The sequence below is a fragment of the Jiella sonneratiae genome, from assembly GCF_017353515.1.
Taxonomy (GTDB): domain Bacteria; phylum Pseudomonadota; class Alphaproteobacteria; order Rhizobiales; family Rhizobiaceae; genus Jiella; species Jiella sonneratiae.
This window is the reverse complement of record NZ_JAFMPY010000034.1, coordinates 1-41,998: the sequence shown is the minus strand read 5'-3', so window position 1 is coordinate 41,998 and position 41,998 is coordinate 1. Positions and strand designations below refer to the sequence as shown.

Sequence of the window (41,998 nt, the reverse complement as noted above, 5' to 3'; positions counted from 1 at the left end):
GGCCCATGAAGGCCCTGAGGTCTTCCGCCTTGGCATGTTCGAGATCGGCCTGGCGCTGCTTGGCGTCGGCCTCGGAAACCCGGGCCGCCGCGGCCGCCTTCTCCAGCGCGTCGCGCTCGATCGCCTGGTCCTTGAACACCTGCACGGCGGTGGCCATCTCGCCGAGCTCGTCGCGCCGGCCGATCGCCGGAACCGCGATGTCCTTTTCGCCCGCCGCCAGCCGGCGCATCGCGGCCGTCATCGCATGGATCGGGCGCGAGATGGACCGGGCGAGCGGTACGGCGCAGGCGATCAGCACGACGAGCAACAGGCCGCTCCAGGCCAGCGTCTTGTAGACCTCGCCCATGAACTGGGCTTCGAGATCGTCGACATAAAGGCCTGCCGCGACGGTCCAGTCCCACGGTGCGAAGAGCTGGGCGTAGGAAAGCTTCTGCGACAGCGCGTCGGAGCCCTTCAGCCGGGCACGGTAATAGGGCGTGAAGCCGCCGCCCTTGTGGGCATTCTCGACCATTTCCCGGTTGTAGTAGCGGCCCGTCGGATCCTTCGAGGTGAAGGCGTCCGTTCCCATCAGCTTCGGGTCGGGATGCATGACCCGGAGCCCCTTGCCGTCCATCATGAACAGATAGTCGTTCTCGCCGAAGCGGATCGGCAGGGCCGCTTCGCGGGCCCGGTCCTGGGCTTGCTGAAGGGTCATCTCGCCCTTTTCCACCCGCGCCTGGAAGCCCGCCAGCATGCTGATGGCGCTGTCGACCTGCGAGACGATCAGGGCCCGCCGGTCCTTCCATATCGTCTCGTGCAGCGAATAGAGCTGCAGCGACATGGCGACGAGGCTGACTAGCGCCGCGACGGCGATCAGGGCGGAAAGCTTGCGGGTGATCGAGAAATTCATCGGAGGTTCGCCTATCGACGCGTTTCAGCTCTTTTCGGAGCGGCCTGACGCAACGCGCGTCTTCCCAGGGGTATCGGGGAAGTCGTTAAGATTGGCTGAAAAGAAGAAAGGCGTTGCTTATGATGACCGGCGGAAATCGCCCCGCCGTTGCAGTCGGGACCCGCTCTTCCTGCAGTAACGCCCGGTCATCGCCGGCGACTGCCGCAGGGACGGTGGCAAAAGCAACCCGAGCGTACGGTCGAGGCGGGCGGCGCCGCCCGCCCGGGCACGGCGAGGGACGGCACGGCGCTGAGCGAGGCGTCTGCGTCCGGCGGATGGTCGCTCAGGCCCGCAAGCCTTGAGGAGGCGGTAATCCCAAGCGCCATCCTCTCATACGGTTTCCGCCAGATCACTTCGTGACGCCGGAAACAAAGACGCTCATTCGCCGCGCGGGCTTGATACGAACCCCGCTCTGATCGAACGGATCTCGTATCAAAGGATCATGGTTTCCGGCGGCTCGCGACCCGCGCGACCGCCGGCATCAAATCGTTGTTGTCCTCGATCCGAAGCATGCGGATGTCGCGCACCGAGGGCGCGAACCAGTCGAATTCGGCCGTCATGTCCTGGATCGTCAGAACGCAGGACACGGCGTCGACCGTGTCGTCGCCGAAATAGGTGCTGCCCTGTTGCCAGTCGAATCCGCGTTTCTTGAGGAAATTGCGGACATCCGTATAGGCGTTGTTCCACGAGGGCCCGCCATATACGTCCTTCAGGCTGTTGGTATCGAGATCGAACACGATGGCAAACATGGAACCCGACCGTCGGCTGTTGTGTCCAATTGAAGGCATCGAGCACCTCCTTCACTTCTGACTGACATCAACCGTCGGTCGCGACGTGTCAATATACGCGCTTCTTCGGCTCGATGTAGTCGATCTGGTTCGACAGCGTGTAGGTGTGGACCGGCCGATCCTCCAGGGTCACGGTCTTTCCGGCCGTGTCACAGAAGGCGAGCGTGTGCTTCATCCAGTTCTGGTCGTCGCGGTCGGGGAAATCCTCGCGGGCGTGGGCGCCGCGCGATTCCGTCCGGTTGCGGGCCGAATCCATCGTCACCACCGCCTGGGCGATGAGATTGTCGTATTCGAGCGACTCGACGAGGTCGGTGTTCCAGATCAGCGAGCGGTCCGAGACGCGGATGTCGTCGGAGGCCTGCCAGACCTCGTGGATCTTGCCATGGCCCTCTTCGAGGACCTCGCCGGTGCGGAAGACGGCGCAGTTCGACTGCATCGTCCGCTGCATCCGGTCGCGCAGCTCCGCCGTCGGCGTCGCGCCGGAGGCGTTGCGGAAGCGGTCGAGCCGGGCGAGCGCGGCGTCGCCGGCGCCCGCCGGCAGGTCCGGCTGGCTCTCGCCGGCCGCCACCGTCTCGGCGCATCTAAGCGCCGCGGCCCGGCCGAAGACCACGAGATCGATCAGCGAGTTGGAACCGAGCCGGTTGGCCCCGTGCACCGAGACGCAGCCCGCCTCACCGACCGCCATCAGCCCGGGCACCACGGCGTCCGGGTCGCCGTCCTTCTTGGTCAGCACTTCGCCGTGGAAATTCGTCGGGATGCCGCCCATGTTGTAGTGGACCGTCGGCAGCACCGGGATCGGCTCGCGGGTGACGTCGACGCCGGCGAAGATCCGGGCCGATTCCGAAATGCCGGGCAGGCGCTCGTGCAACACCGCCGGGTCGAGGTGGTCGAGATGCAGGAAGATGTGGTCCTGGTTCTTGCCGACACCGCGGCCCTCGCGGATCTCCATGGTCATCGAGCGTGACACCACGTCGCGCGAGGCGAGATCCTTGGCCGAGGGGGCGTAGCGCTCCATGAAGCGCTCGCCTTCGGAATTCGTCAGATAGCCGCCCTCGCCCCGCGCCCCTTCGGTGATCAGGCAGCCGGCGCCGTAGATGCCGGTCGGGTGGAACTGCACGAATTCCATGTCCTGCAGCGGCAGGCCGGCCCTCAGAACCATGCCGCCGCCGTCGCCGGTGCAGGTATGGGCGGAGGTGGCGGAGAAATAGGCGCGGCCGTAGCCGCCGGTGGCGAGGATCGTCTTCTTGGCGCGGAAGCGGTGGATCGTGCCGTCGTCGAGGCAGAGCGCCACGACGCCGCGGCAGGCGCCCTCCTCGTCCATGATCAGGTCGATGGCGAAATATTCGATGTAGAACTCGGTCGCGTGGCGCAGCGACTGGCCGTAGAGGGTGTGCAGGATGGCGTGGCCGGTGCGGTCGGCGGCGGCGCAGGTGCGCTGGGCGGCGGGACCCTGGCCGAATTCGGTGGTCATGCCGCCAAACGGCCGCTGGTAGATCCTGCCGTCTTCCGTACGGGAGAACGGCACGCCGAAATGTTCGAGCTCGTAGACCGCCTGCGGGGCGTTCCTGACGAGATATTCGATGGCGTCCTGGTCGCCCAGCCAGTCCGACCCCTTGACGGTGTCGTACATGTGCCAGCGCCAGTCGTCCTTGCCCATGTTGCCGAGCGAGGCGGCGACGCCGCCTTGCGCCGCGACAGTGTGCGAGCGGGTCGGGAAGACCTTGGTGACGCAGGCGGTCTTCAGCCCCGCCTGGGCGCAGCCGAGGGTGGCGCGCAGCCCGGCGCCGCCGGCGCCGACCACCACCACGTCGAAGGTGTGGTCGACGACCGGATAGGCCTTGCCGTTCGTCGCGGGGGCGCTGCGATGCGGCTGGCCGCCCGCGCCGTTGTTGCCGGCACCGTTCATGGTGGTGTTGTCAGCCATGGCTCAGGCTCCGAAGCTCATCTTGACGATCGCGAAAAGGCACGCCGCGGCGACGGCGATCGCAAAGAAGGTATTGAGGATGAGGAGCGGCAGCTTGGCGCCCCCGTGGACGTAGTCCTCGATGATCACCTGCATGCCGAGCTTCATGTGGATCGTCGCCGAGACGACCACCAGCGCCATGACGATGCCGACGAAGGGGTTGGCGAAGGCCGCCCGCACGCCCTCGTAGCTCTCGTTCATCAGGGTCAGGAGGAGGATCACGAAGAAGGTGATCAGGAAGACGTTGGCGACTGCCGTCAGGCGCTGCTGCCAGAAATGCTCGGTGCCGCCGGCAGCGCCGAGACCGCGCACGCGGCGAAGCGGGGTTCTGAAATCGCTCATCTTGCTTGGTCCTTTCAGCCGAAGATCAGGATGCCGAGCCAGAGCAGGACGGTCAGGGCGACCGAACCGATCAGCGTCGCGACGGCGAGCTTTGTCGAGGTCTCCCGCGAGTCGGCGTGCCCCATGTCCCAGACGAAGTGCCGGATGCCGCCGAGCATGTGGTGGATCAGCGCCCAGCTGTAGCCGAAGAGGATCAGTTTCCCGAGGAAGGAGCCGAAGAAGCCGGAGGCCGCGGCGAAGGAGTCCGGTCCGCCGGCGGCAGCCACCAGCCACCAGACCAGAAACAGCGTTCCGACATAGAGCGCACCGCCGGTGATGCGATGGACGATCGACATCGCCATGGTGGGGCGGAAGCGGTAGATGCTGATATGCGGCGAGAGCGGCCGCGCGGATTTGACGTCGGACATCGGTGCCTTCCAGTCCATGCTTTCGGCCGGCAGCACCGGCACGCCCAAGGGTAGCGCGGTGCGGCGAACGGCCAATGGAAGCCTTCTAAAAGGCCAATTCGCCGGTCGAAAGCAAGCCTTTCGCCGCAGTTGCGAAATGACCCGCCCGGCTTAATCGATTAGGGCGCCCCGGGCGATCCCCGCAGCCGGCGGCGAGCCGACGCCGGGCGCCGGCCGCGCGGCACGGCGCGGGCCCGCGACGGGAAACGCGCGCGAATCACCTGACGTTCGGCTCGCGGTCGATGAAGCGGATGACGTAGCTCGCCCAGTCCGCCGGCTCGGCCACCTTCTCGTAGAGGCGACGGCCGGTGCCGGGATTGCGCGGCGCGTGCAGGACGAGCTTCGACCAGCCGCGGCCGTCGGCCTCCTCGGCGAGAACGTCGACCATCGCCTTGGCGATGCCCTTCCGGCGGTGGCGGTGATCGACGAAGATGTGGTCGGCGAGGCCCGAGCGCATGCCGGTCCACACGTCCGGGATGTCGTAGAAGATGACGAAGCCGACGAGGTCGCCGTCGAGCCGCGCCCCGAGCACCTCGGCGGTGCGGTCCTGCAGGAGCTGCTCGGCATAGAAGGCGTCGGGCGCCCCCGGGGGGCCGCGGAACAGCGACTGGTTGTAGGCGGCGATCAGCGGCGCGAGGTCGCGGGCATCGGCGAGCTTCAGCCGGCCGATTTCGATGTCTGGTTGCGGTGCGCCTGCGCCGAGCGGTTCCATGGCCAACGCTTGTTCACGCGAACGCGGCGCCGGTCAAGGGGCCGTCGCTGCGTCCGATCGCCCCCGTTCCGGCGCCCGCCGCCCTCGTCATTCGGCGGCGTGCGGATAGCGCGCCGGACCGCCCTCTTCGTCGTCCCGCGGCTTGCCGGCGGCGATCTGGTAGATCGCCGGAGGCCCGTAGACGAAGGCGGATCCCGGCCCAGCGACAGGCACCGGACCGGCCGGATGCGGCCAGGGCGCGATGCCCGCGCCACCATGGCCCGGCACCAGCGCGGTGCCGGTCTCCTCCTGCGGCGGGTTCGGCGAGAGCAGCCAGCCGAAGAAGCGGCCGGTGACGTGGCTGAGATCGTCCATCAGCGTGTAGATCGACGGGATCAGCACCAGCGACAGCACGGTGGAGACCAGGAGGCCGCCGATCACCGCGATCGCCATCGGGGCGCGGAACTCGCCGCCCTCGCCCGTCGCCATCGCCGCCGGCATCATGCCCGCCGCCATGGCGAGCGTCGTCATGATGATCGGCCGCGCCCGCTTCGAGCCGGCGTCGATGATCGCCTCGGTCTGGCTCATGCCGTGCTTTTCCCGCTCGACCGCGAAGTCGACCAGCATGATGGTGTTCTTGGTCACGATGCCCATCAGCATCAGGATGCCGATGACCACCGGCATCGACACCGCCGTATGGGTGGCGAGCAGCGCCCCGATGACGCCGGCAACCGACAGCGGCAGCGCCGCGAGGATGGTGATCGGCACGAAGAACGAGCCGAAGAGCAGGATCAGCACGACGAGCACCATCATGATGCCGGAGGCCATGGCCGAGGCGAAGCCGGCGAACACCTCGCCCTGGATCTCGGCGTCGCCGACCTCCTGCAGCCGGACGCCCGGCGGCATCTCCTTCACCGCCGGCAGTTCGGCGATGCGGGCGGAGCCCTGGCCGATCTCGTAGCCCGGCGCCATCGAGGTGCCGACCTTGACCAGCCGCTCGCGGTCGTAGCGGTCGATGGTCGAGGGGCCGCGGCCGAAGCCGATGTCGGCGACGGTCTCGAGCGGCACCGCCGCGCCGGAGCCGGTGTTGACCTTCAGGTTGCGGATCGTCTGGAGGTCGGAGCGCGCCGACTTCTCGAGCTCCACCCGGATCGGGATCTGCCGCGTGCCGAGATTGAACTTGGCGAGATTGGCGCCGACGTCGCCGATCGTCGCGACCCGCACGGTCTGGGAGATCTGGTCGGCGGTGACGCCGAGATCGGCCGCGACGTCGAAGCGCGGCGTGATGCGGATCTCCGGCCGCGCGAAGGAGGCCATCGCCGAGGGGCTGGCGAACATCGGGTCCTTGCGCATCTCGGATTCGAGCTTGGCCGCGACCTCCGAGACCTTGTCGCCGTCGTCGCCGAGGATGCCGACGGAGAGTTCGCGCTCGCCGCGGTCGTTGACGTAGAAGGCCCGCAGGTCCGGAATCTCGGCGAGCTTCTGCGCGATGATCGGCTCGAGCACGGCCTGGCTGCGCGTGCGCTCGTGCTTGCGCGTCAGATTGACCGTCAGCGCGGCGCGCCGCACCTCCAGCGTTCCCGTCGGGCTGGAGCCGCCGATGACGAGGACGCTCCTCACCTCCGGCAGGTCGCGGATCGAGGTGACCGCCTCGTCGGTGACCTTGCGCGTCGTGTCGAGGGTGGAGCCGGGGGGAAGTTCGAGCGAGACGACGATGCGCGAGGCATCCTCCTTCGGGATGAAGCCCGTCGGCAGGAAGCGGATCGAGTAGATCGAGCCGGCGAAGACCGCGATGCCGACGGCGAGCGTCACCCAGCGCATGCCGAAGGGAAAGCGCAGGAAGCGGCGCCGTCCGTCGGCGCCCTTCCAGAAGACGGGCGTCGGGATCCAGAAGACGTGGAGCGTGGCGCGCAGGAAGCGGGTATAGGCGCGGTTCACCAGGCCGACCTTGCCTTCCGGCGCGTGCGGCATGCCGAGATAGGCAAGGACGACGGCGAGGGCGAAGAGGCCGGCGGCGAGCATCGCCGCATCCTGGCGCGCCGTCGCGAAGTCGATCGGCGGCAGGTCGGCGACGAGCGGCTGGAGGAAGCCCTTCACGGCCGAGCCGGCGCCGAGCTCGGGCAGCACGGCCAGCGTGTAGAGCGCGGCGGCGCAAAGGGCCCAGAGCGGGATGAACCACAGGAGCCGGCGCAACAGCAGCCGGAAGAAGCCCGGCCCGTCGTGGCGGTGCGGCCGGAAGAAATAGGCCGCCAGCATCGGCGTGATCAGCCGCGCGACGAGCAGCGAGAAGAACACCGCCATCGCCACCGTCAGGCCGAACTGCTTGAAATACTGCCCGGCGATGCCGCCCATGAAGGAGACCGGCGCGAACACCGCCATGATCGTCGCGGTGATGGCGATGACCGCGAGGCCGATCTCGTCGGCCGCCTCCATCGACGCGCGATAGGGCGGCTTGCCCATCGACATGTGGCGCTCGATGTTCTCGATCTCGACGATCGCGTCGTCGACCAGGATGCCGGTCACCAGCGTGATGGCGAGCAGGCTGACGAGGTTCAGCGAGAAGCCCATCAGGTCCATCAGCCCGAAGGTCGGGATGGCGGCGAGCGGCAGGGTGATCGCCGCGACGACGGTCGCCCGCCAGTCGCGCAGGAAGAACAGGACGACGATGACCGCCAGGAAGGCGCCTTCAGCCAGCGTCTCCATCGCCGATTCGTAGTTGCCGTAGGTGTAGGTGACGCTGTCGTCGATCTTGGCGAAGGAGACGTTCGGATATTGCGCGCCGAGCTCCTGGATGCGCCCCGAGACGGCGTCGGCGACGGTGGTGTCGCTGGCGCCCTTCGCCCGGAACACCGAGAAGGCGACGACCGGCTCGCGGTCGAGCCGCGCGAAGGAGCGCGGCTCCTCCCACGAATCGACGACTTCGCCGAGATCGGCAAGCTTCGCCTCGTTGCCGCCCGGCAGCGCGATCCGCGTCGAGGCAAGGCCCGACACGGTGTCGGCAGAGGCGAGCGTGCGGATCGCCTGTTCCTGGCCGCCGAAGTCGCCGCGGCCGCCGGAGAGATCGACATTGGTCGCGCGGAGCTGGGCGTTGATCGTCGCCGCGGTGACGCCGAGCGCGGCGAGCCGGTCCGGATCGAGCCGCACCTGGATCTCGCGTTCGACGCCGCCCATCCGGTCGACCTTGCCGACGCCCTTCAGCCCCTGCAGTTCGCGGATCACCGTGTCGTCGACGAACCAGGAGAGCTGCTCGGGCGTCATGCCCGGCGAGGAGGCGGCATAGGTGACGATCGACTGGTTCTCGACCTCGATGCGCTGGATGATCGGCTCGTCGACCGAACGCGGCAGGTCTGACCTGATCTTGGCGATGGCGTCCTTGACGTCGTTGAGCGCCCGGTCGGTGTCGACCTCCAGCCGGAACTCGGCGGCGCTCAGCGACTGGCCGTCGGTGATCGTCGAGGTGATGTGCTTGACGCCGGAGACGCCGGCGATCGCATCCTCGACGCGCTTGGTCACCTGGCTCTCGAGTTCCGAGGGGGCGGCGCCCGACTGGGTGACGGTGACGGCGATCACCGGCACGTCGATGTTGGGAAAGCGGGTGATCGGCAGGGCGAAGAAGCTGTAGAGCCCGAGCGCCATCAACACGACGAAGAGCAGGATCGGCGGAACCGGGTGCCGGATCGCCCAGCCTGAGATGTTCCAGTTCATTTCTCGCCCCCGCTCTCCGCGAGCTTCACCGGCGTGACGGTGTCGCCGTCGCGCACGAAGGCGCCGGCCGTGGCCACCACCTGTTCGCCGGCGGCAACGCCCTTGCGGATCTCGACCGTGTCGGCCGTCGTCAGGCCGAGCGTCACGTCGCGCCCCTCGACCACGCCAGCGGCGTCGACGACCTGGACGACCGCGTCGTCGCCCTCGAAGACCACCGCCGTGCGCGGCACCAGCACGCCCTGATGCCGGGCCACCTCGACGACGCCGCGGGCGAAGGCGCCGGCATGCAGGCCCTCGGCGTCCTTCGGCAGGGCGATGTCGACGGTGCCGAGCCGCGTCGCCTGGTCGACGCGCGGCGCGATCAGCCGCACCTCGCCCGTCACCGGCTGCCTGCGGCCGGCGACGAAGACGTCGACCGGCTGGCCCTTGGCAAGCCGGGCGAGAACCGTCTCGGACACCTGGGCCTCGAGCTCGATCAGCCCGTCGCGGGCGATCTCGAACAGGCTGCCGGAGCCGGCCGAGACGATGGCGCCGACCTTGGCGCTGCGCGACAGGACCAGCCCCGCCGTCGGGGCCTTGATCTCGGCCTTCGACTTGCGCAGCATCCACTGGTCGCGCTGGGCGATCTGCGCGGCCTTGTCGGCCTCGGCCACGGCGATGCCCTGCTGCGCCGCGCTGACCCGCGCGCGGGCGCTGGCGGCGGCGGCGATCCGCTGGTCGAGCACGTCCTGGCCGATGATGCCCTTTTTGGCGAGGGGGCGCGAGCGTTCGAGCGCCGCGTCCGCCTCCTTGGCGGCGGCCTGGGCGTCGGCGATCTGCGCCTTGGCCTGGGCGATGGCGGCGTCGGCCCGCTGGATCTGCGCGGCGTTGAGGTCGATGTTCGATTCGATCATGTCGGTCTCGAGCCGGGCGATGATCTCGCCCTTCTCCACCGTGTCCCCCTCGTCGGCGGAAAGCCCGATGATCCTCAGGCCGTCGACGTCGGCGCCGACCGACACCGTCTCGCGCGGCATCAACGTTCCCGTCACGTCGACCCGCTCGACGATCTCGCCCTTCCGGGCGGCGATCACCGAGATGCTCGGCGGCTTGGGCTCGCTGCCCGTGGCAGCGGCTTCCTCGGCGAAGGCGGCGGCAGACGAGACGACGAGCAGCACAGTCGCCGCCACCGCTGCCAGGGCGGCGGAGGCGCGACGGGTTCTCGTCTTGCTGCGGAAGGGGCTCGTCATCGTCTCAGTCGTCTCGCTTGCTTGTCGAAGGAACCGGTCCTACCCGGCCCGGCCGCCTGCGGCCGTGACCGCGGCCGCCGGCTGGCGCGGCGCCAGAAGTCCGTGAACGAATTTGCGCAGTTCCGGCTCGATCGTCTCCACCGCGATTTCCGGCCGCAGCTGCAGGTGCAGGACGAGGCCGTCCGCCAGGGCGAAGATCAGCATCAGCGCCGCGTCGAGGTCGGTGTCGGGGTTGATCTCGCCGCGGTCGCGGGCATCGACGAGCAGCCGGCGGAAGCCCGCCCGCACCGTCTCCTCGATTTCGCAGAAGCGCTGGCCGACCGCCGTGTTGCGGACGCTCTCCGACCAGATCTCCAGCGTCAGCCCGCCGGTCGCGCGGTCGCGCGTATGCCGCAGATATTCGAGCCCCACCTGGACGATCCGCTCGACGAGGCAGCCCGGCTCGAGAAGCTGCTGGGTGCAGGCGGTGGCGAGCACCCGCTCCTCCTCTGCGATCGCCTCGATGATCGAGTCCTTCGAGGGAAAATAGCGATAGAGCGCGCCCGGGCTCATCTGCGCCTCGGCACAGATCTGATGCATCGAGGTCGAGTGGAAGCCGGAGCGCGAGAAACACAGCCGCGCCGCCTCGAGAACCTGCTGGCGCCGCTGCTCGTGCGCCGTCGCCGGAGCCGGCAGGCTGGGAAACTCCATCTTCAGTCTCGGGCTTTCCGACATTGCGCTTCCGACGTCCGTCCGGGGTTCGGGCAACGTGCGCTCCCGGCCCGGAGGCGGATGAGAGCGAACGATCGTTCGCACATCTAATCAGCTTCGGAGACGAAATCGAGAGGCTCGCCGCACCGCAGCAAAAACAATTTCGCGATGTCGTAAAAACATCGTGGATGCCGGCCGGCGAGCCTCTCGATTTCGGCCGCCGTCGCGGGTCCCGGCTTTGCCCGAACAGGCGAGACCGGCGTCCCTTGTCTTGCCCGGCGCATCGTCCCACGCCCGGCCCGGCCCGGCGCAGCGTCACGCCGCCCGGCAGGTGCCGGCGGAACCACGGCTTGCGGAAGCGGCTTCGGTCAGAGCTCGGGCAGCGTCGCCTCGATGCGCTGGCGCAGGCTCTCGTAGCGATCCGGCAGCATCAGGCCGGAGCCGAGCGCCTCGGGAGCCTCGTCCACCGCAAAACCCGGCGCGTCGGTGGCGATCTCGAAGAGCACGTGGCCGGGTTCGCGGAAATAGACCGAGCGGAAGTATTTGCGGTCCTTCTGCTCGGTGACGTCGCTTCCGTGCGCGGAGGCGAGACGTTCGACCATCGCCGCCTGCGCGGCGTCGTCCTCGGCACGGAAGGCGAGATGATGGACGCTGCCGCGGCCGGGCCGCGGCTTCAGGAAGCCTCCGACGGCGTGGACGTCGACGATGCCGCCGATCGCGGCACCGGAGGAAAAGCGGCGGCGCGAGCCCTCCTCGGTTCCTCTCTCGAAGCCGAAGACGTCGGCGAGGATCGCCTCCGTCGGCCCCGCCTCCTCGACCAGCAGGCTGACGCCGTGGATGCCGCGGATCGCGTGCTCCGCCGGCACCGTGCCGACGACCGAGGGTTCGTTCGCGACCGGTGCCGGATCGGCGACGCCGACGAAGGACAGCCGCAGGCCGTCGGGATCCTTGAACGGCAGCACGCTTTCGCCGAACCGCTTCTCGATGCCGGAATGCTCGACGCCCTTCTCGATCAGCCGGTGCGACCAGAAGCCGAGGGATCCGGCCGGCACTTCGAGCATGATCTCCTCGACCTCGCCGACGCCGACCCGGCCCCGGGCGGCATGTTCCAGCGGGAAGAAGGTGACGATCGTCCCGGGCCGGCCGGCATCGTCGCCGAAATAGAGGTGATAGGCGGTCGGATCGTCGAAATTGACGGTCTTCTTGACCAGCCTCAGCCCGAGCACCCGGACGTAGAAGTCGAGACAGCGCGCCGCGGGGCCGGCGATCGCCGTCACGTGATGGATGCCAGCGCTCTTCATGTCTGAACCTCCCTCGCCCGTCTCCGGCCCAGTCCGGCCCGACCATCGCGCCGGTCTTCGCCCGCCTAAGCATAAGGTCGCCGGCCGCTCCCTCGCAATCGGCAAGGAGAGCCGCATCTTTGACCGCGGGAGCTGTGAACCGCGGCCGCGCCGGCCTCTTCCGCCGAGGGTGCCTTGCCGCAACGACCGGCCATCGGGGAGAGACGATGCTCGAATGGATCTCCGACAATTCGGCGCTGATCAACGTCGTCGCAAATCTCGGAATGCTGGCGATCTGGGCCTTCTACCTGCAGATGCTGTGGTCGGGCTTCCAGCGCGAGCGCCGGCCCCGCCTCCTCATCACCCGCGGCCTGCGCGGCAGCCTCGACGCCCGCTGCCTCGTCACCAACATGAGCCGGGACACGGTGTTCATCCGCAGCATCATCGTCTCGCTCGAAACGAGGGCCGGCAGGCTGCGCTATCCGGTGACCGACATCGAGGAGATCGACAACAGCGGCAGCGGCGCGGGGGTGCGCCAGCAGACCCGGCAGGGGCCGATCGCCTCCGGCGAGATGCGCGACCTCGGCAGCTTTTCGGCGATCGTCACCCATGTCCTCGACTATGAGGGCCCCGACGATCCGCCCGGGCCGCACAACCATTGGGATGGGCTCGAAGGCTTCACCGTGCACGTCATCGGCGTCTACGGCCCCGACGACGTCAGCATCGGTGCCAGGCGGTCCTACGACGTCGTGCGCAGGAACGGCGAGGCGTGCCTGCGGCCGCGCACGGTGGATGCCATCCAGATCCGCTCGTCGAAGGAACGACGGGAGATCGACGAGATGCTCCGCGAGGACCTCTGATATGATACGGTTTCCGGCGGATCACTTCCTGATGCCGGAAACAAAGACGCTCATTCGCCGCGCGGGCTCGATACGAGCCCCGCTGTGATCGAGCGGATCTTACGGCCCGGCAGCGCCGGTTCAGGCCGCCGCCGGCCGCCGGCGCAGGCCCCGCACAGCTTGGCCGGCCTCGCGGCCCGAAGCGTCGGCAGGACCGGCGAAGCGCAGCCGCAGGGCATTCGACAGGACGAAGACGCTCGACAGCGCCATCGCGCCGGCGGCGAGCATCGGCGACAGCATCACCCCGTAGAGCGGATAGAGCGCGCCGGCCGCCACCGGAATGAGCGCGACGTTGTAGCCGAAGGCCCAGAACAGGTTCTGGCGGATGTTCGCCAGCACCATGCGGCTGATGAAGAAGGCGTTGACGACGCCGGAAAGGTCGCCGGACATCAGCACCACGTCGGCGCTCTCGATGGCGACGTCGGTGCCGCTGCCGACGGCGATGCCGACGTCGGCGGCCGCCAGCGCCGGGGCGTCGTTGATGCCGTCGCCGACGAAGGCGACCCGGCGGCCGCCCGCCTTCAGGGACTCGATGGCCGCGACCTTGCCGCCGGGCAGGACGCCGGCGATGACGTGGTCGATGCCGAGCCCGGCGGCGACCGCTTCGGCGCTCGACCTGACGTCGCCGGAGATCATCGCGACTCCCCGCCCCTCGGCATGCAGCGCGTCGATCACCCGCCGCGTCTCCTCGCGCACCGGGTCGGAGACCGCCATCACCGCCGCCGCGACGCCGTCGATCGCCACGAAGACCGGCGAGCGGGCGTTGCGCGCGAGGCTCTCGCCGGCCTGGGCGAGGGTTCCGAGCTCCACCCGCCGCTCGTCGAAGAGCCGCGCCGAGCCGACGAGCACCGACCGGCCCTCGACCGTCGCGGCGACGCCGCGGCCGGTCAACGCCTCGAACGCCCCGACCTTCGGAAAGGCGACGCCGCGTTCCGCCGCGCCCGCGACGATCGCCCGCGCCACCGGGTGTTCCGAGGCGGATTCGACGGCGCCGACGAGCCGCATGACCTCGCTGCGGCGAAAGCCGGCGGCCAGCGTGAAGTCGGTGAGGCGGGGCCGCCCCTCGGTCAGCGTGCCGGTCTTGTCGAAGGCGACGACGTCGGCCTCGCTCAGCGCCTCGAGCGCGTCGCCCTTGCGGAACAGGACGCCGAGTTCGGCGGCGCGCCCGGTGCCGACCATGATCGAGGTCGGCGTCGCAAGGCCCATGGCGCAGGGACAGGCGATGATGAGGACGGCGACGGCGGCGACCAGCGCGTGGGAGAGGGTCGGTTCCGGCCCGAACGCCATCCAGACAAAAAAGGTCAAAGCGGCGGCCAGCATCACCGCCGGCACGAAGACCATCGTCACCCGGTCGACCAGCGCCTGGATCGGCAGCTTGGCGCCCTGCGCGTCCTCGACCATGCGGATGATCTGCGCGAGCACCGTCTCGCCGCCGACCTTCTCCGCCGTGAAGGTGAAGCCGCCGGTGCCGTTGACCGTCCCGCCGACCACCCTGTCGCCGCTGCGCTTTTCCACCGGCAGCGGCTCGCCCGTCAGCATCGATTCGTCGACGTAGCTCGTGCCTTCGGCGACGACGCCGTCGGTCGCGATGCGCTCGCCGGGGCGGACCTGGACGAGGTCGCCGACGGCAAGCTCGGCGATGGCGACATCGACCGCCGCGCCGTCCCTGACGACGCGGGCGGTCTTCGCCTTCAGCCCCGCCAGCTTGCGGATCGCCGCGCCGGTCCGACCCTTCGCCCGCGCCTCCATCAGGCGGCCGGCGAGCACCAGGACGACGATCACCGCCGCCGCCTCGAAATAGACGTGGCGCGCCGTTTCGGGCAGCAGAGAGGGGAAGAAGGTGACGACGGCGGAATAGAGGAACGCCGCCGCCGTGCCGAGGGCGACGAGGGAGTTCATGTCGGGGGCGGCACGGGCCAGCGCCGGCACGCCCTTGGCATAGAACCGCCGGCCCGGCCAGGCGAGCACCAGGGCAGTCAGCACGAACTCGGCCACTTGCACCGCCTCCGTGCCCGCCGAGGCCGCCAGCCAGCGGCCGAAGGCCGGCCACAGATCGCCGCCCATCGAGGCCGCGACGACCGGCGCCGCGAGAAGCGCGGCGACGGCGACCTCGCGCCGCAGCACCGCCCGCTCGGCGGCGAGGCGCTCGTCGTGGCCGGCGGCGCCCGTGCCGCCTTCGCCCGCGCGCGGCTCTGCCGGATAGCCGGCCTTCGTTGCCGCGGCGGCGATCGCCGCCGTGTCGGTGGCGCCTTCGAGATAGCGGACGAAGGCCGTGCCCGCAGCGAGGTTGACTGCGGCCTCGGTCACCCCGGGCACGGCCTCGATCGCCTTTTCCACGCGCCTGACGCAGGAGGCGCAGCTCATCCCCTCGACGTCGAGCGTCACCTCGGCCTGCCGTGCCTCGTAGCCCGCGGCAGCGAGCGCCGCGGCAAGCGCCGTGGCGGACGCTGCGGGAAGCGCCGGGTCGCGGAGATCGACCGTCGCGGTGCCGCGCGCGAGATTGACGCTGGCATTCGCCACCCCGTCGACATCCGCGAGCGCCTTTTCGACGTGCCGCACGCAGGACGCGCAGGACATGCCGTCGACGGAAATCGTCAGAGCCTTCGTCATCGCCTCGCCTCCTTCAGTGTCGCACGGCCCGGCACGGCCGCGGCGAACCTGCGCCACAATCCCGTTTGCCGGCTCCATGACACCCCGGATATCGGACTTCCAGTAACAGGAAGGTCAAGCGGCCCATGCGGAAAATGCCAGATGTTTGCAGGTCGCAGCGCCGGATGCGACGCCCGATCCAATCCCTGAAACCGTCGCATCCTTGACCTTCCTGCCACTGGAATGCCCATCTCCGCCTCCGACCGGCAGCTGCCGCGGATCGACACGCATGCGCGCGGGCCGGAAGAAACGCCACGACGAGACCGGAGGCAGACCAATGTCGCTCTTCAATTCCTTCCGATCAAAGCCCGAACCCGACGCCGCCCCGGTCGGCGACGCCGGATCCGTCCAGTTCACCGTCCCCGACATGTCCTGCGGCCATTGCGAGGCGGCGATCCGGGGCGCCCTCGGCGACGCGCTGCCCGGCCGCGCCGTCACCGTCGACCTTGCGGCAAAGCGCGTCGCTGTCGCCGCGGCCGCAGCGGAGACGGAAACCGCCGCCGATGCGATCCGCTCGGCCGGCTACGAGCCGCAGCCGGCCGGCGCCTGAGCGACCCGCCGGTTCGGGCAGGCAGGGCCGGCGCCCGGTCGGGTCATCACCTCAGGCGAACGCGGCCGGCGCGGCTCCGGTCCCGGTTGCTGTTCCGGTCCCTGTTCCGGCGGCGGCCGGCTCGCCGGACGCGGCGTCGTCCGGCCGGGTTCTGCCGGCTGCCTTGCCGCCGAGGGGGCAGTGCTCGGCCGAGCCGCCGAAATCGATCTCGATCGTCGAGTGGCCGATCCCGAAATCGGCGAGGAGCACCTCCTTCACCCGCCCGACGACGGCGCGCGGATCGGCGTCTTCTTCGAGCCTCACATTCATCGTCGCCAGCGGCTGGCCCGAGGTGATCGACCAGACGTGGACGTGCTCGACGCCGCACAGCCCCGCGACCTCGGCGAGCAGCTTTTCCGCGAGTTCGTCGGGCGAAATGTCTCCCGGAACGCCTTCCATCAGGATGTTGAGGGTGTTCTTCAGGAGCACCCAGGCGCTTCTCAGGATGATCGCCGACAGGAGCACCGAAAGGATCGGATCGATCGGCGTCCAGCCGGTCAGCCAGATGGCGATCGCGGCGACGATGGCGGCGACCGAGCCGAGCAGGTCGCCGATGACGTGGAGCAGCGCGCCACGGATGTTCACGTGTTCCTGGTCGCCCTTCCGCAGCATGAAGAAGACGCCGACATTGACGAGCAGCCCGAGCACCGCGATGCCGAGCATCGGGCCGGCCAGCACCGTCTGCGGCGTGATCAGCCGCATCACCGCCTCGTAGGCGATCCAGACGATGAGCAGGATCAGCGCGACGGCGTTGACGAAGCCGGCGAGGATCTCGAAGCGCATGTAGCCGAAGGTCCGCCGCTCGTCGGAGCTGCGCTTGCCGAAATGAAACCCGGCCCAGGCGAGCGCGAGGGCGGCGGAATCGGTCAGCATGTGGCCGGCATCGGCGACGAGGGCCAGGGATCCCGACAGGAGCCCGCCGACGCCTTCGGCGATCATGAAGCCGAAGGTCAGAAGGAAGCCGAGGAGCACTGCGCGCTCGTTGCCGCTCGAGACCGTCGGGGCGTGATGGTGATGGCCATGATCGTGGCCGTGCTCGTGGCCATGCTCATGCTCGTGGCCGGCGCCATGTCCGTGCCCGTGATCTTGATCGTGCCCGTGATCGTGCCCGTGGCCATGCTGGTTCGCTCCGCCGCGACCCGCCTCGCCGCCGCCGGGCGTCTGCGCCTGATTGTCCGCTGCCATGAGGCCTGCTCCTTTCGTTGCCGAACATAGGTCCGCGGCGTTCCGCGGGCACCCGTCCGGCCGGCACTTCGGGCGCTTCGCCGCAATTTTCGGGTCGATTGCCCCGGTCACAGGAAAGCGTTGGCGCCGGCCGGCCGAAGCGGGCTAAGCCGGGTCCGGAGCGAATGCAGCCTGTGGAGCGCGCGATGCGAACCCTTCCGATCTACCAGGTCGACGCCTTCACCGACCGGCTTTTCGCCGGCAATCCCGCCGCCGTCGTGCCGCTCGACGAATGGCTGCCCGACGCCGTCCTCGCGAAGATCGCCGCGGAGAACAACCTGTCGGAGACGGCCTTTCTCGTCCCGGCGGGGAGCGCCAGATGGGAGCTTCGCTGGTTCACCCCGAAGATCGAGGTGCCGCTCTGCGGCCATGCGACGCTCGCCACCGCCTTCGTGCTGTCCGATGTCCTCGGCGAGACGGCCGAGACGCTGACCTTTTCGACCCGGATGGTCGGCGAGCTCGCGGTCAGCCGGAAGGACGACGGCTGGTTCGTGATGCACTTTCCACGCCGGGTGCGGAACGGGGCGGTCGCGCCCGACGCGCTGGCGGCGGCCCTCGGCAGAAGGCCGGAGGAGGTGGTGGAATTCGCCACCCCCGGCGACACGTCCTGGCTCGCGGTCTTTCCCGACGAGGCGTCGGTGGTCGGCCTCGATCCAGATTTCAGGGCGCTCGCGGCGCTCGACCCGCTCAACGTCGTCGCCACCGCGCCGGGAAACAGCGTCGACTTCGTCTCGCGCATGTTCGCCCCCAAGGCCGGGCTCGACGAGGATCCGGTGACGGGGTCGGCACATTGCTCGCTGGTGCCTTACTGGGCCGAGCGGCTCGGCAAGACCGATTTCGTCGCCAGACAGGTTTCGGCGAGAGGCGGCGACCTCAGATGCAGCCTCGACGGCGAAACGGTCGTCGTCTCCGGCCAGGCGGTGCTCTACATGCGCGGCGAAATCATGCTGCCGGCCTGAGCGACGGCGGACGCGCGCCGCTCCACAGGCCCGACCAGCCGGATCGGGCTTCTTGGCGCGCCCTCACGCCTTCTTGACCCAGCGGCCTTCGTCGGTCTGCTGCCAGTAGGTCACGGCATGGCCGGCGGCCTTCTCGACCTTCCAGCGCGCCCGGGCGGTGTCGAGCTGCTCCATGTCGTGGCCGTCGAAGAGATAGACCGCCCGCACATAGCCTTCGAGCGTCCGGGGCACGGCGCCGTCGACGAGGAAGCGGACATGCGGATCGTTCGCCCGGCTCGCCGGATCGACGGTGAGGAGCACCGGCTGCAGGGCGCCGGAACCCTCGGCGTCGCTGCCATGCGGCAGGAAGCTGTCCTCGCGATAGGTCCATAAGTGGTTGTCGAGAGCGTCGCGCCGCTCCTCGCTCGAACACTGCACCACCACCCGCCAGCCGCGGGCGAGCGAGCGTTCGAGAAGCTCCGGCAGCGCCTGCTCCAGCCGGCTCTCGGTCAGATGGTAGAACAGGACTTCCGTCATCGGCAGCCGTTGGGCGAGGTTGTGGCGCGCTGGAGGCGCCGGGAAGCGTCGCGCCGCAGCAACGGGGCGCGCCGCGGATCGGCGCGCCCTTCATATCACGTTCGCGTGCGGCCGTCCGCATCGGCGCCGCCGGATCGGGCGATCCGACCCTCTAGACCCGTCGCGTCGGCCGGCAGCCCCTCAGCCCCTCAGCCCCTCAAGAGGCCTGGTAATGATCGGCGACCAGCCGGTCGAGCAGCCGCACCCCGAATCCCGACGCCCAGGACTGGTTGTACTCGTTGGCGGGGGAGCCCATCGCCGTGCCGGCGATGTCGAGATGCGCCCAGGGCACGTCGTTGACGAAGCGCTGCAGGAACTGCGCGGCGGTGATCGAGCCGGCGGCGCGGCCGCCGCCGATGTTCTTGATGTCGGCGAACTTGCCTTCGATCATCTTGTCGTAGTCGCGCGACAGCGGCATCCGCCAGACCTTCTCGCCGCTCGCCTTGCCGGCGGCCGAGAGCCGCTCGGCGAGTTCGTCGTCGTTCGAGAACAGGCCGGCATGATGATTGCCGAGGGCGACGATGATCGCCCCGGTCAGCGTCGCCAGATTGACCATGAACTTCGGCTTGAACCGGTCCTGGCAGTACCAGAGCGCGTCGGCGAGGACGAGGCGGCCCTCGGCGTCGGTGTTCAGCACCTCGATCGTCGTGCCGGACATCGCCGTGACGATGTCGCCCGGACGCTGGGCATTGCCGTCGACGGCGTTCTCGACGAGGCCGACGATGCCGACGGCGTTGACTTTGGCCTTGCGGCCGGCGAGCGCCCGCATCAGCCCGACGACGGCGGCCGAGCCGCCCATGTCGCCCTTCATCTCGTCCATCGAGCCGGCGGGCTTGATCGAGATGCCGCCGGTGTCGAAGACGACGCCCTTGCCGACGAAGGCGACCGGCGCCTCGTCGTCGGGGCCGCCGTTCCAGCGCATGACGACGAGCCGCGGCGGCCGCGGCGAGCCCTGGGCGACGCCCAGCAGCGCGTTCATCTTCAGCGCCTTGAGTTCGCTCTCGCCGAGCACCTCGACGTCGATCCCCTCCTTCGCCAGCGCTTCGATGCGCTCGGCATATTCCACCGGGCCGAGGATGTTGGCCGGTTCGTTCACGAGGTCGCGCGCCAGCATCGTGCCGGCGGCGACCGCTTCCTCGACGGCGAAGGCGGCGCGCGCCGCGTCGGGATCTTCAACCGCGAAGGTCAGGGCGGCCGGCGCCCGGCTCGCCTTCTCCTCCGCCTCGTCCTCGCCGGCCTTCGGCTTCTTCGACTTGTAGAGGTCGAAGTCGTAGGACCGCAGCAGCGCACCGCCGGCGATCCGCGCGACGTCGGCGGCAGAAAGCGCGGCGCCGCCCGGCATCTCGCAGCGGATGGTCACGGCCGCGGCCCCCTTCGTCTTCGAGGCGATGGTGCCGCCGAGCTTCAGGAAGTCCTCTTCCGTGAAGGCATCCTTGCCGTGGACGCCGACGACGAGCAGCCGCTCGGCATCGCTCCCGGCCGGGGCGATCAGGTCGAGCGCCGCCAGCCGCTTGCCCTTGAACTCGGCGATCCGCGCCGCCTTGCCGACGGTCTCGCGGAGGGCTTCCGGCAGCCCCTCCGGGACCGATCCGCCCTCGCCCGCAAAGGCGACGAGAACGCCGGCCGGCGCTGCGCCCAGCGGGGCGAAGTCGATTTTTGGAAGCGTTGCCATGATGTCTCCTGCTGTCGGTCGATCGGACCTGCGGTCGAAAGGCGCCGCCCGGCACGCCGCTTCGCCTTCGATGCGGGCGGGCGGTGCCGGGAGAGCCGGGAGGGCCGGCGGCGCCCGCGGCCGCGGCGTCGCCGCTCCCCGGCCGTCTGCCGGACCCGCGCAGATTTGAGCGCCCGGCGGCGTTTTGCAAGGGCATGCGGCCGGTCGGTCCCGTTAACCAAGGGCCTTGAAGCTTTCTTAGCCAAGCTGCGAGATCGTCGTTTGGACCTTTGCCGACCCCGAACCGAGGCCGACATCTTGCCCCCGAGACAGGCGCCATCGACGACCCGCGGCCGGCGCGGCTTTCCGGCACGCCGCCCGGCCGCCGCGCTCCCGGCTGCGCGCCGCGGCTTCTCGACAAGCCGGGACGGCCGGTCTATTGCGGCTGCGAAACTGGATCGGGCAGACGCCCGCGGGATGGGCGCGCGGCAGGCTGCGCCGCTTTTCCGCGATGGCAGATCCCCGAGGAGCCTCTACTTGATCGCTTGGCGCCTGGCCTCATGACGATTCTCGAACGCTACGTCTTCCGGCGGGCGCTCGGCAACGCGCTCGGCGCCCTCGCGGCGCTGGTGATGATCGTCTGGATCGTCCAGGCGTTGTCGCGGGTCGACATCGTCAAGTCGACGGCCTCGGCGGCCAGCAACGTCTTCTGGATCGCGCTGATGCTGTTGCCGGACCTTGCCGCCGGCATCGTGCCCTTCGCCGTGCTGATCGGAGCGATCCAGACCCTCAACGGCCTCAACGCCGATTCCGAGCGCGCCGTGATGGCCGCCTCCGGCGCCTCGCCGCGGGTCGTCGCCAAGCCGATCATCGCCCTCGGCCTCGTCGGGGGGCTCGCCATCCTCCTCGTCTCGCACGTCGTCGGGCCGATGTCGTCGCAGGCCTTTCGCGACGGTATCCGGGCAGTCAATGCCGACACGATCACGCTGTTCCTGCAGCCCGGCCGCTTCGAGAAGGTCCAGGACGGCCTCGAACTCTCGATCGGCTCGGCGCGCGGCTCGAACATCCGCAGCCTGTTCATCGCCGACACCCGCGACCCGAAGGTCGAACTCATCTATTTCGCGCGCGAGGCCCGGATCGCCCAGGAGGACGGCCGCTCGCTGCTGCTCCTCAGCGACGGCCAGCTGCACCGGCGTGACGCCAAGGACGGCTCGGTTGCGGTGGTGCAGTTCCAGTCCTACGCCTTCGACCTCGCCGATCTGAAGCCGGCCAGCCAGAGCGACTGGATCCGCCCCTCCGAGCGTTCCACCGAGGATCTCATCTCGCCCAATCCCGCCGACAAGCTCTATCGCGAGAACCCCGGCTCGCTCACCTCCGAGCTGACCGACCGCATGACCGAATGGCTCTACGCGATCGCCTTCGCGCTCTGGGCGGTGGTCGTCGCCGCGCAGCCGCGCACCAACCGCCAGTCGAGTTCGGCGGCGATGACCCTCGGCATGATCGGCGGTCTCGGGCTGAAGGCGCTCGGCTTTCTCGTCCTCGCCCAGGTCGAGACCGACGCCGGCTGGGTGATCGCCGCCTATCTCCTGCCGCTCGCCGCAATTCTCCTCGACGCTTGGCTGATCTTCGCCGACGTCGACGTCACGGAATGGACGGTCTACCGCCGCAGCGTCGAGGCGATGCAGGCCGTCGGAAGCGCCGTCGCCCGGCGTTTCGACAGCAGCGGCGGCACCGCGGAGGCCGGCCGATGAGAAGCCTGACGCTGAACCGCTATTTCCTGCGGCTCTACCTCACCTCGTTCTTCTCGACGCTGATCGCGGTCTTCGCGCTGGTCTATCTCGTCGACATGATCGAGCTGTCGCGGCGCGGCCGCGCCGACGTCCTCGGCTTCTTCGGCGCCGCCAGCTTCTCGGCGCTGCGCGTGCCGGGCTTCATGGAACAGGCGTTTCCGTTCATCGTCCTCTTCGCCTCGATCTTCACCCTGCTCAATCTCAACCGCCGGCTCGAGCTCGTCGTCGCCCGCAGCGCCGGCGTCTCGATCTGGCAGATGCTGCTGCCCTTCGCGGTCGGCTCGCTCCTCCTCGGCCTCGTCGCGACCTTCGCCTACAACCCGTTCGCCGCCTGGACGAAAGGCAAGGCCCAGTCGATCGAGACGACGATGTTCGGCGGCTCCTCCGACGACAGCGGCGACGAGGTGTGGCTGCGACAAAACGCCGACGGCGTGCGCTCGATCATCGGCGGGGCGGCGACGGGAGCGGGCGGCGTGCAGCTGAGAAACGTCAGCGCCTTCCTGTTCGGAGCCGACGGGTCGATCAGCCAGCGCATCGACGCCGACCGCGCCACCCTGCGCGACGGCCAATGGGTGCTGGTCAAGCCGCGGGTCACGCGAATCGGCTATCCGCCCTCCTATCCCCAGCAGTTCCTGCTGCCGACGACCCTCGCGCCGGAATACATCCGCCAGCGCGTCGCCGATCCGGAGGCGACGTCGGTCTTCGCGCTGCCCGGCAAGATCGACGTCGCGGCGAGCCTCGGCCTCAATCCGATGGCCTTCGACATGCAGTATCAGATGCTTTTGGCGCAGCCGGCGCTGTTCCTCGCCATGACCCTCGTCGCTGCGACAGTTGGGACACGGTTCTCGAGAACTCAGCAGGCGGGACGCGCGATTGCCGCCGGGGTGCTGGCAGGCTTCACTCTCTACGTGGTAACGTTCCTCGCTAAGGCGCTGGGGAGCAACGACATCGTTCCGCCGGTCGTGGCGGCGTGGTTTCCGGTGTTGGCGGCGGGATCGTTGGGGGTAACGATCCTGCTCCATCAGGAGGATGGGTGAGCCGATGGATCTGAGGGGGACGTTCACTGCCGCACCGGGCGGTGCCTGGTACCGGCCGTGGGCCATTCTTCTTGCCGTTGCGACGCTTGCAGCGTTCGGCGACGCGTCTTCCGTCGTGGCCCAGCCGGCGTTCCCGACGGTCGCCGCCGCGCAGCCGAAGGACGCCAAGCTGTTCCTCGCCGCCGACACGGTGACCTACGACACCCGCGGCGACGTTGTCACGGCGACCGGTGGCGTACAGATCGACTACGGCAAGTACAAGCTCGTGGCGCGCCGGCTTATCTACAACCAGAAGACCCGCCGTCTCGTCGCCGTCGGCGACGTCGAGCTGAAGCAGCCGGACGGCAATCTCATCTATGCCGACCAGATCGACGTCACGGACGACTTCCGCGACGGTTTCGTCGAGGCCCTGCGCCTCGAAACCCCGGAGAACACCCGCTTCGCCGCGGCGCAGGCGGTGCGCGAGAACGGCGACACCACGACTTTCGAGCGCGGCGTCTACACCGCCTGCGAGCCCTGCCGCGAGCATCCCGAACGCCCGCCGCTCTGGCAGATCAAGGCGCGCCGGATCATCTGGGACGAGAAGGAGAAGGTGATCCGCTACTACGGCGCCCGCTTCGAGCTGTTCGGCGCGCCGATCGCCTATCTGCCCTATTTCCAGTCCGCCGATCCGACGGTGAAGCGCCAGTCCGGCTTCCTCGCGCCGGAATTCAAGAACTCCGACGATCTCGGCTACGGCCTGCGCGTGCCGTATTTCATGGTGCTGAACGACAGCGCCGACGTCACGGTGGCCGGCACCTACTATACCAAGCAGGGCTTCCTCGGCGAGGCGGAGTACCGCCAGGCCTTCGACAACGGCATGTTCACCCTGAAGACCGCCGGCATCATCCAGCAGGATCAGGACGAGTTTTCCGGCGACAACATCTACGAGAACGGCATCCTCGCGCGCGAATCCCCCGACTATGCCAACAAGGCGCGCGGCATGATCGGCACGACCGGCAAGTTCGCCCTGTCCGACCGCTGGACCTTCGGCTGGGACGTGCTCTGGCAGAGCGACGAGGACTTCTCCAACACCTACGGCATCGCCGGATACGGCGACAGCAAGCGCGTCTCGGAGGTCTATCTCACCGGCCTCGGCGACCAGAGCTATTTCGACCTGCGGGCGCAGAAGTTCCAGTACCAGTCGACCGACACCGATCTCGACGACCAGCAGCCCTACGTCCTGCCTTCGCTCGACTACGAGCGGATCGAGCAGACGCCGGACGTCGGCGGCGAGGTGAAGCTGACCGCCAACCTCGCCTCGATCTACCGCAGCAAGGACGCGGTCACGCGGCTCTGCAACACCTATCTGACCGGCGGCAACGACCCCGAGGACGACTGTGCGAGCCCGTTCAACGGCTATCAGTTCAACCCGGACTATCTGCGCTACAACGGCCTCGACGGCAGCTACACCCGCGCGTCGACCGAACTCGAATGGCGCAACAGCTACATCCTGCCGTCCGGGCTGGTGCTGACGCCGATCGCCTCGGTGCGCGGCGACCTCTACACCGCCGACATGGCGAGCGACGGCTCGACGCTGCCGTTCTACACCGCCGGCGTTTTGACCAGCAACGCGGCCTTCGGAGCGGTCGACATCGACGACAGCGGCGCGCGCGGCATGGCGACGGCCGCCCTCGAGGCGCGCTATCCCTATCTCATCGAGACGGCCTACAGCAGCCACGTGATCGAGCCGATCGCCCAGATCGTCGTCAGGCCCAACGAGACCCTGATCGGCCAGCTGCCCAACGAGGACGCCCAGACCCTCGTCTTCAACACCGCCAATCTCTTCTCGCTCGACAAGTTTTCCGGCTACGACCGGATCGAGGGCGGCACGCGGGCGAATGTCGGGCTGAAATATTCCGGCAGCTTCGTCGGCGGCTACTCGATCGACGCGGTGGTCGGCCAGTCCTACCATCTCGCCGGCATCAATTCCTACGCCCAGCGCGATCTCAGCCTGGTCGGCTACGATTCCGGCCTCGAGACCGATCGGTCGGACTATGTCGGCTCGCTCTCCTTGGGCATGCCCGAGGGCATCAGCCTCGGCACCCAGGGGCGCTTCGACGAGGCGGATTTCGCGCTGAAGCGGGCCGACTTCTACGGCTCCTACCAGGGCACGCGGGCGTCGGGCTACCTCGCCTATTCCTTCATCGCGGCCCAGCCGATCTACGGCTCGGTGCAGGACCAGAACCAGATCAATGCCGGCGCGTCGCTGAAATTCGACGACAACTGGACCGCCTACGGGCTGATCGGCTACGACATCGAGAACAAGTCGGTGATCCGCCAGGGCGTCGCGGTCGGCTGGGCAAACGACTGCTACTCGATGCTGCTTTCCTACGAGGACGAGAATTCCAGCTATTCCTCTGACTCGGGCTCGCAGACGGTGATGTTCAAGGTCGGCCTGCGGACGCTGACGAGCTTCAACGAGCCCTACGACATCGGCCTCTGACGGGGGCCTGCCGGGGAAGCGGGCGAACCGCCGCGGGCGGCCGCTTGCGTCGAATTAACTTCTCATCCCGGCCCAAGTCGCATAACAGGGTGCGGCGGCCGCACGGTTGCGCCGGAGGCCGATCCGCCGCATCCTGACGCTTGCCGACGAAGGGGCGGAGAGGCACGGCCCCATGAGGACAGGAACCGGGGAGTCGAAGCTTTCATGACGTTCGTGAGATTGCTGGCAGGCCTTGCCGCGGCAGGCGCCATCCTGATCATCGCCCCGGCCGACGTCTCGCTCGCCCCCCGCCCGGCGATGGCCGCCACCGAAGTCGCCGTCGTGGTCAACGGCCAGCCGATCACCACCTACCAGATCCGCCAGCGCGCGGCCTTCCTGAAGCTGCGGCGCGAAGGCGGCAACCTCACCCAGAAGGCCACCGACGAGCTGATCGACGAGGCGCTGAAGCAGCAGGAGACCCGGCGCCGCGGCATCAAGATCCCGGATCAGGCGGTCGACCAGGCCTTCGGCAACTTCGCCTCCCAGAACAAGCTGACCACGGCGCAGCTCACCGAGGTGCTGTCGCGCGCCGGCTTCTCGGCCAGCGGCTTCAAGGACTACATCCGCACCCAGATGGGCTGGGGCCAGGCGGTGCAGGCGAGCGTGCGCAAGAACGACCGGGTCAGCGAGCAGGAAGCCGTCCAGCGGATGCTCGCCCAGGGCGGCAAGAAGCCGAAGACCACCGAATACACCCTGCAGCAGGTGATCTTCGTCATCCCCGAGGCCGAGCGCAAGGCGAAGATGTCGCTGCGCAAGCGCGAGGCCGAGGGCATGCGCTCGCGCATGCGCGGCTGCGCCGGGACCTACGACATCGCCAAGAACCTCGTCGACGTGACGGTGCGCGATCTCGGCCGGGTGGCGACGCCGGAGCTGCCGCCGCGCTGGAAGGATTCCGTCGAGGCGACGTCGCCCGGCAAGACGACGCCGGTCCAGGAGACCGAGCGGGGCGCCGAGTTCATCGCGGTTTGCAACACCCGCGAGGTCTCCGACGACGCGACCGCGGCGATGGTCTTCCAGTCGAAGGACCTCGAAAAGCTCGGCAAGGGCGAATCCGGGCCGGACAAGGAACTGCTCGACAAGCTGAAGAAGAACGCCCAGATCGTCCGGAAATGACCGACCCCCTGCCCGGCAATGCGCCGGCGCCGCTGGCGGTGACGCTCGGCGAGCCCTCGGGCGTCGGGCCGGACATCGTGCTGATGCTCAAGGCGGCGGAGACCGCAAGAGGCGCCGCGGCCGGCACCGATGTGGGCGCCGCCCCGCTGCCGCCGCTCTTCGTCCTCGCCGATCCGGCGATGCTCTTCGCCCGGGCCGAGCGGCTCGGCCTTCTCGACCGGCTTTCCTTCACGACGATCGCCGCACCCGAGGATGCGGCAGCCGTGCCGTCAAACGCCCTCGCCGTCCTGCCGCTGGCACATCGCCAGAGCGAAGCGCCCGGGACGCCGCAGGCGGAGAACGGCGCCGGCACGATCGAGGCGATCGACCGGGCGACGGCCTTCGCGCTTTCCAAGCGCGCCGGCGCGATCGTCACCGGGCCGATCGACAAGAAGGCGCTCTACGACGTCGGCTTTCGCCATCCAGGCCATACCGAATATCTCGCCGAACTCTGCGCAGAGGCCGCAGCAACGCCGCTCATGCCGGTGATGCTGCTCACCGGGCCGGAGCTTTCCTGCGTGCCGGTGACGATCCACGTTCCGATTTCCGCGGTGCCGCAAATGCTTTCCACCGCGCTGATCGTTGCGACCTGCCGGATCGTCGCCGCCGACTATCGCCGCCGGCTCAAGGTGGCGCGGCCGCGCCTTGCCGTCGCCGGGCTCAATCCGCATGCCGGCGAGAAGGGCGCGATCGGCCGCGAGGACGAGACGGTGGTGAGGCCGGCGGTGGAGGCGCTGCGTGCCGAGGGGATCGACGTCGTCGGCCCGCTTCCGGCCGACACCATGTTCCACCCCCCGGCGCGGGCGCGCTACGACGTCGCCGTCTGCATGTATCACGACCAGGCGCTGATCCCGGCAAAGACGCTGGCCTTCGACGCGACGGTCAACGTGACGCTCGGCCTGCCGATCATCCGCACCTCGCCCGACCACGGCACGGCCGCCGACATCGCCGGCTCCGGCAAGGCGCGGCCCGACAGCTTTCGCGCCGCGATCCTGCTGGCGGCCCGCATGGCGAGGGCCGAGGCGGCGGCCGCGAGCGCCTGATGGCTTCGCCCGACGGATTGCCGCCGCTGCGCGCGGTGATCGCCGCTCACGGCCTCGAGCCGAAAAAGAGCCTCGGCCAGAACTTCCTCCTCGACCTCAACCTCACCGGCAGGATCGCCCGCCAGGCGCTGCCGCTCGACCGGGCGACGGTGATCGAGGTCGGCCCGGGTCCGGGCGGCCTCACCCGGGCGCTGCTGGCGGAAGGCGCCGAGCGGGTCGTTGCGATCGAGAAGGATCCGCGCTGCATCGCCGCGCTGGAGGAGATTGCGGGACACTATCCCGGCCGGCTGGAGATCGTCGCCGCCGATGCGCTGACCGTCGACCTCGCGGCGCTGGCGGGCGGCGGGCCCGTCAAGATCGTCGCCAATCTTCCCTACAATGTCGGAACGCAGCTGCTTCTGTCGTGGCTGGCGCCGCCCGTCTGGCCGCCGGCCTGGGAAAGCCTCACCCTGATGTTCCAGAAGGAGGTGGCCGAGCGGATCGTCGCCGCCCCTGGCTCCGGCCATTACGGCCGGCTCGGCGTTCTGGCCGGCTGGCGGACGCGGGCGCGGATCCTGTTCGAGGTCTCGCCGGCGGCCTTCACCCCGCCGCCCAAGGTGACCTCGGCGATCGTCCAGCTCTTTCCGAACCCTGCGCCGCAGCCGGCGCCGCTTGCCGCCCTCGAACGCGTCACCGCAGCGGCCTTCGGCCAGCGCCGCAAGATGCTGCGCCAGAGCCTGAAGAGCCTCGGCGGCGAACAACTGCTCACCCGCGTCGGCATCGCCCCGCAGCGGCGGGCGGAGACGCTGAGCATCGAGGAGTTCGTGCGGCTGGCGAATGCGGTGTGAGGACCCCCCTCTGGGTTGCCACCCATCTCCCCCACAAGGGGGGAGATCGAAGCGTCGCCGACGGCCCTCGCTTCCCGGCGATCGACGCGGCCGACCCCTCGGTCAGTCGCATGGCGGCGAGGGCCGCCTTTCGTTCCAGTTCTGCGACGAAGCTCATCGCCCGGTCGGGATTGTCCTCTGCGATATAGAGCGCGATGTCGCGAAGATCCGCCAGGGCCTCAGGAGAATATGCGAGCCGTTTCACGCGGCGCCGGTGCGCCGAGCCGAGATGGCGGCGCGCAGCTCGGCATAGACTTCGTCGGCGGGGATGCTTGCGCCACTCTCGTCACCGGCGCGGATTGCGTCCCTCAGCGCCATGAGCTCACGGCACTCGCAGTCGCGGGCTCGGGTCCAGGCGCGTAGGGCTTCGCGCACCACTTCGCTGGTCGAGGCATATTCCCCCTCGGCCACAGCCGCTTTCAAGGCCGCGGCCATTTCGGCCGGCACGGTGATGGTCATGCGTTCGATCGAGGACATCTGCGAACTCCCGACAGGTGCTCGCATACTTTTTCATACTCGCCGTGATACGTCATGGACGGCTTGTCAGCGCCCGGTCGCGGAGCCCCGCCGGGATCGAGACGTCGATCGCGTCGAGCACCTGACGCGCCTCGGCGGATCGGGTTGGGCAGCCGGCCCAACCGGGCCGCCCCGCCTCACTCCACCTCTTGCGCCAGGAGCGCCGCGGTGAAGGCTTCGAGCCCTGGCCGCCGCTCGCGCCTGAGGCGCTCGGCGGCGATGATCGCACGCACCGCCTGGAAGGCCCGGTCGAGGTCGTCGTTGACGACGACATAGTCGTAGTCGCGCCAGCGCTCGATCTCGACCTTGGCGTTGGTCAGGCGGATGGCGATGGTCTCGGCCGAATCTTCGGCCCGCCTCAGCAGGCGCGTCTTCAGCTCCTGCATCGAGGGCGGCAGGATGAAGATCGACACGACGTCGTCCCCGGCCTTTTCCTGCAGCTGCAGGGCGCCCTGATAGTCGATGTCGAAGAGCATGTCGCGGCCCTCGCGCATCGCCTTTTCGGCCGGGGCCTTCGGGGTGCCGTAGAAGTTGCCGTGCACCTCGGCCCATTCGAGGAGGCCCTCGCCGGCCCGCATCAGGTCGAATTCCGCCTTGTCGACGAAGCGGTAGTGCACTCCGTCGATCTCGCTGGTGCGGCGCTTGCGGGTGGTCACCGAGACCGAGAGCGAGAAGCTCGGATCGAATTCGAGCAGGTTGCGGGCGATCGTCGACTTGCCCGCCCCGGATGGCGAGGACAAAACGAGCATGAGCCCGCGGCGGGCGATCTCAGGGGTCGAGCCGAGGTCGGTCGGTTGGGTCATTCGATGTTCTGCACCTGCTCGCGGAACTGGTCGACGACGACCTTGAGCTCCAGCCCGATCGCCGTCAGCGAGGCCGCATTCGACTTCGAGCAGATCGTATTCGATTCGCGGTGAAATTCCTGCGAAAGAAAATCGAGACGCCGGCCGATGACGCCGCCCGCCGCAAGCAGCGCGGACGCGGCGGAAAGATGCGCGGCGAGCCGGTCGATCTCCTCGCGGATGTCGGCCTTCGCGGCGAGGATCGCCGCCTCCTGGTGCAGCCGGGCGGGGTCGAGATCCTCGCTCGCCGCCATGAGGGTCGAAACCTGCTCCGAAAGCCGCCGGCGGATCGCCTCGACGGAGCGGGCCGGGTCGGCCTCGGCGCGTTCGACGAGCCCGGAGATCTCGGCGAGGCGGCCGGAGAGGACGCCGGCGAGCGCCGCGCCCTCCTCGCGCCGCACGTCCTCGAGCCGCGCCAGCGCATCCTTGAAGCCGGCGAGCACCGCGGCATCGCGGGCTTCCGCCGCCCCGTCGCCCGGCGCCTCCTCCGCAATGTCGATCAGCCCCTTGATCGACAACAGGCCGTCGGCCGTCGGCGGCGCGGCATGGCCTTCGGCGACCAGCTTGCCGGACATGGCGAGGACGTTCTGCAGCATCGCCTCGTTGACCACGAGGGACGGGCCGCCGGTCTCACGCCGCCACTGCAGGCTGGCCTGCAGATTGCCGCGGGAGATCGTCGCCGCGAGGACGCGCCGCAGCTCCGGCTCCAGATGCTCCATGCCCTGCGGCAGGCGGAAGCGGACGTCGAGCCCCTTGCCGTTGACCGCGCGCAGTTCCCAGACGAAGGATCCGGCAGCCGATTCGACCTCGGTGCGGGCAAAGCCCGTCATGCTCCTCACCGCCATGTCGTCATCCGATGCTGTCGCGTGCCCGGCCGCCGGTACCACAGGTCGGTGGAACGTGGCCAGTGCCGGGACGCTGCGCCAGCGCGATCGATCGGAAGACAGATACCGCCAGCGCGATCGATGTGGCCGGCAGAGATGCGGTCGGCGGAGATGCAGCCGGCACGGCGGCGTGCTATCGTCGATGGGCTGCGGTTCCGGCGGGTCGTTCGGCGACGCGGTTGCCTGCATGGTCTTTTCGAGCCTGGATGCTCGCCTTTCTTGCCGCCATCGTTTGCGGCGGCGGCGGCGGGTCGCGCGCTGCGACGCTGACGACGGACGCGGCGAACAGCGTCTGCCTCTTCCGTCTCACCGGCAGGATCGAGCGGGACGACGTCGCGGCGATCCGGAGCCGGCTGACGCCGCTCGATGCCCTCGACACGGACGATACCGACGACAATAAGGATCGCCAGATCTGCCTCGACAGTCCGGGCGGCAATTTCGGCGCCGCCCTCGACATCGGCACCTATCTCTTCGAGCAGAGCTACGGCACGGTCGTCGAGGAAGGCGCCAGTTGCCTCTCCGCCTGCGCCGTCATCTTCATGTTCGGCAACGTCCACGGCGAGGAATTCGCCGGCTTCCGGCGCAAGCTCCACATCCGTGGCAGGCTCGGCTTCCATGCCGTCTCGCCGGTGCTGCCTCCCGGCCCCTACCCCTCCGAGGCGGTGCCGGACCTCGTGCGCGCGGCCTTCGCGCAGTCGAGCCAGGTGGCGGGCATGATCGTCGAGGCGGTGCGCCGCACGCCGGGGCTCGGCGCCGAGCCGATGATGCGCGACAGCCTCGTCGTCCGGATGCTGACCACCGACCCGTCCCGCCTGTTCATGGTCGAGACCGTCGATCAGTTCGGCCGCTGGCACGTCGATCCGCTCGGCCTGACCATGACGGTCAGGATCGGCCGCAACGAGCTGGTCCAGGCCTGCCGCAACGCCCTGGTGTGGACGCGGGACGGGGACGCCGCGCTTCTCACCGACGAAGTCTCCTCGGTCGAGACGCGGCCGGTTTCGGGCAACGCCGAGGCGCCGCTGGAATCGACGGTCGCACTGGTCGGCTTTGCCGAACTCGGCTGCCGCATCCGCCACGCCGCGACGATCGCCAACGGCGCGCTGGTGGAAATCGAGACCAACGACGAATTCACCGGCGTCAAACGCCTGATCTTCGCCAACATCCTCTATTTCCTGCCGCCGGACACGCTGATGCGGAACCTGCGGTAGGGAGGCGGCTCCACTCCAGCATTCCTCTCAGCCGCCGTCGGCGGTGCCTGCGTCCTTGTCGGCGTCCTGGCCGGCGGCAGGCTGGCGTTCGAGCGCGCGGTACTTCGCGACGTTGGCGTTGTGCTCCTTCAGGGACGCGGCGAAGACGTGGCCGCCGGTCCCGTCGGCGACGAAATAGAGATCGTCGGTCTGCATCGGATGGGCGACGGCCTCGAGCGCCGCCTTGCCGGGATTGGCGATCGGGCCGGGCGGCAGTCCCTTGACCTTGTAGGTGTTGTAGGGGGTGTCGCTGTCCTTGTCCGACTGGGTGACCGGCTGGCCGGACGGCTTTCCCGCCCCGCCATAGACGCCGTAGAGGAAGGTCGGGTCGGAATCGAGCCGCATGCCCTTCTTCAGGCGGTTGACGAAGACCGAGGCGACGTGCGGCCGCTCGCCGTCGACGCCGGTCTCGCGCTCGACGATCGAGGCGAGGGTGATGAACTGGCCGATGTCCTTGATCGGCAGGTCGGGATCGCGCTTGTCCCAGATCTCCTTCACCAGCTGGTCCTGGGCGGTCTTCATCCGCCGCACCACTTCCTTGCGGGGCGTGCCGCGCTGGACGAGATAGGTGTCCGGCTTCAGCGTGCCCTCCGGCACCTCGCCGGGCATCTCGCCGGTCAGGAAGTCGGAATTTTCGATCCGCTCATAGGCGCGGTTGACGGTCCAGCCCTCGGGGATCGTCACCGCATGCATGATCGATTCGCCGCTCTTCAGCTTCTCCATCACGTCGCGCATCGAAGCGCCGGGGGCGAAGGCGTATTCGCCGGCCTTCAGCTGGCCGCCCGTACCGGAAAGGCGCACGCCGTATTCGAAGACGTCGGCGTCGGAGATGATGCCGTCGGTCTCGAGCCCGGAGGCGATGGCCGAGACGCCCGTGGAGCGCGGCACGACATAGGTCGCCTCCTTGGTGAGCGGACCCGGCCGGTCGAACTCGCTCTTGCCCCAGTAGAGCAGCGCGCCCGCCGCGAGCAGCACGAACAGCGCCGCCGACAGGCACAGGTTCAGGAAGATGACGAGCTGGTTGCGGGAATGGCGCGAACGCTTCGGCGGTTCGGGCGCCGGCGACGGCTTGAACTGCCGGCCGCGATAGCCGCGGCTGCCCTGGCCACCCTCTGCGTAGTGGTCGTTCACCGACACCCCCTTTCGCTCTCGCCTCGTCGGCCCCTCTGGCATCATGGCAATGTGGCAAAACGCCGGACGACGCAAGGAAGCTTCCGCCGGATGGGACGCGGATGCCCCGGCACGCTGAGCGAGGAAGGGGCGGCGAAAGGCCAGTGGATTGAATTTGACATTTGAGCCCCGACCGGGTGAGGCATCGGATCAAATGTCAAATTCGAAAAATCCACCAGGATCATAAAGTTGGCGAGTGGTCTTTGGATTCCGACATCTGCTGCGCGGTCTCCACGAGACGGTGCCAAATGTCGGAATCGGACCACTAGCGCAGGGCGTCGAGGCCGGCGCGCAGCCGGTCCGGATCGTCGAACGGCCGCAGGGCGCCTTCGAGCTCGGCCTGGGTCCGCTCCCACAGCGGCACGGCCTCGGCGAGGAGCGCCCGCCCGGCGCCGGTGAGGACGAGCCGGCGCGAGCGCCTGTCCGCCGCGTCGCGCCGCACCTCGATCAGCCCGCGCCGCTCTAGCGGCTTGAGGTTCGCGGTCAGCGTCGTCCGGTCCATGCCGAGGAGGTCCGCCACCGGGCCGAGCGTCGGCGGCTCCGGCCGGTTCAGCGCCATGAGCAGGGAGAACTGCCCGCTCTTCAGGTCGAGCGGCCGGAAAACCTCGTCGAACCTGCGCGCGATCGCCCGCGCCGCGCGCTGGGCGTGGAGGCACAGGCAGCGATCGCGGACATGAAGGGTCGTGGCGAAGGGGACGTCGCCGCCGCCCCGACGCGAATCGAATCCGTTTGACATGCCGTATTTATGTTGATATCAACTTTTCAGTCAAGATCGCGAACCGGGAGGGTCCGATGCAGGCAAAATCCGTCGTCGTCACGGCGTATGACTGGGTGCCGTCCTTCGCCCAGGGGCACGTGCGGGACCTGCGCGTGCGCTGGGCGCTCCACGAGGCGGGGATCGCCTACGAGGCGCGTCTCATCGGCCACACCCAGAAGACCGAGCCCGAGCATCTCGCCCGCCAGCCCTTCGCGCAGGTCCCGGCGATCGATCTCGACGACGGCTCGATGTTCGAATCGGGCGCCATCGTCTGGGCCATCGCCGAGGAAAGCGACGGCCTCCTGCCGAAGGATGCGGCCGGCCGCAGGCAGGCGCTCTCCTGGTGCTTCGCCGCGCTCAATACGATCGAGCCGGTCGTCGCCCGGCTCGCCGAGGTGGCGCTCTTCCTCGACGACGAGGAGGTCAAGGCGAAGCTTCGCCCCCGCGCGCTCGCCGCGGTCGAAACCCGTCTCGGCCAGCTCCAGGCAGCGCTCGGCGAGCGCCCTCACCTCCTCGGCGGGTTTCAGGCGCCCGACATCCTGATGGCGACCGTCCTGCGCGATCTCGGCCACAGCGACGTCCTTTCCCGCTATCCGGCGCTCCAGCGCTATGTCGAGCGCTGCACGAACCGGCCGGCCTTTCAAAAGGCGCTCGCCGAGCAGATCGCCCCCTTCGCCGACAACGCGCATCGCTACGAACGGGCGGCCTGAGCGACGGTCCCGGCCGGCGCCATCCGCACGCGTCGCCGGCGCCCGCGCATCGGCGCGCCAACGCACCGGACGAGCGTCCGCGATCAGGGGAAACTCAATGCGCCAGATCATCGCCGGCCTGTTCCAGTCCCTCGACGGCGTCGTCCAGGCGCCGGGCGGACCGCGGGAGGACGAGAGCGACGGCTTCCGCTTCGGCGGCTGGCTGGTCCCACATTTCAGCGAGGTCACCGGCGGGTTCATCGACGAGGTGTTTTCCGGCGCCTTCGACCTCGTTCTCGGCCGAAGGACCTACGAGATCTTCGCCGCCCACTGGCCGCGGATCGAGAACGACCCCTTCGCCGACAAGTTCAATCGCGCGGCGAAATACGTCCTGACCTCTTCCGACGCGCCGCTCGCCTGGAACAATTCCCACAGGCTGAAGGACTTTGCCGCGGTGCGCGCCCTGAAGGAGACCGACGGCCCGCGGCTGATCGTCCAGGGATCGAGCACGATCTATCCGGGCCTCCTGCAGGAGGGGCTGATCGACCGCTTGTTCCTTCTCACCTTTCCGATCATCCTCGGCCGCGGCAAGCGCGCCCTTCCCGGCGCGATGCCGACGGCTTTCAGCCTCGTCGAGAGCCGGGTCTCGGAGAGCGGCGTGATCATCGCCGTCTACGAGCCCAAGGGCGACGTCGAGACCGGCTCCTTCGCGCTGGAGACCTGACGGTGACGCTGCAGCTCTTTGCCCACCCCTTCTCCTCCTACTGCCAGAAGGTGCTGGTCGCGCTCTACGAGAACGACACGCCCTTCGAATTACGCAGGCTCTCCCACGATCGTCCGGAGATCATGGACGAACTCCGGGCGCACTGGCCGATCGGCAAGTTCCCGGTGCTTCTCGACGACGGCCGGCCGCTGATCGAGGCCTCGATCATCGTCGAGCATCTCGACATCCACCATCCCGGCCCGGTGCGGCTGATCCCGGCGGAGCCGGACGCGGCGCTTGAGGCGCGGTTCTGGGACCGCTTCTTCGACAATTACGTCGCGACGCCGCAGAACAAGTTCGTCGACGACGCCCTGCGGCCGCCGGAGGCCCGCGATCCGCTCGGAGTCGAGCGCGCCGGGGCGATGCTCGACACGGCCTATGCGATCCTCGACCGGCACATGGCGGAGCGCGAATGGGCGGCGGGCGATAGCTTCTCCCTCGCCGACTGCGCGGCCGCGCCGCAACTCTTCTATGCCGACTGGACGCATCCGATCGGCGACCGGTTCCCGGCGGTCACGGCCTATCGGCAGCGGCTTTTGCGCCGGCCGTCCTTCGCCCGCTGCGTCGAGGAGGCGCGGCCCTATCGCCCGCTGTTCCCGCTCGGCGCGCCCGACCGGGACTGAGGCGTACGCCGCATTCACACATTCACGAGGAGCGTGGATCATTGAGCCAGAAGATCTTCATCAACCTGCCGGTGACGGACGTCGGACGCTCGACGGCCTTCTACGAGGCGATGGGTGCGACGAAGAACGAGCGCTTCTCCAACGAGACCGCATCATGCATGGTCCTCAGCGAGGAGATCCACGTCATGCTCCTCGAACACGCCCGCTGGCGGGATTTCACGCCGAAGACCATCCCCGACGCCAGGACGAGCGCCCAGGTGCTGCTCTGCCTGACGCTGGCGAGCCGCGCGGCCTGCGACACCGCAGTCGACACCGCCGTCGCGGCGGGCGGTTCGGCCGACCCGACGCCGAAGCAGGATTTCGGCTTCATGTACGGCCGCTCCTACGAAGATCCGGACGGCCACATCTGGGAAGTCTCCTGGATGGACCTCGACGCGATGGAACGGGCGATGGCGGCAGGCGGCGCAGGCTCGACGGGCTGACGTCGCAGCGTCGTCGGATCAACGGCAAACGCAGAAGGTGGTGACGATGTCGTTCATACTCGGCCATGTGATCGCGGTCCCGACAGAAAACCGCGAAGCCTTCAGGAAGCATGCGGCAACTGCCGCGGAGATCATGACGGATTTCGGCGCGAGCCGCACCGTCGACCTGTGGGGCGACGACGTGCCCGACGGCAAAATCAACGACTTCAAGGGCGCCGTCGCCGCGACGCCCGACGAAACCGTCACATTCGGCTGGATGGAGTTTCCGGACAAGGCGACCGCCGATGCCGCCGTCGAAAAGATGATGTCGGACCCGCGCATGCAGGCCCTGCGCAACATGCCCTTCGACGGCAGCCGGATGATCTACGGCGCCTTCGAGGCGATTTTCGAGGAAGGCGAGGCGGTCGACGGCGGATATGTCGACGGCTTCGTCATCCCGGTTCCCGCGGACAAGCGCGAGGCCTATCACACCCTCGCGGCGACATCCTGGCCGATCTTCCGCGACCACGGCGCGAAGCGTCAGGTCGAATGCTGGGGCACCGACGTTCCGCGCGGCAAGGTCACCGACTTCTTCCGCGCCGCCCATGCGAAGGACGGTGAGAACATCGCCTTCGCCTTCCTCGAATGGCCCGACAGGCAGACCCGCGACGCCGGCATGAAGGCCATCGTGGAGGACACGCGGATGAATCTCACGCCGTCGGAGATGCCCTTCGACGGCAAGCGGATGATCTATGCCGGCTTCGAGACCATCTGACCGAACGCCGCCCCCCATTCAATCCAGCCCGAGGAGAAGCATCATGGCAAATCCGCACGGTACCCCGATCTGGTACGAGCTTCTGACGGACGACCAGAACGCCGCCGAGACCTTCTATGCGGCGGTCCTCGGCTGGACCATCGCAAAGCCCGACATGGGGCCGCCCGGCATCGACTACCGCGTCGCCTCGGCTGCGGACGGGCCCGTCGGCGGGATCATGAAGAAGCCGGAGGGCGCGCCGATGCCGCCGGCCTGGCTGATCTATTTCGGCGTGAATGACGTCGACGCGGCGACCGCGAGGGCCAAGGACCTCGGAGCCGCCGACCACATGCCGCCGATGGACATTCCGGAGGTCGGCCGCATGGCCTTTCTCGCCGATCCCCAGGGCTGCTTCTTCTACGTGATGCGCGGTTTCTCGCCACAGGACAGCCGCGCCTTCCAGGCAGAGACGGGCCCTGTTCCCGGCCATTGCGTCTGGAACGAGCTGGCGACGCCGGATCAAGACGGCGCGCTCGCCTTCTACGGCGATCTCCTCGGCTTCAGGCAGGAGGGTGCCTTCCCGATGGGCGATCTCGGCGACTACAAGTTCTGGCATGTCGGCGAAACCCGCATCGGAGCGGTGATGCCCCGGATGCCGGGCGGTCGGACCGGCTGGCAGGTGTTTTTCGGCGTCGACGACATCGATGCGGCGAAACAGCGCCTGGATGCGGCAGGCGGCAATACGCTGTTCGGCCCGAGCGAGATCCCGGGCGGGGCCTTCACCATCGTCTGCGCCGACCCGCAGGGCGCGCAATTCGGGCTCGTCGGCCCGAGAAAGGCGTGAAGAGCATGGCTGCCGAGACGAAGGACATCCTCGCCACCTGCCTGTGGTTCGACAAGAACGGCGAGGAGGCCGCGCGCTTCTACGTCGACCTCTTCCCGGACTCCTCCATCGACCGCATCATGCATGCCCCGGCCGACTATCCCTTCGGCAAGGCCGGCGACGTCCTCTTGGTCGAGTTCACGCTGTCCGGCCGGCGCTTCCAGGCGCTCAACGGCGGGCCGAACTTCCACTTCACCGAGGCGGTGTCGCTGTCGATCGACTGCGACAGCCAGGCGGAGGTCGACCGCTATCATGCGGCGCTCTCGGCCCATCCGGAGAACGAGGCCTGCAGCTGGGTGAAGGACCGCTTCGGCCTGTCCTGGCAGATCGTGCCGCGGATCATGACGGTGCTGATGAACGATCCCGACCGGGAAAAGGCAAGGCGCGTCATGGAGGCGATGATGACCATGAAGAAGATCGACATCGCGGCGATCGAGGCCGCGGCGCGGGGCTGACGGCGGGATCCGGCCGACGCGAACGGGATACCGCATCGAAGCCGGCCATCGAGGTCCGGCGTCGAGAGGTTCGGCATCCGGCTCGAACCCGCCGGACCGCACATGACGGTTGCTGCGTCACAGGGAACGTCCGCCCGGCGGGAAACGGGTCCGCCGATCCGCCGACGGGCAGACGCCGTGCGGGCGCCCCTCTGCTTCACGCGGAGGGGCGCCCGCATCGACGGTCTTGCCCATATGCTGTGCTCCCGGCGGCCGGCGGCCCTGGCGGCCCTCAGGCCGCGATCGGCGCCGCCGCGGCCGCAAGCCGGCCATGGGCGAGCCAGGCGGCGCATTCGGCAGGAAGCTCGGCGGCAAGCCGCGCCTCGTAGGCCGCCACGTCCTCGGCCGTCAGCACGTCGTGCCAGCGGCCGTTGACGCCCCGATGGATGAAGGTGGCGGCACCGCCGTCCCAGAACGCCCCGCCGAGCGGCGCGGACTTTTCGGCATGCGCCTTCATGTAGGCGAAGCTGCAGTGGTCGAGGATCGCCGGCCAGCGCTCCGGGTCCACCTCGATGCCGAGAAATTCGGCGATGCGGGCGATCTCGCCCGGCATGTCGGCCTTCAGGTCGGCGAAGTGGACGAACAGCACGTTCGGCTGCTCGCGCACCGCCCACCAGGACCGGACGTTTTCGAAATACGACCAGAACGGATAGCCGTCCTTCTCCAGCCATTCGAGGAAATACTGCCGGATCGAGGCCGGCGGCGGCCCGATCGGCGGCCCGACCCGGCCGGGCGCGTCGTTGAGCGCGCCATACCAGGCCTCGTTGGCATTGGCGTGGTGGTTGTAGAGGCTCCAGACGACGTCGCGCCCGTCGCGGCCGATATAGACGTATTTGGCGCGGGGCGAGAAGACCAGCGCGTCGACCGGCAGATGCGTCTTCAGGAAGCGGCGATGGGTCTGCGCCTCGATCGCCGCAAGCTTGACGGGCTTCGGCGGCACCCGCAGGTCGACCCAGGGAGAGAGCTCGGAGACGTCGACGTCGTCGGCGCCCTGGAAGATCAGCTGGCCGACGATCTGCTGCGTCCAGGTCGTGCCGGACTTGGCATAGGTGGCGATGACCACGTCGTCGTCGCGGAAGCAAAAGTCGTTCCAGACGGTCGAATCGAAGTGGTGATTGTGCAGTTCCCGCGTCTTCTGCGGCAAAGCTTTCGTTGCAGTCTGCATGGTCGAACCTCGCGTGACGGGACGGCGGCCATCTAGGCGAGATGTGTTTCGCCAGTATTTCCACCGCATGACGCGCGGAGAAGTCGTACAGGCCGGCGATCACGACCGCGTCAAAAGGGCCGTTTCAGCAATGGCGATTTCCCTGCGGCGACCGCCGATGCCTGCGATCGCGGGCCAGCCCTTTCGACATGAAAAAGGGGCGCCGCCCGAAGGCAGCGCCCCTGATCGATGGCATGGCCGATCGCGGGCGATCGAACGCCCGGCCGCCTATTCAGCCGTTCGAGGCGAGCAGGAAGTCCGGCAGCTGCGGCGCCTCGTCGTCCTCGTCGGACTTCTTCGAACGCGTCGTCCGCCGGCGCTTCGGCTTTTCCTCGCCTTCGCCCTGCGTCTCGCCTTTCGGCTTGCGCCGGCCGGCCGCCTTCTTCGGCTCGGCCTCGCTCGCCCCGGCCGCCTCGCCGTCCGGCGCGGCCTCGCGGCCCTCGGCCACGGCCTCCTCGCCGCCGCTCTCGGCCTCCGTCCGGTCGGAAAGACGCGGACGGCGGGTGCGGCCGCGGCGCTTGGCGCGGTTCTGCGTCTCTTCGAGCGCCTCGGCGGCGGTCATGCCGACCGGCGCCTCGCTCTCGCCGGCATGGCCCTCGTCGCTCCTCGCCGCGGCGGCCTCGGCGCCGCCACGCTCGTTGTCGCGGCCGCGGTCGCCGGACCGGCCGCCCGCCTCTGCGGCAGCGCCGTTCGCCGCGCCGTTGCCGGAATGGCCGTCGTTGCGGTCGCGCACCAGCATCGGCTGCGGGCCGGTGCCCGCCGGCTGGTCGCGCCGGTCACGCCGATCCCGCTGGCCGCCGTCGCGCTGCCCGTCGCGCTGCCCATCCCGCTGATTGTCGCGCTGCCCGTCGCGCTGATTGTCGTCGCGGCTGCGGTCGCGGCCGTTGCCGCCGTTGCCGCCGCTGTTGCCGGAGCCGTAGTCGTTGCGGTTGCCGTTCTGCTGGAAGCGCCGGTCGCCGCGATCGTTGCGGTCGCTGCGGCCGTAGCTGCCGCTGTCGAGAATGTCGTCCTCGTCCTCGTCGTCGCTGTCGCGCATGTCGCGGTCGTCGCGCGGCTGCTGGAACTGCGCCTGGGCGGCGGCGATGATGCGGTTGTAGTGCTCGGCGTGCTGGAGATAGTTTTCCGCCATCACGCGGTCGCCGGCGGCGGCGGCGTCACGCGCCAGCTGGGCGTATTTCTCGGCGACATGCTGGGCCGAACCGCGGATTTTGACGTCGGGGCCGTTCGACTCGTAATTGCGCGAAAGCGGATTGGGACCCTTGCGCCCACGGCCGCGCATACGGTTCTTCTGCTGTCCTGGCCTCATGCTCTTCCTGTCTCTTGGTATCGGGAACATCCGCGGATGTTCTGCCTCGGGAGCGTGCAAACCGCCCCTGTACGCGCGGCCGTCGTCCGAGGACGAGCCCGCGATGGAAATGTTCTAAAGTCGGTTTCGACTGGCGATCCGAACTGCCAGTTCACGGACGGCCATTCGGCCATCTCGAGCATCTCCCGGCTCCGCCGCGTGAGATGTCCCCCTCGATTGCTCCGTACGCCGCCGACAATAGAGATGAAACCCCTTAGCGACAAGCCTTATTTCCCCAAAATCAGGGCTGCGAACTCATATGACAGCAGGTGACGTATTGCTTGGAGGCTGATTCTGTGGCGGCGGTTGATTCCAGGAGCTGCCGCGATGAGCGCTTGTGCCGACGATTGGGGTTCGAAGTCCCGCCTT

The 41,998-nt window shown here is 68.8% G+C and carries 39 protein-coding genes; 17 read left to right on the top strand and 22 right to left on the bottom strand.

What is annotated here, in order from left to right; genetic code table 11:
• From J1C47_RS21530 to J1C47_RS21485, 10 genes are all read right to left on the bottom strand, one after another.
• A partial coding sequence (locus J1C47_RS21530) for a cache domain-containing protein (protein ID WP_207352869.1) occupies positions 1 to 889 on the bottom strand: 889 nt, incomplete at its 3' end.
• Positions 890 to 1,368: 479 nt separating this feature from the next.
• The gene (locus J1C47_RS21525) at positions 1,369 to 1,677 is read right to left on the bottom strand and encodes a virulence factor (protein WP_207352868.1); all 309 of its coding nucleotides are present in this window, start codon (positions 1,675 to 1,677) and stop codon (positions 1,369 to 1,371) included.
• A gap of 88 nt (positions 1,678 to 1,765) precedes the next feature.
• A complete protein-coding gene (sdhA, locus tag J1C47_RS21520; protein WP_207352867.1) occupies positions 1,766 to 3,640 on the bottom strand; it encodes a succinate dehydrogenase flavoprotein subunit in 1,875 nt (624 codons plus the stop codon).
• 3 nt (positions 3,641 to 3,643) lie between these two features.
• Positions 3,644 to 4,021 (bottom strand): succinate dehydrogenase, hydrophobic membrane anchor protein, encoded by a 378-nt coding sequence (sdhD, locus tag J1C47_RS21515; RefSeq protein ID WP_207352866.1) that lies wholly within the window; start codon positions 4,019 to 4,021, stop codon positions 3,644 to 3,646.
• Between the two features lie 14 nt (positions 4,022 to 4,035).
• Complete coding sequence (sdhC, locus tag J1C47_RS21510; RefSeq protein WP_207352865.1) at positions 4,036 to 4,428, bottom strand: succinate dehydrogenase, cytochrome b556 subunit; 393 nt, start codon at positions 4,426 to 4,428, stop codon at positions 4,036 to 4,038.
• Positions 4,429 to 4,684: 256 nt separating this feature from the next.
• A complete protein-coding gene (locus tag J1C47_RS21505; RefSeq protein WP_207352864.1) occupies positions 4,685 to 5,179 on the bottom strand; it encodes a GNAT family N-acetyltransferase in 495 nt (164 codons plus the stop codon).
• Between the two features lie 87 nt (positions 5,180 to 5,266).
• The gene (locus J1C47_RS21500; protein WP_207352863.1) at positions 5,267 to 8,863 is read right to left on the bottom strand and encodes an efflux RND transporter permease subunit; all 3,597 of its coding nucleotides are present in this window, start codon (positions 8,861 to 8,863) and stop codon (positions 5,267 to 5,269) included.
• The gene (locus J1C47_RS21495; protein WP_207352862.1) at positions 8,860 to 10,089 is read right to left on the bottom strand and encodes an efflux RND transporter periplasmic adaptor subunit; all 1,230 of its coding nucleotides are present in this window, start codon (positions 10,087 to 10,089) and stop codon (positions 8,860 to 8,862) included. Before J1C47_RS21495 ends, J1C47_RS21500 begins: the two co-directional genes overlap by 4 nt.
• A gap of 39 nt (positions 10,090 to 10,128) precedes the next feature.
• Positions 10,129 to 10,779 (bottom strand): TetR/AcrR family transcriptional regulator, encoded by a 651-nt coding sequence (locus J1C47_RS21490; RefSeq protein ID WP_245396729.1) that lies wholly within the window; start codon positions 10,777 to 10,779, stop codon positions 10,129 to 10,131.
• Positions 10,780 to 11,147: 368 nt separating this feature from the next.
• Complete coding sequence (locus J1C47_RS21485; RefSeq protein ID WP_207352860.1) at positions 11,148 to 12,080, bottom strand: ring-cleaving dioxygenase; 933 nt, start codon at positions 12,078 to 12,080, stop codon at positions 11,148 to 11,150.
• A gap of 206 nt (positions 12,081 to 12,286) precedes the next feature.
• Between J1C47_RS21485 and J1C47_RS21480 the strand changes: the two genes are divergently transcribed.
• The gene (locus J1C47_RS21480; protein WP_207352859.1) at positions 12,287 to 12,919 is read left to right on the top strand and encodes a hypothetical protein; all 633 of its coding nucleotides are present in this window, start codon (positions 12,287 to 12,289) and stop codon (positions 12,917 to 12,919) included.
• A gap of 120 nt (positions 12,920 to 13,039) precedes the next feature.
• Here the strand turns inward: J1C47_RS21480 and J1C47_RS21475 are convergent, their stop codons facing one another.
• Positions 13,040 to 15,568, bottom strand: coding sequence for a heavy metal translocating P-type ATPase (locus tag J1C47_RS21475; protein WP_207352858.1), 2,529 nt, complete (start codon positions 15,566 to 15,568; stop codon positions 13,040 to 13,042).
• Between the two features lie 316 nt (positions 15,569 to 15,884).
• Between J1C47_RS21475 and J1C47_RS21470 the strand changes: the two genes are divergently transcribed.
• Positions 15,885 to 16,157: a heavy-metal-associated domain-containing protein gene (locus J1C47_RS21470; protein WP_207352857.1), complete on the top strand. Its 273-nt coding sequence runs from the start codon at positions 15,885 to 15,887 to the stop codon at positions 16,155 to 16,157.
• A 51-nt stretch (positions 16,158 to 16,208) separates the two neighbouring features.
• Here the strand turns inward: J1C47_RS21470 and J1C47_RS21465 are convergent, their stop codons facing one another.
• Positions 16,209 to 17,381 (bottom strand): cation diffusion facilitator family transporter, encoded by a 1,173-nt coding sequence (locus tag J1C47_RS21465; protein ID WP_207352856.1) that lies wholly within the window; start codon positions 17,379 to 17,381, stop codon positions 16,209 to 16,211.
• A gap of 185 nt (positions 17,382 to 17,566) precedes the next feature.
• On the opposite strand from J1C47_RS21465, the gene J1C47_RS21460 reads away from it, so the two are divergent.
• The gene (locus J1C47_RS21460) at positions 17,567 to 18,379 is read left to right on the top strand and encodes a PhzF family phenazine biosynthesis protein (RefSeq protein ID WP_207352855.1); all 813 of its coding nucleotides are present in this window, start codon (positions 17,567 to 17,569) and stop codon (positions 18,377 to 18,379) included.
• A gap of 63 nt (positions 18,380 to 18,442) precedes the next feature.
• Here J1C47_RS21460 and J1C47_RS21455 read toward each other — a convergent pair whose 3' ends face one another.
• Together J1C47_RS21455 and J1C47_RS21450 are read right to left on the bottom strand one after the other, a co-directional pair.
• Entirely contained in the window at positions 18,443 to 18,895 is a 453-nt protein-coding gene (locus J1C47_RS21455) for a DNA polymerase III subunit chi (RefSeq protein ID WP_207352854.1), read from the bottom strand.
• A gap of 196 nt (positions 18,896 to 19,091) precedes the next feature.
• A complete protein-coding gene (locus J1C47_RS21450) occupies positions 19,092 to 20,606 on the bottom strand; it encodes a leucyl aminopeptidase (RefSeq protein WP_207352853.1) in 1,515 nt (504 codons plus the stop codon).
• A 539-nt stretch (positions 20,607 to 21,145) separates the two neighbouring features.
• Here J1C47_RS21450 and J1C47_RS21445 point away from each other — a divergent pair.
• From J1C47_RS21445 to rsmA, 6 genes are all read left to right on the top strand, one after another.
• On the top strand, positions 21,146 to 22,336 hold the full coding sequence (locus J1C47_RS21445) for an LptF/LptG family permease (protein ID WP_207352852.1): 1,191 nt from the start codon (positions 21,146 to 21,148) through the stop codon (positions 22,334 to 22,336).
• Positions 22,333 to 23,412 carry an LPS export ABC transporter permease LptG gene (gene lptG / locus J1C47_RS21440; RefSeq protein WP_207352851.1) on the top strand — a complete coding sequence of 360 codons (1,080 nt, stop codon included), beginning with the start codon at positions 22,333 to 22,335 and terminating at the stop codon, positions 23,410 to 23,412. Before J1C47_RS21445 ends, lptG begins: the two co-directional genes overlap by 4 nt.
• A gap of 4 nt (positions 23,413 to 23,416) precedes the next feature.
• On the top strand, positions 23,417 to 25,897 hold the full coding sequence (locus tag J1C47_RS21435) for an LPS-assembly protein LptD (protein WP_207352850.1): 2,481 nt from the start codon (positions 23,417 to 23,419) through the stop codon (positions 25,895 to 25,897).
• A 204-nt stretch (positions 25,898 to 26,101) separates the two neighbouring features.
• Positions 26,102 to 27,049, top strand: a complete 948-nt coding sequence (locus tag J1C47_RS21430) for a SurA N-terminal domain-containing protein (RefSeq protein WP_207352849.1) — start codon at positions 26,102 to 26,104, stop codon at positions 27,047 to 27,049.
• Positions 27,046 to 28,131, top strand: coding sequence for a 4-hydroxythreonine-4-phosphate dehydrogenase PdxA (gene pdxA / locus J1C47_RS21425; protein ID WP_207352848.1), 1,086 nt, complete (start codon positions 27,046 to 27,048; stop codon positions 28,129 to 28,131). The genes J1C47_RS21430 and pdxA overlap by 4 nt, the downstream gene beginning before the upstream one ends.
• A complete protein-coding gene (rsmA, locus tag J1C47_RS21420; RefSeq protein ID WP_207352847.1) occupies positions 28,131 to 28,958 on the top strand; it encodes a 16S rRNA (adenine(1518)-N(6)/adenine(1519)-N(6))-dimethyltransferase RsmA in 828 nt (275 codons plus the stop codon). Before pdxA ends, rsmA begins: the two co-directional genes overlap by 1 nt.
• On the opposite strand, the gene J1C47_RS21415 is transcribed toward rsmA, so the two are convergent.
• The 4 genes from J1C47_RS21415 to J1C47_RS21400 all read right to left on the bottom strand — a co-directional run bounded on the left by J1C47_RS21415 (position 28,876) and on the right by J1C47_RS21400 (position 31,200).
• Positions 28,876 to 29,202 (bottom strand): type II toxin-antitoxin system RelE/ParE family toxin, encoded by a 327-nt coding sequence (locus J1C47_RS21415; RefSeq protein ID WP_207352846.1) that lies wholly within the window; start codon positions 29,200 to 29,202, stop codon positions 28,876 to 28,878. The genes rsmA and J1C47_RS21415 overlap by 83 nt on opposite strands.
• On the bottom strand, positions 29,199 to 29,474 hold the full coding sequence (locus tag J1C47_RS21410; protein ID WP_207352845.1) for a type II toxin-antitoxin system ParD family antitoxin: 276 nt from the start codon (positions 29,472 to 29,474) through the stop codon (positions 29,199 to 29,201). The genes J1C47_RS21415 and J1C47_RS21410 overlap by 4 nt, the downstream gene beginning before the upstream one ends.
• Before the next feature lie 176 nt (positions 29,475 to 29,650).
• Positions 29,651 to 30,316 carry a guanylate kinase gene (gmk, locus tag J1C47_RS21405; RefSeq protein ID WP_207352844.1) on the bottom strand — a complete coding sequence of 222 codons (666 nt, stop codon included), beginning with the start codon at positions 30,314 to 30,316 and terminating at the stop codon, positions 29,651 to 29,653.
• Positions 30,313 to 31,200, bottom strand: coding sequence for a YicC/YloC family endoribonuclease (locus tag J1C47_RS21400; RefSeq protein ID WP_207352843.1), 888 nt, complete (start codon positions 31,198 to 31,200; stop codon positions 30,313 to 30,315). Before J1C47_RS21400 ends, gmk begins: the two co-directional genes overlap by 4 nt.
• Positions 31,201 to 31,445: 245 nt before the next feature.
• On the opposite strand from J1C47_RS21400, the gene J1C47_RS21395 reads away from it, so the two are divergent.
• A complete protein-coding gene (locus J1C47_RS21395) occupies positions 31,446 to 32,447 on the top strand; it encodes a hypothetical protein (RefSeq protein ID WP_207352842.1) in 1,002 nt (333 codons plus the stop codon).
• Positions 32,448 to 32,474: 27 nt separating this feature from the next.
• Here the strand turns inward: J1C47_RS21395 and mltG are convergent, their stop codons facing one another.
• The gene (gene mltG, locus J1C47_RS21390; protein WP_342592035.1) at positions 32,475 to 33,617 is read right to left on the bottom strand and encodes an endolytic transglycosylase MltG; all 1,143 of its coding nucleotides are present in this window, start codon (positions 33,615 to 33,617) and stop codon (positions 32,475 to 32,477) included.
• 304 nt (positions 33,618 to 33,921) lie between these two features.
• Positions 33,922 to 34,392 carry a MarR family winged helix-turn-helix transcriptional regulator gene (locus tag J1C47_RS21385; protein WP_207352841.1) on the bottom strand — a complete coding sequence of 157 codons (471 nt, stop codon included), beginning with the start codon at positions 34,390 to 34,392 and terminating at the stop codon, positions 33,922 to 33,924.
• A gap of 56 nt (positions 34,393 to 34,448) precedes the next feature.
• On the opposite strand from J1C47_RS21385, the gene J1C47_RS21380 reads away from it, so the two are divergent.
• The 7 genes from J1C47_RS21380 (at position 34,449) to J1C47_RS21350 (ending at position 39,041) form a co-directional block, all read left to right on the top strand.
• The gene (locus J1C47_RS21380; RefSeq protein ID WP_207352840.1) at positions 34,449 to 35,123 is read left to right on the top strand and encodes a glutathione S-transferase family protein; all 675 of its coding nucleotides are present in this window, start codon (positions 34,449 to 34,451) and stop codon (positions 35,121 to 35,123) included.
• 97 nt (positions 35,124 to 35,220) lie between these two features.
• The gene (locus tag J1C47_RS21375) at positions 35,221 to 35,826 is read left to right on the top strand and encodes a dihydrofolate reductase family protein (protein WP_207352839.1); all 606 of its coding nucleotides are present in this window, start codon (positions 35,221 to 35,223) and stop codon (positions 35,824 to 35,826) included.
• A 2-nt stretch (positions 35,827 to 35,828) separates the two neighbouring features.
• Entirely contained in the window at positions 35,829 to 36,488 is a 660-nt protein-coding gene (locus J1C47_RS21370) for a glutathione S-transferase N-terminal domain-containing protein (RefSeq protein WP_207352838.1), read from the top strand.
• A gap of 41 nt (positions 36,489 to 36,529) precedes the next feature.
• Entirely contained in the window at positions 36,530 to 36,970 is a 441-nt protein-coding gene (locus tag J1C47_RS21365; protein ID WP_207352837.1) for a VOC family protein, read from the top strand.
• A gap of 46 nt (positions 36,971 to 37,016) precedes the next feature.
• The gene (locus J1C47_RS21360; RefSeq protein ID WP_207352836.1) at positions 37,017 to 37,724 is read left to right on the top strand and encodes a DUF1428 domain-containing protein; all 708 of its coding nucleotides are present in this window, start codon (positions 37,017 to 37,019) and stop codon (positions 37,722 to 37,724) included.
• Between the two features lie 43 nt (positions 37,725 to 37,767).
• Positions 37,768 to 38,547, top strand: coding sequence for a VOC family protein (locus tag J1C47_RS21355; protein ID WP_207352835.1), 780 nt, complete (start codon positions 37,768 to 37,770; stop codon positions 38,545 to 38,547).
• Positions 38,548 to 38,552: 5 nt separating this feature from the next.
• Positions 38,553 to 39,041 (top strand): VOC family protein, encoded by a 489-nt coding sequence (locus J1C47_RS21350; protein ID WP_207352834.1) that lies wholly within the window; start codon positions 38,553 to 38,555, stop codon positions 39,039 to 39,041.
• A gap of 271 nt (positions 39,042 to 39,312) precedes the next feature.
• On the opposite strand, the gene J1C47_RS21345 is transcribed toward J1C47_RS21350, so the two are convergent.
• A complete protein-coding gene (locus tag J1C47_RS21345; RefSeq protein WP_207352833.1) occupies positions 39,313 to 40,245 on the bottom strand; it encodes a sulfotransferase domain-containing protein in 933 nt (310 codons plus the stop codon).
• 271 nt (positions 40,246 to 40,516) lie between these two features.
• Positions 40,517 to 41,563 carry a DUF4167 domain-containing protein gene (locus J1C47_RS21340; RefSeq protein ID WP_245396728.1) on the bottom strand — a complete coding sequence of 349 codons (1,047 nt, stop codon included), beginning with the start codon at positions 41,561 to 41,563 and terminating at the stop codon, positions 40,517 to 40,519.
• Positions 41,564 to 41,998 lie beyond the last annotated feature (435 nt).

Bases quoted from the DNA above. Each gene is read 5' to 3' on its own strand.
- J1C47_RS21435 (WP_207352850.1), top strand. From the start codon at position 23,417: ATGGATCTGAGGGGGACGTTCACTGCCGCACCGGGCGGTGCCTGGTAC.
- lptG (WP_207352851.1), top strand. From the start codon at position 22,333: ATGAGAAGCCTGACGCTGAACCGCTATTTCCTGCGGCTCTACCTCACC.
- J1C47_RS21345 (WP_207352833.1), bottom strand. From the start codon at position 40,245: ATGCAGACTGCAACGAAAGCTTTGCCGCAGAAGACGCGGGAACTGCAC.
- J1C47_RS21410 (WP_207352845.1), bottom strand. From the start codon at position 29,474: ATGTCCTCGATCGAACGCATGACCATCACCGTGCCGGCCGAAATGGCC.
- J1C47_RS21355 (WP_207352835.1), top strand. From the start codon at position 37,768: ATGGCAAATCCGCACGGTACCCCGATCTGGTACGAGCTTCTGACGGAC.
- J1C47_RS21340 (WP_245396728.1), bottom strand. From the start codon at position 41,563: ATGCGCGGCCGTGGGCGCAAGGGTCCCAATCCGCTTTCGCGCAATTAC.
- J1C47_RS21450 (WP_207352853.1), bottom strand. From the start codon at position 20,606: ATGGCAACGCTTCCAAAAATCGACTTCGCCCCGCTGGGCGCAGCGCCG.
- J1C47_RS21495 (WP_207352862.1), bottom strand. From the start codon at position 10,089: ATGACGAGCCCCTTCCGCAGCAAGACGAGAACCCGTCGCGCCTCCGCC.
- J1C47_RS21395 (WP_207352842.1), top strand. From the start codon at position 31,446: ATGCTCGCCTTTCTTGCCGCCATCGTTTGCGGCGGCGGCGGCGGGTCG.
- J1C47_RS21480 (WP_207352859.1), top strand. From the start codon at position 12,287: ATGCTCGAATGGATCTCCGACAATTCGGCGCTGATCAACGTCGTCGCA.
- J1C47_RS21475 (WP_207352858.1), bottom strand. From the start codon at position 15,568: ATGACGAAGGCTCTGACGATTTCCGTCGACGGCATGTCCTGCGCGTCC.
- J1C47_RS21400 (WP_207352843.1), bottom strand. From the start codon at position 31,200: ATGGCGGTGAGGAGCATGACGGGCTTTGCCCGCACCGAGGTCGAATCG.
- J1C47_RS21375 (WP_207352839.1), top strand. From the start codon at position 35,221: ATGCGCCAGATCATCGCCGGCCTGTTCCAGTCCCTCGACGGCGTCGTC.
- J1C47_RS21500 (WP_207352863.1), bottom strand. From the start codon at position 8,863: ATGAACTGGAACATCTCAGGCTGGGCGATCCGGCACCCGGTTCCGCCG.
- J1C47_RS21360 (WP_207352836.1), top strand. From the start codon at position 37,017: ATGTCGTTCATACTCGGCCATGTGATCGCGGTCCCGACAGAAAACCGC.
- rsmA (WP_207352847.1), top strand. From the start codon at position 28,131: ATGGCTTCGCCCGACGGATTGCCGCCGCTGCGCGCGGTGATCGCCGCT.
- J1C47_RS21525 (WP_207352868.1), bottom strand. From the start codon at position 1,677: ATGTTTGCCATCGTGTTCGATCTCGATACCAACAGCCTGAAGGACGTA.
- J1C47_RS21385 (WP_207352841.1), bottom strand. From the start codon at position 34,392: ATGTCAAACGGATTCGATTCGCGTCGGGGCGGCGGCGACGTCCCCTTC.
- J1C47_RS21430 (WP_207352849.1), top strand. From the start codon at position 26,102: ATGACGTTCGTGAGATTGCTGGCAGGCCTTGCCGCGGCAGGCGCCATC.
- J1C47_RS21350 (WP_207352834.1), top strand. From the start codon at position 38,553: ATGGCTGCCGAGACGAAGGACATCCTCGCCACCTGCCTGTGGTTCGAC.
- J1C47_RS21460 (WP_207352855.1), top strand. From the start codon at position 17,567: ATGCGAACCCTTCCGATCTACCAGGTCGACGCCTTCACCGACCGGCTT.
- J1C47_RS21380 (WP_207352840.1), top strand. From the start codon at position 34,449: ATGCAGGCAAAATCCGTCGTCGTCACGGCGTATGACTGGGTGCCGTCC.
- pdxA (WP_207352848.1), top strand. From the start codon at position 27,046: ATGACCGACCCCCTGCCCGGCAATGCGCCGGCGCCGCTGGCGGTGACG.
- sdhC (WP_207352865.1), bottom strand. From the start codon at position 4,428: ATGTCCGACGTCAAATCCGCGCGGCCGCTCTCGCCGCATATCAGCATC.
- J1C47_RS21505 (WP_207352864.1), bottom strand. From the start codon at position 5,179: ATGGAACCGCTCGGCGCAGGCGCACCGCAACCAGACATCGAAATCGGC.
- gmk (WP_207352844.1), bottom strand. From the start codon at position 30,316: ATGACCCAACCGACCGACCTCGGCTCGACCCCTGAGATCGCCCGCCGC.
- J1C47_RS21465 (WP_207352856.1), bottom strand. From the start codon at position 17,381: ATGGCAGCGGACAATCAGGCGCAGACGCCCGGCGGCGGCGAGGCGGGT.
- sdhD (WP_207352866.1), bottom strand. From the start codon at position 4,021: ATGAGCGATTTCAGAACCCCGCTTCGCCGCGTGCGCGGTCTCGGCGCT.
- J1C47_RS21470 (WP_207352857.1), top strand. From the start codon at position 15,885: ATGTCGCTCTTCAATTCCTTCCGATCAAAGCCCGAACCCGACGCCGCC.
- J1C47_RS21485 (WP_207352860.1), bottom strand. From the start codon at position 12,080: ATGAAGAGCGCTGGCATCCATCACGTGACGGCGATCGCCGGCCCCGCG.
- J1C47_RS21455 (WP_207352854.1), bottom strand. From the start codon at position 18,895: ATGACGGAAGTCCTGTTCTACCATCTGACCGAGAGCCGGCTGGAGCAG.
- J1C47_RS21445 (WP_207352852.1), top strand. From the start codon at position 21,146: ATGACGATTCTCGAACGCTACGTCTTCCGGCGGGCGCTCGGCAACGCG.
- J1C47_RS21490 (WP_245396729.1), bottom strand. From the start codon at position 10,779: ATGGAGTTTCCCAGCCTGCCGGCTCCGGCGACGGCGCACGAGCAGCGG.
- sdhA (WP_207352867.1), bottom strand. From the start codon at position 3,640: ATGGCTGACAACACCACCATGAACGGTGCCGGCAACAACGGCGCGGGC.